The following is a 57,671-nucleotide window of genomic DNA, read 5'->3' as shown; positions in this document are numbered from 1 at the left end:
TCGATATGGGGAAATGGTTTGCCGACCAGCAATGGACTTTGCCGAAGAATGCCAAACCAGAGCACAAAGCGCTGATGGATAAGGGGCTAACCTGGCAAACGCGGATGTGGATCGACGATATGTACATGATCAACAACATGCAGTGCCAGGCATACCGGGCTACGGGCGACCGTAAATACATCGATCGCGCAGCGGCAGAAATGGTGGTTTACCTCGACGCTATACAGCGACCGAACGGCCTGTTTTATCATGCCCCCGATGTACCATTCTTTTGGGGAAGGGGCAACGGCTGGATGGCTGCCGGCATGACCGAACTGCTTACTTCGCTGCCGGCGGACAACAAGGACCGTCCAAGAATCCTGAAGGCATTTCAAACCATGATGGCCAGTCTTAAACAATACCAGACTGCCGATGGCATGTGGCTTCAATTGGTCGACGATAAAGAATCCTGGCCAGAAACCTCGGGCACGGGCATGTTTACCTTCGCCATGATCTCCGGGGTAAAAAACGGTTGGCTTAACGCCGATGAATATGCGCTCGTGGCCCGCAAAGGCTGGATCGCACTAACCAAATACATCGAGCCCAATGGCGACGTCCGCGAGGTTTGTCAGGGTACAAACAAAGAGAACAGCCGACAATATTATCTGGACAGAAAGCGTATTACAGGCGATATGCACGGTCAGGCCCCGGTACTGTGGTGCGCCTTTGCTTTATTGAAATAGCTTTGAAACACACAAAAGAACAATGAACAAAATATATACTTCAGGGCTTCTTGTCCTCATCATCTTAACGTTGTATCAATGTCAGAGTTACCGCAAGGCCGCTAGCCCGAACAAAGAAGTCGGACCGGTCGACCTAAGCACATCGCCGGTCATTCCCGCCGATCAAAGCATCGGTAAAATGCAGCTTGAAGCAGGTTTCGATATCGAACTGATTGCTGCTGAGCCGCTCGTAACAACACCGGTAGCGATGGTGTTCGACAATCGCGGACGCATGTGGGTGGCCGAAATGAATGGCTATATGCCCGATACGCTCGGAACAGGAGAAGACCTGCCCAACGGAAACATCGTGATACTGGAAGACACAGACAATGATGGCCGGGCCGATAAGCGTACCGTTTTTCTCGATTCTTTGGTACTTCCCCGGTCGCTTTGCCTTATAGAAGACGGACTGCTTGTGGCAGAGCCGCCTAACCTCTGGTATTATAAAATCAAAGACGACAAACCCATCAGCAAAACCTTGGTCGATAATAAATACGCAGTGGGCGGAAATGTCGAGCATCAGCCAAACGGATTACTTCGCGGTCTCGATAACTGGATTTACAATGCCAAATCAGACACGCGCTACCGGAAGCAGGGCGATAAATGGCTCAAAGAACACACGCACTTCCGCGGTCAGTTCGGGATCAGTCAGGATAACTACGGCCGGCTGTATTATAACGACAACTCGTCCAACGTTTGGGGCGATTATTTCAGTCCGGGTTTCGGCGCAAAGAACAGCAACCAGCGTGAAGTTGCCGGTTACAACCAGCGCGTGGTGCCCAACAACAAGGTATATCCGATACGCCCTACACCGGGCATCAACCGGGGTTATATGGACGGGATGCTGGATGATAGCCTGCGTCTCAACAACTTCACGGCAGCCTGTTCACCGCTTATTTACCGGGGCGACCTATTTGGCGACAGCTATAATTTCAATGCCTTCGTTGCCGAGCCTTCGGCCAACCTTGTCAAGCGCAATATATTAACCGAGACCGGCTATATCGTCAAAGGGCAGCAAGCCTATAAAGGCAAAGAATTTCTGGCCAGTACCGATGAGAGATTCCGCCCGGTAGCCCTGTATAACGGTCCAGATGGCGCGTTGTACCTGCTTGATATGTATCGCGGCATTATCCAGCATAAAACTTATGTTACCCCGTATCTCTCGGCACAGATCAAAGCCCGGAATCTGACGCTGCCCCTCAATTGCGGCCGCATTTACCGGATTACACCAAGCGGCAGCAAAGCAAAACACACCATCGTGCCCGACAATCCTGCCCAACTGGTCGGCCTCCTCGGGCATGCCAATGGTCACATTCGTGACCTTGCGCAGCAAACGCTGATCGACAGGAAATATAAGCAGGCCATCCCTGCATTAAAACAGGCACTCCGGCAAACGGCCAACCCGTTGCTTACCATTCACGCGTTGTGGACTTTAGAGGGATTACATGCGCTCGAAACTAACGAAGTCGTCAATCTCCTTAAGAACGCTGATACACACATTCGCCTTCAGGCACTTACCGTTATCCCTTCCGTACTCCATATGCAATCGGCGCCGGTATATATTGCCGCGCTGCAGCATATGCTCGATAGCAACGATGAACCAGCGCTGCCATATATAGCCTACCTGGCCAGCTATTTAAAAGCCTACAACCAGCGCGCCGCCGATGAGTTACTCCTGGCGCTTGCCAAGCGGCAGCCGGAGAATAAATATCTGGCCGATGCTATAGTGAGCAACCTGGAATACCGGGAAGAAGCCTTTGCTGCAACGCTTTCGCAAGCGTTGCCGGATACATCTGTACTGGTAGCCAGACAGGTCCGCAAAGCGGCCGATAATTACTGGAACAAGCAAAAAAACCGCAATCCGGAGGTACTTGCCCGGCAGTTCCCCAAAGGTGCAGCCTTATTTGCCTCAAGCTGCCAAACCTGTCACGGTGCAGATGGAAACGGCATTAAATCCCTCGCCCCGCCGCTTAATAAATCGCAGTGGGTCACCGGAAACAAGAACCGGCTGATCTCCATTGTACTGCACGGGCTTACCGGCCCCATCAACGTTAACGGACACCTTTACGAGGCACCGGAAATTGCAGGAGATATGCCGGGCATCGCCAACAGCGATGAAATTTCCGACGAAGACATTGCCCAGTTGCTAAGCTATATCAGGCAGTCGTGGCAAAACAACTCAGGCAAAATAACCGCCAAAGAAGTCACCACACAGCGCGAAAAACTAAAAGGCCGTCAGAAGACATTTACACAGGAAGAACTCGAAACGATTAATTAGCGCTCATTAGCCAGGTAAAGATCACAACAAGTCATTCGCCAGATTGGCCAATGCACTTCGTTCGCCTTTATCCAGTGTAATATGTGCATAAAGAGGGTGGTGCTTAGCATTTTGAATCAAGTAAGATAAACCATTACTCTCAGCATCAAGATAGGGGGTATCTATCTGGTAGATATCTCCTGTAAAGATGATCTTCGTATCCTCTCCAGCACGGGAGATGATCGTTTTCACCTCATGCGGGGTCAGGTTCTGCGCCTCGTCGACAATAAAAAATATTTTCGTCAACGTGCGCCCGCGGATATACGCCAGCGGCGTTATCACGATCTTTTCCGAACTCACAAACTCGTCAATCCGCGCCTGCATCTTCGGGTCGTCCGCATACTGGTCTTTAATAAACTTCAGGTTATCCCATATCGGCGCCATGTACGGGTCAATCTTCGACTTAATATCTCCCGGCAAGAAACCAATATCTTTATTCCCCATCGCAATAATAGGCCGGGTTACGTAGATCTGCCGAAAATCTTTGCGCTGCTCCAGCGCACTGGCCAACGCTATAAGCGTTTTTCCCGTGCCCGCCTTACCCTGAATCGTCACCAGCTTTATCTCCGGATTCAGCAGGGCATGCACAGCAAAGCTCTGCTCATCATTCCGCGGCGCGATACCGAAAACCGGCTTTGGTTTGACCCTCTGTAACAGTCCGGTTTGCAGTCCATACCAGGCCATCGCCGATTTCCTTCCGCTCTTAAGCACACAAAAATGATTGGCATCCGCATTTGCAAGATTCAAATCACCTGCCTCCGCTTCGCCCTTTTCCTTAAGCGTTATCATAACCCCCTCAGGCACCCGTGTCAACAACTCCTTACCGGTATAAAGTTCATCGAGGTTCTTAACCTTCCCAGTTTCATAGTCCTCCGCAAAAATATCCAGGGCTTTAGCCTTCAGGCGCAAACAAATGTCTTTAGACACCAGCACAATCCGGCGCTTCGGAAACTCCCGCTTCAGCGAAAGCGCTGCGTTCAAAATTTTGTGATCGATCTTACCCGAACCAAAAACCGCCTCGGCATCCTGCTCCAAACTTCGGTTACCCGAAACGGAAGCCCTGTCCATCACCACCTTAAACCGTCCGGTTTTGCTGCTCCCGTTCAGCGGCACCCATTCGTTCATCAGCCTGCTGGCCGACAACCGGTCCATCAACCTGATAAATCCCCTGGCTTCCGCGTTACGCGTTTCATTACCGCTTTTCATATTGTCCAGTTCCTCCAGAACCTGAATTGGAATAGCCACGTCATGCTCCTGGAAATGCGTAAAGGCGTTATGATCGTAAAGAAGCACCGAAGTATCCAGCACAAAAATCTTTTGCTGCTTATCCGGTTGGCCTTTTTTATGTAATTTACTGGCTTTGGACATACAGCTAAAGTAAGGAATAACCCGTTAAACGAAACAGTGAAAATAAAAAAAGGGCGCTCCAGGCGCCCCTCTGCTAAAAACTATTTTAACTAAAACAGAAAGTACACTTTGAAAGCAAAGTTGTTAATGATCCCGCCGGTCGATAAGTCAAAATTCTGGCGCTTTGTACGTGAAATCGGCTGCCCGAAATTGGTTTCCTTATTCACAGAATAATTTGCGCCGGCAGACAACAAGCGTGTCTCCAAAGCCAGATTTTCGCTCATAAACCAGGTTATCCCACCATAAGCATTTAAACCGTAGTTATCTATGCTACGCTCATATCCGATAGTTCCCTGAACCTGGCTGTCCTCAATTTTCAAATAAGCCGCCTCGCCGCCAGCATAAGCGTAAAGTGACTTCACAATAGGATAATATCTTTGATAATCCAATTTACCACCATACACTTTCATCTCGGATCCATCCCCTTTGGTTTTGCCATACAGTCCCTCGATGCCAATCTTTGCGTTATCTGCAACGAAGCCTCCAAACCCCAAAGAGAAAGCATTGTTTGTGGTTTTAAAATCCCCGTAACCCGCTGCCTTAATCGTCGACTTGCTTGATGTTATACCTAAACCGAGTGTCGTTGTACCTTTTGTCTGTGCCAGACCAGCCAGAGATGTCATTAAAATACCGGCTGCTAATATATATTTGATCATAATCTTAATATTGAAAGGTTAAAAAAGGAAATAAATCTTGAATGACATGTCATTAATCAGTCCGCCGGTAGATACATCAAACGAAAAACTCTCGTATTCTAAAGTATTAGTGTTTTGCCCGTTATTTAGCTTATAATAGCTACCTCCCGCAGAAAGCAATTCTGTTTCCAGTGCAAAACGTTTAGATATGAACCAGGTAAGTCCGCCGTTTGCGCTTAAGCGATACATATTACCTGTATTATCTGGGTTATTACCAGGCGTATTTCCGCTCAGACTTTCTTTCACATGGCTATAACCGCCGCGACCGCCTGCATACAAATACAATGATTTAAAAACCGGAAAATAGTGCTGGTAATCCACATCAATCCCGTATCGCTTTGTTTCTGCACTAAGGGTTGTCGTACTGGTCGACTCTTTCCCGGTACCGAAAGACAGTTGAACACCCAGTTTAGCGTTGTGTTTAATAAACCTCCCATAGCTTAAGGCAAAGTCCATGTTTGTGTCTTCTAAGCTATACGATCCATTAACATCGCTATTAGTTTTCTGGGACGATACTCTGAAACCCAGCGCGCTGGTCCCTTTGGTTTGAGCAATCCCTGCCAGGGAGAGCATTACTGCCGCAGCAGTGAGTAATTGTTTTTTCATGAAATTTATATTTGTTTGTGCGTTAAAAGCGTCGGCTAAATATGCAAATATTTCACAAACCCAACACAATTCCTGAAAAAAAAACGGAGTCTCATTTTCTTTCGATCAGAGTACTCCGTTTTCATTTTATCCTCGCCATAGCGAAACATAAAATATCAATTGCCTATTTTTCCTTTAACCTATCTCGTCACAGCTTAGTTCCTGAGAACTTCACCTTCCGATCAAATTATCCTTATCGTGATTCATTCCTTAAAATTCCTCACCAGGTATAACGCCCTTCGTTGAACATCTACGATTAATATTACGTTTTTTCAACTTCATTTAATCCTCCCGGTTCATGTTTCCAATAATCCGGAATCTGTAGTTTCTCTTTGAAATGACCAGAAACTTTCTGTCCGTAGACCAAGTATTCTTTTTGGCATTTCCGAGGGCTGTCAAAGTACGTGCTAATTGATAAATCTAATTTACGAACTTAATACCCCGCTTGTCAAGTATTATTTCGATTAGTTACAAACATCTTATTAACAGGTTGTTAACAAATTTATAAACATATCTGTCAAAAAAGCTGGAATTTGATGTAGCATTCGCATATAGCAGTGCGTCTATATCATAAATCGAACACCATGACCAACAGACTACCATCGGTAAACCAGCTTCTCGTCTGCATCGTAGCATTGCTTATTCTCATGATTATTCAGCTCATGTAATGTGAAAGGCTGGCTAATGGGGAGGAAAAGCATCTTGGAACAGGCTATGATCAACGTTTTTTGAACGAATCCTGCCCGTCTTTTCTTCGTCGCGAGTCGGCAGAAGCACGTTGCGTGTCCGTCGGGAAGACGAAGGGGTGACGAAGAGATAAGATAACTTTAACACAGTCTTTAAGTTATTATGCGCTTATTTCTGGTAAAAATACCAGAAAAGACAAGCGTCTACGCCCGTTAGTTATCAGGCCTGAACGCGATATTTACTATCCTGAACACAGGCATATGGGTATTTTACATTTAGGTCCATTTGGCGGAATTTCCGGAAAGACCGGCCCACTGGTAGGGCGCAGGGTAAATAACAAAAACGTGATCACCGGTCTGCACCATTCCGGCAACCAACGCTCAACATCTGAGCAGGCGGAATATCAGGCCAAACTAAAACTGCTCATGCAGTTCTTCTCCGGAATTACCCCACTGATCAATAAAGGTTTCGCTGATTTCAGGAAAGACAACAATGCTGTAAATGCCGCTTTTGCCTATAACTTTGAGAAAGCGTTTGTCGGGCACAGCAATCCGCCGGTGCTCAATTACCCGGCCTTGGTGTATAGCCGCGGAAACATCTATGGTCCGCTGATGCCCAGGGTAGAACCAGCGGCTGGGGGACTGCTGTTCAGTTGGAAAGAGGAACCCTCAAACCCTTACTGTTACCGGGAAGACAGCGGCACTTTTGTCGTTTACAACGCTACGAGAAACCTGTTTCAAACCCGTATATCGGCAGCAACCAGGGGCAATCTGAGTTATCTTTTAGAATTGCCTGCCATCTTTCTGGCAGATGAGTTGCACTGCTACATGAATTTTAACGACTTATTTAACAACATTACTGGCACCAGCTTTTATGTTGGCCGGATTCACTGAAATGTCTGAAATTTCCATTAGATTAGCCGCGCTTATCCGACATAAAAATTTAGAGACAATCTATGACTTTCCAACAGTACCTGGAATATTTTCAGGGTATCCTGAATGATCCGAACGCACCTGCACCATACAACAATATTGACTATCTGGACTATACCAAAATGAACTGGGCACGGCAAAACCGATGGCTTAAAACCGGGGTACTGAGTTTACCTTTGGCCGATAAAGTTGCGGCTATTGACAAACCTCAAAACTGGATCGTCATCACAGAACCCTGGTGTGGTGATGCCTCGCACCTCGTTCCTTTTATTCATAAACTCAGTGAATTGAATCCCTTGATCAGCATCGATTATCAGCTGAGGGATTCGGAGCCCTTTCTGATAGAGCAGTATCTGACAAACGGAGGCAAGGCGATCCCGAAGTTTATCATTCGCGACGAAAGCGATGCGGATTTGATGAACTGGGGACCAAGGCCCGCGCCATGTCAGCAACTATACCTGCGCCTAAAGGAGGAAAACTTGGATTTTAACACGATGAAGATTGAATTGCAGAAGTGGTACAATGAAGACAAAGGGCAGACCTTTCAGTCGGAATTGCTGGAATCCCTTACCAGTTTTGCCGAAGTATCAGGTTAGCTCACCCAATTGGCTAAGTTTATGTAGGGCTTCCATAGGCCATTTTCTTTCCTGTATATCATTATGGTGCCATCTCCACAAAGACTGCCACAACTGAAATCATACTGAAAAATGCAAAGTGTTTCATTACGTAAGAATATTGGATTGCTAAAGGTATAGAAACCAGAAATTCCTCGATCATACATCCTTTGCCATCCAAGAGCTCTATCTTTTAAGTAATATTGGACTGTATCTGTATGTAGCAACCTGGCACCCGGCAGTAAACGATCTTTCCACTTTAGTTCCCTAAGTTGACGGAGTTTAGTGCTAATATGTTTTCTTTCTTTCTGGGTAAGAATGAGTTTGTTTTGTGGCTTATTTCTGCCAGCCAACGCCCACATATCAACCAATGTATCAGGTTTAAGCGCCTCAAGTAATGCACGATCGTTATGATTTGATAAGTAAAATACAGGCTTTTTAGGCTCCCTTTCGTTCAAAAATGACGTAATAAATGCTTTCTGGCGTTTATTCAGCTGACCATTAGCAATACCATTAAAGGTTAAGAAAATAATAGTTAATACGATATAAGTCTTTCTCATGATTGAATTATGGATGTTAATTTAGCATGAATTCCATACGTTTCAGGTACTAATCTTACTACAGTGTTTAAAAAATGATGATATTGCCAGCAGAATCTGTACAGGATGATAACGACAAAAACCGGCCAGGAGGACTATTGGATTGAGCGCCTGAAGGATGGCGACAATACCGCACTTGCGCACTTTTTTGAACTGCATAGTCGGCCGCTGACCTATTTTGCCGGTCGCTTGCTGGGCGATGGTGCAGAGGCGGAAGATGTGGTATCAAAGTGTTTCCTTAAAGTATGGGAAAAACGAGGGTCTTTTAAAACGCCACAAAACATCAAGCGTTCTTGTACATCAGTTGCCGGAGCGCCTGCCTGGACTACCTGGACAGTCTGAAAGTGAGAACCCAGGCGCAGGAAAGATACCGGACACACCTGGAGTCGGCCGGCGATACCGCATTGTACGATGTTATCCAGTCGGAGGTACTCGACCTGGTAAACCAGGAAATTGAAGAGCTGCCCGAAAAAATGCGGGTCGTTTTTAAAATGCTGTATGTTGACGACAAGTCTACCGCCGAAATTGCAGAAGAACTCGGCTTATCGGTGCAGACGGTACGCAATCAGAAAACCAAAGCAATCGAACTGATCAGAAATGCCTTAGCCAGGAAGGGCGTTTCCAGTGCGCTGCAGCTTGCGTTTTTGCTTTTTGTAGATGGGAAGTGATATCAGAAAAGAGTTTAAATCAGAATAAGAGAGGGTCATGCAAGACAGCGTATTGATCATTGATGATGAAAAAAAATTGTGCGGCCTGCTGGCGCGGATCATCGAGCTTGAGGGTTTCCGTGTCTTTCAGGCCTATACTGGAAAGGATGGACTAAAGGTATTGAAGTCGGAGGATATCCAGGTTGTGGTTAGTGATGTGAAGCTGCCCGATTACCGCTCGCCCTGGATTGTGCTGTATGTGCAGCGAAGTCATGAGCAGGGCGACCGGATAAAACTGGACCTGCAGCGGCATCTGATCAACAATTTTAAACTGGCGATTGAGCTGGGTGCGGAGGTGCTGAAGATAAAAAGTGAGGATGTAACGGAGACCATCACCAGAATAGCGGCTGAAAAGGAGGTGACAACGATCTGTATCGGGAAGCCGCACCTTAATTTGTTTCAGGTGATTTTGAGGACTGCAATATTCAACCGACTTTTAAAAAATATTTCGGAAACGGAAACTGATCTGGTTATCCTTTCTTAATATGGACAGACAATGAAAATAAAAACTAAACTTCGCCTGGGATTCGGATTCCTGTTCCTCGTGGTGATCTTCTTTGGTGCGGTGTCGCTGCACTATATGAATAAGATTTCAGTAAGCGCAAGGGTGATCCTGAAAGACAATTACGAGAGCTTACGGTATGCCCGGGAGATCAGAAGTATACTGGATGACAATGACCTGCCGCTTTCCGCCGCAGCGGTTGAGAAGCTTAAGATGCAGCTTGAATTGGAGCAGCAAAAAATCACAGAGCCGGGTGAAGCTAAAGCCGTGGCAGACCTTTCTGGCGCCTTCACAGCGCTTACCCGCCCCGGGTCTGTGCAGTCGGCCCAAAGATCAGCACTTCGCCAGATGCACCTGCAATTGAGGAGTTGAATATGCAGGCTATTGTACGAAAAAACGAGGCCGCCCGGCAAAGCGTGGAGAAGGCCGCTACTTATTTGATCTTTGCGGCATCTATTTGCTTTATCGTATTGTTTTCCTTCAGTGTCAACTTTCCGGGCTTTGTGGCTAATCCGCTCCGCGAGTTTTCGGAGGCGATTAAGGCCATAGGCCGCAAGAATTACAAACAGCGTTTAGAGTTTAAGGGAAACGATGAGTTTGCGGAGCTGGCCGAGGAGTTTAATGCCATGACGGCACAGTTGAACAGGTGGGAAAACAGTAATCTGGCTAAGCTTCAGTCGGAAAAGCTCAGGATCGAAGCAATTATTGGTCAGATGCAGGACGCTATTATCGGTTTGAACGAGAAAAAAGAGATCCTGTTCCTGAACAAGGTAGCCGGACAGCTACTGAATTTGGACGGGCGGGACCTTACTGGTGCAGATGCCCTTGAGCTGATGAAAAAGAATGACCTGCTGAGCAGCGTGATACAGGCTGCTGATGATACGAAGCCGATGAAGATCTATGCTGACGGCAAGGAATCATATTTTAAGCTGGAGCGACGTGAGATTCTGGTACCGGTGACTGGCGAACCATCGGAAAATGCCATCAGCGCATCGCTTAAAACAGCAGGCGAGGTGTATGTGCTTAAAAACGTGACGGAGTATAAGGAACTTCACGAGGCGAAAACGAACTTTATCGCTACGGTTTCGCATGAGCTTAAAACGCCGATTTCATCTATCAAGATGAGCGTGAAACTGCTCGACGACGAACGCGTTGGCGGGATGAACCCCGAACAGCGACAGCTGGTGCAACATATCAAAGAAGATTGCGGTCGCCTGCTGAAGATTACCAGTGAACTGCTTGACCTCTCGCAGGTTGAAACAGGCAATCTGCAGCTTAATCTGGTTAGGTCGGACCCCAGAAAGGTGGCCATCTATGCGATGGATACGGTTCGCTTTCAAGCCGAGCAAAAGGAGATCGAGCTGGAGCTGATTGGCCGGAACGATCTGCCGAAAGTTAATATGGATACAGAGAAGACGGCCTGGGTACTGGTCAACTTCCTTTCTAATGCGCTCCGTTACAGTGTACCGAAATCGAGGGTTGTGGTGCAGGTGATCCAGCATGGTACAGATATCGAGTTCTCAGTACGTGATTTTGGTAAGGGGATTGACGAGCAGTATCAGAAACGCTTGTTTGACCGGTATTTCCAGGTGCCGACTGATGGCAGCAACAAATCTGGTTCGGGCCTGGGCCTGGCGATTTCAAAAGATTTTATAGAGGCTGAAGGGGGAAAGATATGGGTGGAAAGCGCCATTGGTGAAGGAAGCAGGTTTTGTTTCCTGCTTCCTGTAGCCGAGTGATTAGCATCCTGGAGATTACTTGCTGCCCGTTTTTTGTTTATATTTACCGCATGAGGAAGTATCCAATTGGCTTACAGGATTTCGGAGAAGTAATATCAGGCGATTATCTTTACATTGACAAAACTGAACCGATCTTTAATCTGATTAATTCAGGGAAGTACTATTTCCTGAGCCGTCCAAGGCGTTTTGGTAAATCTCTTCTTTTGTCGACCATTAAGCAGATCTTTAAAGGGAATACATCTTTGTTTGAAGGGCTTTGGATACATGACCAATGGGATTGGAGGCAGAAGCATCCGGTAATCCATCTGAAATTAAGCAGTATCAACTACCAAAAACTGGGATTATATGCGGCGCTTAGTAAAGAAATGGATGCACAGGCAAAAGCACAAGGCGTTGTACTTGAAGAACAAGATCTAAAAGACAAATTTAAAGAGCTTATTGAAAAATCCTCAGTAAACGGAAATGTTGTGATCCTTATCGACGAATACGACAAACCCGTTATTGACTACCTCGAAGACCTTGACACCGCTGAAGAGAACCGTTCTGTATTTAAGGCGTTTTATTCGGTATTAAAAGATGCCGATGAATATATCAGGTTATTGCTCATTACCGGGGTTAGCCGTTTTACTAAAATCAGTATTTTTTCTGATTTGAACAATCTTCGTGATATCTCTCTGGCGCCTGAATTTAGCACTTTGGTAGGAATTACCCAGGCGCAGGTGGAAGAGAACTTTAGTGCTGAAATAGCGGAGATGAAGGAAACAGAGCCAAATATTGTTGAAAAGATCAGGGAGTGGTATAACGGATATTCGTGGAATGGAGTGGACAGGGTTTATAATCCCTTTTCCTTGCTCAATTTTATGGCGGACCGGACATTCAGCAATTACTGGTTTGAAACCGGAACGCCGACATTTCTGATAAAGCAGATCAGGGAACAACAGGATTATAACTTTGATAAAATACGCGTTGGCAAAAGTACATTGGGTAAGTTCGATATAAAGAATTTGCTATCAATCCCCTTGTTATTTCAAACCGGGTATTTGACAGTGAAGTCATACGACAGCGAATTTGATGCCTACGAACTGGGTTATCCGAACAAAGAGGTCGAGGCCAGTCTGCTTGATAATCTACTCAGTGCTTATCGGGAAGTCTACCCGGCAGATTCCCAGGAATTTACTTACGACCTGGTGACTGCTCTCCGTACAAATAATATCAATGGAATGATTGAGCAGTTAAACGTGCTGATCTCTACAATTCCGTACGACCATTGGCGGGCGGAGAGTGAATCTATATTTCATATTATCTTACACCTGGCTTTCAAAAGGATCGGGATGAATGTGCACAGTGAAGTACATAGCGCTAAAGGCCGTTGTGACATATTAATTCTTACCAACGATTTTATTTACGTGCTGGAATTGAAACTGGAAGGCAGTGCAGAGGCTGCGTTAGAGCAAATCATCCATAAGGGCTATTTGGATGCCTACAAAGCCGATCCCAGGAAGAAAACCGCAATAGGGATCAACTTCTCATCGGAGAGAAGGGCTGTGCAGGATTTTAAAGTTCAGCAACTTTAGCCTTCTGAGATTTGACTCAATTTATTTGAGGAAGCAGGTTTTGTTTCCTGCTTCCTGTAGCCGAGTGATTAAGCGGTTTCACGTGCTGCTTTCGCAGCGGCGACCATGTTTTCGAGGGCAGCTTTTGTCTCCGGCCATTTGCGGGTTTTGAGACCGCAATCCGGATTTACCCATAGGTTTTCTGCAGGCAGTAACTCTGCTGCTTTTCTGAGCAGCGAAAGCATTTCATCCTTACCAGGAACCCTTGGTGAGTGGATATCGTACACGCCGGGACCGATCTCGTTGGGGTATTTAAAATGGGCAAAGGCCTGCAGCAGTTCCATTTGAGAACGCGAGGTTTCGATGGTGATGACGTCTGCATCCATGGCCGCAATATGTTCGATGATGTCGTTGAACTCGCTGTAACACATGTGTGTATGGATTTGTGTTTGGTCGGCAACCCCGCTTGCGGTGAGCCGGAAGGCGTTGACTGCCCATTGCAGGTAATCGTGGCGCCTGGCTTTACGAAGCGGTAGTCCTTCGCGGATTGCGGCCTCATCGATCTGGATGATGCTGATGCCCGCTTGTTCGAGCGCCAGCACCTCGTCGCGGATCGCCAGGGCGATCTGATTGGTGGTGGTGTTACGCGGCTGATCGTTGCGCACGAAGGACCATTGTAGGATGGTGACCGGCCCTGTGAGCATGCCTTTCATCAACTGATTGGTTTGTTGAGCCGCGAACTTCGTCCACCGAACCGTCATATCCCGCGGTCTGCTCACGTCACCGTAAATGACCGGCGGCTTTACACAGCGGCTGCCGTAACTCTGCACCCAGCCATTTTTCGTAAATAAGAATCCGTCGAGCTGCTCGCCGAAGTACTCGACCATGTCGTTGCGCTCAAATTCGCCGTGCACCAACACATCAAAGCCGATTTCCTCCTGCCAGCGGATGGCCTGGATTGTGGCCTGTTCGATCTGCTCTTCGTATTGCCGGGATGTAAGTTCGCCTTTCTTGAAGCGGGCACGCAGCTGACGGATATCGTCTGTTTGCGGAAAAGAGCCGATGGTGGTGGTAGGAAAAAGCGGGAGCCTGAAACGCTCTCGGTGCAATTGCTGTCGCACCGCAAAGGCACTTTGACGATTAGAATCGGCCTCCGTTATGGCGAGGACGCGGTCTTTTACAGCTTGTTTGTGAACCTTTTCGGAAATTCTTCTGCTGTCGAGCGCTTGCTTGTTCTCTTCCAGCAATGTGATGTTTCCCTCGATGATCTTTCTGAGTTCAGCAATCTCATTCAGCTTCTGTTTGGCGAAGGCCATCCAGTTTTTGATCTCCGGGTCTATGGTGGTCTCCAGTTCCAGATCGATGGGACAATGCAGCAGCGAGCAGGACGGCGCAATGATGATGCGCTCGCTGCCGAGCTTATCGGCCGCCCTATTAATAAGGTCCAGGGATCTGGCGTAATCGTTTTTCCAGACGTTGCGGCCGTCTACTATACCGATCGACAGCTGCATGCGCTCCGGGATCGATCCGAGAATTTCATCGAGCTGTTCAGGCGCACGTACCAGGTCGACATGCAACGCAGCCACCGGCAGGTTGACCGCCAGTGCCGTGTTATCGAGCAAAGCCTCGAAGTAGGTTGCCACCAGCAGTTTAACACCGCCCGTCTGCTTAGCAATAGTACGGTAAGCAAACTCGAATGCCTGTTTTTCCTTATCGGACAGGTCGAGCACCAGGCAAGGCTCATCCAGTTGTATCCATTTGGCGCCCTGCTGTTTAAGGCGGTTGATGATCTCGACATAGACCGGCACGAGCGACTTGATGAGATCGATGCGCTCGAATGTGCCTGCCCCTGATGCTTCATGCGTTTTCTCTTTTCCCAGCAAGAGATAACTAACCGGTCCGATAAGCACAGGTTTGACTTTGTCGCCCAACAACTTCTTTGCGGCGTTTAGTTCACCGAATACCTTTTCAGAAAAGATCCGGAACTGCTGTCGGGCGGTAAATTCGGGCACCAGGTAATGATAATTGGTATCCAGCCACTTGGTCATTTCCATGGCTGTGATGTCGAGTCCGTCCTTTTGATAGCCGCGGGCCATGGCAAAGTACAGATCGAGTTCGGTGTTCGTTTTTACCTGCGACAGAACGGGGGAGTAACGCTCAGGAATAGCCCCCAAGAGCAGGCTCATATCGAGCATCTGATCATAAAAACTGAAATCATTGCAGGGGATAAGGTCAATGTTTGCATCGAGCTGTACCTGCCAGTTTTCTTCACGGATGTGGCGTGCGACTGTGTTTAATTCTTTCTGGTCGATCTTCCCCGACCAGTATTGTTCGCAGGCCTTTTTTAATTGTCGCTGGCCCCCTATACGCGGGTAGCCGAGATTTTGCGTTAGCATATTTTGTAGATTAATGTTCGACACAAAGCTATATTGTCAGTATATTGCACTGAAATTTTAAAAATATTCAGTCGAAAAGAACAGACATAAAGAATTTAAAAGGATAATAAGCTAATTGATAGGCTTTCTAGCCGTGTAAACAGAAAAATATTCTATGGACGAATTGTTAGATGAAACAGATCTTAAGCTTTTAAGGCTCCTGGGCGAAGATTCCAAGATTACCACAAAGGACCTGGCCGCACAGGTAAATCTCTCGCCATCGCCGGTTTTTGAAAGGGTGAAGCGACTTGAGACTAAAGGCTTCATTAAAAAGTATATCGCCTTAATTGATGCCGAAAAGCTGGATTATGGCCTGATCGTTTTCTGCAACATCAGGCTAAAGCAGCATGACAAGAGCATTGGCCACGATTTTGTTTCGGAGATTATGAAACTTAATGAGGTGGTTGAGTGCTATAATATATCTGGTGATTTTGATTTTCTTTTAAAAGTACTGGCAAAGGATATGAAGCACTATCAGGATTTTGTGTTCAACAAGCTCGGTTCGGTTAAGAGCATCGGAAGTACGCACAGCACCTTTGTGATGTGTGAGAATAAGAATACGTATAATATACGGTTTTGACTTTTCCCTATTCCTCAGTTTTCTTAGTTAGAATGCCGCCAATTTATTCTCAATCTTGACAAAGTGCGGCTAGCAAGAGAGCGATTAAAACAAATACCCTAATTTCCCGGTTCGATACAAACTAAAGTAAAAGCATACAAAGGGATAATAGTTATATGCCATAGGAAATGAGGGATAAATCTACTGCTAATTTCGATTTAGAATATTTTTTTGACCTATCTCCCGATTTACTATGCGTGGCGGGGTACGATGGCTTCTTTAAGAAGATAAACCCTGCTGTTTGTAATACATTAGGCTTTAGTAGTGAGGAACTTTTGTCCGCTCCCATTCAAACCTTTGTGCATCCGGAAGACAGAGAGCTTACCCTTAGGAAACAGGAGGAGGTAAGGAAGGGTAGTACGCTGTTTCAGTTTGAAAACCGTTTTATGACCAAAGAGGGCGCCATTGTGTGGCTGATGTGGACCTCGGTTAGGATAGCGCGCGACGAGGTAATCTTCGCTGTCGCGAAGGACATTACGACAAGGAAGCGCGCAGAGCAAGATAAGCATGCATCTGACATTATTGGCCATTTAAACAGCGAACAGATGAAGCGCTTTACCGCGGAAATGGATATTCTGAGACCGACCGATGACTCGAACCTAAAATGGTTAGGAACACCATCGCCTTTGTCCCAAAAAGATCAGGCATGGCTGAACCAGTTGGAAGCAGTAGTCCGGAACCACACCAAAACCCTAAAGGTAAACCTGAATAAGATCAGTGCTGATATGGCCATGAGCGAGCGTCAGCTGTTCAGAGAGGTAAGCCGCATTATGGGAACAACGCCCAACAGGCTTGTTTGTATTATCAGGCTGCATCTTGCATGGGAAGCCATTGCTTCAAGGAAGTACCGCACCATAGATGAGGTAGCCAGAATTGCCGGCTACTCGTCGACCCCCCATTTTAAAAAGCTGTTTAACAATGTTTACGGAATTGATATATCAGAATTGATCTGAGAACCTTATAAATAACGCATGAAGGGGAAAATTTTAGTGGTAGATGATGATGAGGACATCTTGTATATTTTCGACATCGCTTTGAGCCATGAAGGCTATCATCCAATACTTATAAACAGGGCTATAGATTCTGAAGAGGTGCTTTCATTGATGCCCGACCTCATATTTCTGGATGTAATGATTTCGGGTACTGAAAAAACCGGACTGGAAATTTGCCGTTCCCTGAAAGATGATGCCGGGACCGCGCGGATACCCGTATTACTTATTTCCGCAGAACGTGATTTGAGCTTGCTGGCTGAAGGATGCGGTGCTGATGGTTATATTTCCAAACCATTCGATTTAGCGAACGTTCTGAAAAAAGCGGCATCGTATCTGCGTAAAAATTAACTAACATGAATCAGCAATCAAACCGTCCGAATTCCTGGGTAAGGATAAAGATAAGCCCCGATAAGTTAATGCGCTTTTTTCTGGACCATCTTGACCGCATTTACATGGCTAAAATGCACCTGATTAGGAAACTGCCGGAGCTGCATCAACAAGCGCATTTTGCCGATTTGCGAAACGCCATTCAGGAAACCATTACGGCGGTTGAAGAGCAGCTCACCAGACTTCAGATGATATATACCATTCTGGATGCTGACGTCACTTACGACAGTTCTTCGGGCTTAACCGGGCTAATTGAAGATGCGTTTCAGGCCATAGAAAGCCAAAGCGATGAACCAGAGCTCCAGGATCTTTCCATTATCTTTTATCTGCAGAACATTGAGAGTGTGGAAATGGCCTCCTTTCAAATTTTACAGATGGCGGCGGTTAACCTGAAAAACAAACAGGTAAGCACTCTGCTTAAGGAGAACTATGAACAGGCAAAGGCCGGCCGGGCACTTTTTCTACTCATATCGTCTAAATACTCCGTAAACTAACTGCCATGTTCAAGCTCTTATGATCAGGATAATTATAGCGGATGACCATGATTTGGTGAGAAACATCTTAGCTGACTTTTGCGAGTCGTACCCAGACTTGTGCATTGTTAGGAAGGCAGCAAACGGCTTCGAGGTTCTGGAAATGCTGGCAGCTGGCGTTGAAGCTGATGTAATAGTGACAGATTACCAAATGCCCGGCTTAGATGGTATTGCGCTTACCGCGAAACTCGCTGAATCCTATCCCGAAATACCTGTTATTGTATTTACGATGTTTCCTGGCCGTGGTTTTTCAGAAAAGGCCCGCCAGGCAGGCGCTAAAGGCTTTGTCAATAAGGGCGAGGAGCCTGAAGAACTGATTAAGGCCATCAGGCTCGTAGCCGGCGGGTCAGAATATTTTTCAGACACATGGTTGTTTTAATACCACTTACCGTTTCTATACCAAATTGCGGAATTTCCGTTAACAACATTCGGGAAAATGTAATTAAATTGATAGAAACATTAGTGGTATGCTCGAAAAAGAATTTTATATCTCTGAACTGGTTACGGCGCGGCTGGATGGGACGATTACAGAATCCCGGCAGCAGGAGCTGGATGCCTGGATTAATGCATCGGCGGCAAACAGGGATTTTTACGAGCAGTTAACGGACGAGGATTACTTCAAAGCAGAATTTAAAAAGTTCAGGAATATTGAGACCGGTAAGACCTGGAAGCTGGTTGAAGCCGGTTTGAAGCAACGACCATTTAGCAGAATATGGCAGGCTGCCGGTATCGCAGCGGCGCTTACTGCCATTGTGTTTGGCATTTGGTTTTTCAATTACAAACCGAGTTCTAATGCAGCCGAAAATATTGCGCCTGGCAGAAACGGCGCCACGATTACCATGGCCAACGGCCATGTAATAAAATTGGATGGAGATAAGGAAGGTGTGATTGTAGGGGCGGGCCTGACGTACGATGACGGAACTTCCGTTTTGCCTTCAGACAAAGTTGCGAAGACTCCCGGAGGGAAGCCAGAGCTACTGAGTGCCGCAACCGGCAATGGTCAGACCTATGCCTTTACCTTACCCGACGGCACAAGGGTGTGGTTGAATGCAGCATCGCAAATGACCTTTCCAGACGATTTTAAAGACAAAAAACGACGAGAAATTATACTCAAAGGTGAGGCATACTTTGAAGTTTTTAAGAACAAGGATCAACCTTTTATAGTAGTTTCCAAAAATTTGAATAATAGCCGGAACCAGGAGGTTGAAGTGCTCGGCACGCATTTCAATATAAACAGCTATGAGGACGAAGCGGATATAAAAACTACGCTGGTAGAAGGCAGCGTAAAGGTGAGCATTGCAGGAAAGACGAACGCCGTATTAAAGCCAGGCGAACAGGCCATATCTAATAATGGGCAACTAAGCGTGGCGACGGCTAATATAAAAAATGCGACTGCATGGAAGGACGGCTATTTCCGTTTTGCTAAGACCGATCTGCGTACCCTGATGCGCCAGATATCCAGATGGTATGACATTGAAGTGGTATATGAAGGAACGGTTGCCAACGACCGGTTTAGCGGGGTGATAAGCCGGCAGTCGACCCTGGCCGATATGCTGGCCATATTGAAGACCGGCGATGTGCAGTTCAAGGTAGAAAGCAGACAGGGAAGGAAGCGCCTCATTGTAACAGACTAAACAAAAACCAACATACCTAACCAGCATGGTTGAACCACAAAACCTTAAAACATGAAAAAAATGAAGCAATAACTACCACCACAAGAAAAGGGACAAGCAGGAAAAGAACCGCCCCGGAGTCGCATTCCGGAGCGGAAAAAAGCCTGAGCTTAAATCCCGTCGCGATTAAACAACAAGACTATTTAAACCCAAACAGTAACAAATTTATGCAAATTAATTTATGCAGGAAATTGCCTGTATATAAGGCATTTTTCTCGCCCAAAAACATTCTTAGAATGAAAATAACGGCTATACTGCTATTTGCCTTCTGTATGCAGCTAAGCGCTACGGTACGATCGCAGATAACCTTGTCTGAAAAAGACGCACCGCTCACCAAAATCCTGGAAAAAATACAGGAACAAAGCGGCTACAACCTCTTTTACAAAGACAATCTGATAAACGACAATAAATTGAACATTAAAATACGTAACGTGAGCCTGGAACAGGCACTGAACGAGGTTTTCAGACAACAAAACCTGACATTTGAACTGGTGAAGAATACGATTGTGGTGAGGAAGAAAGAGGAGAACTTCATTGACAAAATAGCGAATGCCTTTGCACAGGAAGACGCAGAAGGCGTGGTTTTAGATGAAAAAGGAAATCCACTAGCCGGCGCAACAGTGCGCGTGAAAGGCACCAAGAACTCTGTGATTACCGATGTTAACGGTCATTTCCATTTGATAAGGCCCGACTTCAGGGACAGATTAATCATTTCTTATGTCGGTTATCAGGACAAAGAAATCGCCATCGAAGCAAAGATGACGGTTAAACTTGAATTGAAGTCTGCCGAACTAAATGAAGTAGTGGTAGCCTATGGCAGGCAGGAGCAAAAAGCGATAACGGGTGCTGTAACCGTGGTGAAGGGCGAGCAAATACAAAATTTACCAAACCGCTCGGTTGATAAGTCTTTACAGGGATTGGTACCGGGCTTGGTCGTCACTAAAGGCAGCGGACAGCCTGGTGGAAACGTGAGCAATTTTATATTAAGAGGTATTGCTACCGGAGGTGATCCGTCACTCGGAAACCCGGTACGAAACCCACTTTTCGTAATTGATGGGATTCCGGTAACGCAGGAATCGGCCATGAGAACTCTCGATCGCCATAACGAACTTGTTAGTAACCCATTGGCTCATTTAAATCCTTCCGATATAGAAACCATATCAGTGTTGAAAGATGCGTCGGCAATTGCACTCTATGGTTCGAAGGCCAGCAATGGCGTAATTCTGGTAACCACAAAAAGAGGGAAAGCAGGAAAAACCCAGTACAATTTTCGCCATCAGACGGAGATTGCGAACCGGGAAGACAATGGAGTAAAACTGTTAAATCAGCAGCAATACATTGATCTTTTTGTAGAAACCTATCAGAACTCCTTTCCTGATGCAACCAGAGCGGACGTAATAGATTTATTGAAAATACAATTTCCTGTCCAGTCTAATGGCGATTTTTATCCCGAAGTGAACTGGGTTGATGCCATATCAAATAAAAATGCACTGACTTCTGCTAATGAACTCTCAGCTTCGGGTGGAAATGAAAATTCGAATTTCTATATCAATTTTGAACGTACAGATCAAAAAGGGGTAATCAAGAGATCAGGATACGAGCGTACTTCATTCAGGCTGAATTTTGAAAATATCCCCTTAGGATGGTTAAAATATGGGATAAATACCTCTCTATCTCATAACATTCAGAATTTTCAAAACATAGGTATGGGTATTTCGGCAAAACTGGTCAGGAATTCCGCAAACATGCTGACACCCTATTCCGCAGTAAAGTGACAAGCAATTCCGCCGCAAAGTGGTCCGTTTGACCTGCAGATTAGAAGTTTATTGATTGGGTGATTGCTTAAGCTGGCGTAGAAACTGTCTTTTAAACGCCGCTGAGAAGAGGATGTCGTTGACATCAGGATACAAGCCGGAAGGTACCGTAAAATCGATTGTAGGCCTTTATTTGAGTTCGTGTGTCAAGGAGATGGGACCTGCGGATCAAACAAACCTAAAGTCGCAAGCAGAAGTGCCTATGTAAGGCAAGACGAAATCGTTGTTAAATTGCCAGGCCAGCCAAACCCAGAAGTGAATTTTCTTCGCCAGTGAAAATGTGACCACTTTGCAGCGAAATCAGCTGACCACTTTGAGTGAAATATGCATTCTTCTGATTCAGGAGAAAACCTAATGGGTAAACTCATAAATTATTTAAGATGTTTATTGCTGAATTCCTCCAGAGAGATCGACTTGCCTTCTTCAAACTGCCGCAGACCTTTGTCAATACCCTTCAGGACAGATCAGGTAAAGTAGTTTGTATTACCTGTGGCTCAAATTGAACTTTCAACGCTTTAAGCCACAGCCTTGATTGTCTTCAATTGCTCGTTGCTTTCCGGATGTATCAATATGCTTTCCATATGAACAAATATACAAAATCTTATTCCATTTGAAATAGTTGGAATATCAAAGACTTAGTACTTTCTGTTTTGAATCACCTGTTTAGCAATACGGATGTGAAACATGCCGATGCGCTTACGACGGGTAAGAGGGAGTTAGTGTTGAGGGATAGGGGGAGGAGGTGATGTATCGAGATTGTAGCGTTTTTTGTGTTGGGCTCGTTTTTCTAATAAAATAACAACCTATGGCCTTTCAGATCAGAAACCTGTTTATAGTTTTATGTTTGGCGACAGCTTTGGTTGCCTGCAAGGAAGATTTTACCGGAGATTGTAATAAAACCTGCACGAAACAATATGTGTATATTTTGGTAAGCTTTAAAACGGCGGCGGGTGCAACAGCAGAGGTTAAGAATTATCAGGCTAAAAACTTGAGAACGGGGAAGATCTTAATGGAAGGTGATGAAGCGCGTATGGATATTTGGAATGCTTATATTGTTGCCGGCGACAGTCAGTTGAACTTACTTTCTGAAGAGGGTGACATGGTAGAAGTCCGGGCGACTAGTGTAGCTGCTGAGGAAACTGCGACAGCAACTTTTAAGATCAAAGGTGGGAGGTGTAATTGCCATGTAGAGAAGGTGATTGGCCCCAAGGAGATAGTATTTTCACCCTAATTTACTTCTCAATTAGTATTCTTAGCAGTTTCAATAGTCTGAAGTTGTTCTTTCTGTGAAACGATTTTGAGCTTAAAACGTTTCTTTTGTGAAACGTTTTTGTATTTTTGATGTATTGATCATGCAATGGATATACTGACACAAAGGTTTCGCCTGCTATTGGGCTCATCTGACATTAAGTTTAAAAGGGGGTTAAGTTATAAGATTAACTGGAACGCTAGAGGCGTATGCATCGAAGGTGCGCGTGGCACTGGTAAGTCGACGATGATGTTGCAATACATTAAACAGAACTTGCCATTAGACCAGACGTTATATGTTTCGCTGGATGACTTGTACTTTAGGCAAAATAACTTGGTTGAGGTTGCCGAGCGTTTTTACGGATTAGGGGGCAGGCATTTCTTTCTGGATGAAGTGCACAAGTATGCTGACTGGCAGACGGCTGTGAAGAACATTTATGATTTCTTGCCGGAGATGAAACTGGTAATCTCGGGCTCTTCTATTTTGGCTTTACAGCATTCAAGAGCAGACTTAAGCAGGAGGATGCTTAACTATCATTTACCGGAGTTGTCGCTTAGGGAGTATCTTTCGTTGAAGCACTTGACGGAGATGCCGATTTATGGTTTTGAGGAGATATTGAATAACCATGCGGATATTGCGGAGGAACTTCGTAAGATTATCGCTTCCCCATTAAAATCGCTTAATGATTATTTCACTTATGGAGCATATCCGTTTTTTTTAGAGGGAGAGTCGGACTATTTTATGCGTATCAATCAGTTGATAAACGTTATTATAGATTATGATTTGCCGGAGGCGAAGGCGCTAGAGGTTGCTACGCTGGCGAAACTCAAGAAATTGATGTACGTCCTCTCGACCGCTGTGCCGTTTACTCCAAATATTTCAAAGCTGGCGGAGCAGGTAGATACTTCGAGAGTCCGACTTTTAGAGATGCTTCATATTTTGGAACAGGCCCAGTTGATTCATAATTTACGCTCGGCCTCTTATGGAACGAGCCTGATGAATAAACCTGAAAAGATTTATTTGCATAATACAAGCCTCATTGGTGCCCTTGCTGAAGGGAAGCCAGATATTGGTAATATGAGGGAGACTTTTTTTCTTTCGCAGGTGCAGAATTCGGGTGCAGTGGTAACATATCCTAAAGCCGGGGATTTTATGGTAAACGGGAAGTATCTGATGGAAATAGGAGGCATAAACAAAAAAGGCAAGCAGATAAGGGGGCATGAAAAGGCTTATATAGTGGCAGACGATCTGGAATATGGTTTCGGCAACAAAATACCGCTATGGCTGTTTGGGTTTTTATATTGATTTTTCGGCAATAGTGGTTGTAGCGTTTTTTGTGTTGGGCTCGTTTTTCAAATAAAATAACAACCTATGGCCTTTCAGATCAGAAACCTGTTTTTAGTTTTATGTTTGGCGACTGCTTTTGTTGCCTGTAAGGAAGATCTTGCTGCAGATTGTGAAGCGAATAAGATTTGCACCGAACAATATGTGAGCATCGTGGTGCGGTTTGAAAGCGAAACGGGTGCGGCGGTGAATGTTGGCAATTATACCGCTAAAAACTTAAGAACGGGCAAAGTGCTGATGGAAGGTGAAGATGCACGTACGGATGTTACCGGCACTTATGTAGTCACGGCCGACAATCAGTTAAAGTTATTTTCTGAAAGTGGCGACGAGGTTGAGGTTAGTGGCACCAACGTGGCTACTGGCGACACGAAGACGGCAATTTTCAAAATAAAAGGAGGCAAGTGCAATTGCCATGTAGAGAAGATAAGTGGCCCTGAGAAAATAGTATTTTTACCATAATTTATTGCTCTAAATCATTCTTTTTCAAAACATTGGCAGCGGTAGCTTTGGTGTTACCATTTGGTGCCTGAGTAGCTTGGGTGTGCCTCCAGGAGGTGGCCGTAGCGAAACCGGTGGGCAGGTGGTATAATTAACCAAATGTTTTACCTCTAATGATTTTATCATGGGAATTCAGATTTGGGGAGCCTTTGGTGGCTTCCAGAAGAAGACGGGTGCCCTGGTCGGTCGGCGAGTTAACGGACAGAATGTGATCACAGCAATTCCTCACCCTAGTGAGTTGCCACCCAGTGAGGGGCAGCTTAGTTTTCGTGCCAGGTTTAAACTGGTGGTTAGCTTCCAAAAGTGGATCACGCCACTGATCCGCACGGGTTTCAGAAATGCGCACAAGGAAAAGCAGAATGCTTTTAATGCTGCCTTTGTGTACAATTATCGCAATGCGGTGACTGGCTCTGGTTTGAACTGGACGATCGACTATCCGAAGTTTATGTACAGCTCAGGGATGCTTGGCAATGCCGCTGGCCTGGAGATGCAGGTGAACACGGACGCTCAGCTTGACTTTAGCTGGACGGCAGTTCCGGACACTGGCGTGGGCGCGGCATCGGACAAGGCTTCGTTTGTGGTGTACAACCCGGCGCAGGACAAGTTTGTGGTAAGGGCTGATGCCGCTTTACGTTCGGCCCTGACCTACGACCTTGCGGTACCTGTCAATTTTAGCGGAGATACGGTTCATGTATGGATGAACTTTGTTTCGGCTGACGGCAAAACGGCCAGCAACACGCTTTATGTGGGAAGCGCGGTTGTGATGTAGTCTGTGCGGCGTGCCAGACCGTGCACGCCGCACTTTTAGTTTTATGTTTTATTTATGTTATGATGTTATGGCAACTTGAATTCGGGTTTATTAGGTGGCTACAGCGGCCGTGTAGGGAATCTGGTTTTTTATATAAGGAATGGCAGGCGGGTAGTGCGTACTGTGGGGAGTGTAGGGTGCCTGCTTCTGAAAAGCAAACGGCCAACAGAAATGCGCTTGCGGTGGTGATGGCTTTTCTGAAAGTGGTGCGTGAGTTTGTGAATATCGGTTTTGACGGAAAGCTGAAAGCAGGGCAGACAGCATTTAATGCGGCTGTGTCTTACCATTTAAAAAATGCGGTTGATGGTGTGTATCCTGATCTGTATCTGGATTATGCGAAGGTTAAGCTGGCTTGTGGCCGGCATATAGGTACCACTGCCTCCGCTGTGCTCAATGATGATGGCATTTTGGTTACCTGGGACTTTGAGCCGCATACCTGTTTTGAGCAGGCCAGTGAGCGGGTGATGCTGTTGGCTTTCTTCCCTGTGCTGAGCCGCGCTGTTTACGTGCTGGACGGTGCTGATCGCTGTGCCTGCAGCGAGCAGCTATACTTGCCACCTGAGTTGTGCAATGCGTATATGGAGGTATATATGTGCTTCGCATCGCGAACTAAACGTGATGATACGACAGAGAGTGTTTACTTAGGTAAACAAAACTTGCCTGGTGCTGTTTAATTTATACACAATTTTAAATTATTTATGGCAGAAAGGCATACCTACCAGACAGGTATCATTGGAAACTGTGCATATCTTGCACATATTAATAAGAATACGAATATTGATTGGCTTTGCTGGCCAAGGTTTGACAGCAGTTTTGTTTTCGGAGGCTTGCTAGACGAACAAAACGGGGGTGAATTTTCGATAAAGCCGCATGGCGAATTCACTTCGCGCCAGTTTTACCTGGAAAACACGAACGTTTTATGTACGGAGATCAGTAACCCGGAGGGCAAATACCGGGTTACGGATTTTGCACCCAGATTTTATCATCATGAACGCTATTTTAAGCCTTTAATGATGATCCGTAAGATTGAGCCGATTGAGGGCAATCCCCGGGTTCGGGTGAGGTGTAAGCCGGTATGTAATTATGGCAAGTCGCGGCAAAAGGGAAGCCGTGGCAGCAATCATATTCTTTTTAGCGGCTGCACCGAAATGATGCAGCTGAGCACGAATATTTCCCTGAGCTATATTGAAGATGAGCATTACTTTGCGCTCAATGAACCTAAGTACTTGATTATGACTTACGGGTATGAGTTGAATGCACCGATCATTAGTACGGCCGACCGATTCCTGACAGAAACCATCCGCTACTGGAGACGCTGGATTAAGCACTCTAATATTGCCGGGTTTTATCAGCACTTGGTGATCCGCTCGGCTCTGGTACTTAAAATTCACCAGTATGAAGACACGGGTGCTATTATAGCAGCCAGCACAACCAGTCTGCCGGAATCGCCGGGCAGCGGGCGCAACTGGGACTATCGTTATTGCTGGATGCGTGACACCTATTATGTTATAACGGCGCTAAACCACATCGGACATTTCGAGGAGATGGAAAAGTACTTTAGCTATGTAACCGACATTTCCTTCCGGGATGAAAAGCGTTATCAGCCTTTGTTTGGCATTAGCGGCGAGCGCCTGCTGAAAGAGAGCGTGCTGGACCACATCCATGGGTACCAGGGCAATAAGCCTGTACGTATTGGTAACCAGGCTTATGAGCATATTCAGAACGATATTTATGGCCAGGTGCTGATTTCTATGCTGCCTTTGTATTCCGACCATAGGTTTATATTCAGGGAGCGTCAGGATTCGGCGCAGTGGCTTGACAATCTGCTGAGTAAAATTGAGCGTACCATCGATGAGCGCGACGCCGGCTTGTGGGAGTTCAGAAATATTGCGCATATCCATTGCTATACCAACCTGTTTCAATGGGCGGGCGCCAATGCCGCGCTCAAAATGGCCAAAACGATCGGCAACGCGGAGTATGAGGAACGTGCGCAAATATTGATCGACAGGGCTGCTGAGCATATTGAAGCTTGCTATGATCCGGAGCGTAAGGTGTACACGCACGCCGTAGGCAGCAGTCACCTCGATGCGAGTACTTTGCAGTTGATCCTGATGAACTATCTGGACCCGGCGTCTGACCGTGCCAAGGACCATCTGCTGGCGCTTGAGAAGGAACTTAAGGCTGAAAATGGTTTGTTTTACCGCTATCTGCATACCGACGACTTTGGCAGGCCGAAGACGACTTTCCTGATCTGTGCATTCTGGTACGTGGAGGCGCTGGCATGTGTGGGCCGGGTAGAGGATGCGATCCGCGAGTTTGAATCCATCATAAAATATTCGAACCACCTGCTGTTGTTCAGCGAGGATGTGGACGAGCGTGACGGCAGCCAATGGGGTAATTTCCCCCAGGCCTACAGCCATGTAGGCTTAATGAACGCGGCCCATCGGATTGGTGTTAAACTCGACAGGCCGGCGTTTCTTTAATACGTATTGATAGCTTAGTTGGTCAGCGACTTAAGCAATCGCTTCAGAAATGAGGGTTGCTCGGTCGCTGACTTTTCTGTTTGTGCCGTTGTTGCCGGAAATTTATTATAGGCAAGCTGACTCAGCAATTCTCTTACTTCTTTGTGGTCGCGCAGATAATACCGCGCCGCCGATATATTGTTGCCTACTTTTATGGTATAGGCGGATTCTGGCAGGGATTTGAAAATATCCTCATCGGTATGGTCGTCGCCAAAGGCAATCATAAAGTCGGGATTATGGTTGGCCAGCCAGTTCAGGGCAGCCTTGCCTTTGTTGATCTCTATATTCTTAAACTCTATGACTTTATTGCCTTCCATCAGTTGTAAGCCCTTGTCGGCAATAAACATCCTGAGGTGATTCACAATTTCACCTGCGCGCAGTTCGCCCAGGCCATTCTCTACCTTACGGTAATGCCACACCAGTGAAAAAGCTTTTTCTTCTACAAAGGAGCCCGGAGTACGGTCGGTATACGTATCGAGAACAGCCTTAACCTCGTGCTTCCATTTGTCGGTCAGGAAAGGCACACTCTGCCAGTCTTCGCCCTGCTGCTTAAGCCATGCGCCGTGTTCCGCAATCATGCCGATGTTGAGGTGACCAAACCATTTCTGGAGGTTCTTGTAGTTTCGGCCGCTGATGATGATGACATGATTAGCCGGGTCGCTGAGCAGTTTATCAATCAGCGCATAGAGCTCTTCGTCGGGCGCCGCAAGGTTGATATCGCCATGAAAACCAACCAGCGTACCATCGTAGTCGAGAAAGATATAACGGTCGGCCGCATTGGCATAATCATGACCTATTTTTTCACGGATCGGCTGGGAGGCGTATCTGGTTAAAAGCGACTGCTGCATCTGTTTTACTTCCTGTAGTTTATCTATAAAGTTTTTTACCCAAAGGTGTATGTTGAATTTTTTAACGGTATGCCGCATGTTGGTCATACGTGTTTCCTGCTCTTCGCGCGGCATATTGATAGCCTGCACAATGGCCCGCATGATGTCGCCAATGTTGTTCGGATTAACGATCAATGCTTCATTGAGTTCTTTAGATGCGCCTGCCATCTCGCTAAGTATCAACACTCCGTCGCCATTGGTACGGGATGCAACATACTCTTTGCTTACGAGGTTCATACCGTCGCGCATGGGCGTAACCAGGCAGATGTCGGCCGTGCTATACAGCGCCGAGAGGAATTCTACTGAGAACGATTTATAAAAATAATGGATGGGCAACCAGTTCATTGTTCTGAACCTGGAGTTGATATTGCCCACCAGTTGGTCGATACGATCCCGAAGGTCCTTATACTGGGGAACGGTATCTCTCGAAGGCACAACAACCATATAAAGAACAATTTTCTCAATGTATTCGGGATGGAGCTGCAGCAACAGCTCTAAGGCTTGAAGCCGCTGTATGATCCCCTTGCTGTAATCAAGCCGATCGATGGTCAGTATAATCCGAAGGTCTTTCTGACTTTCCTTGAAAGCAGTGGAATGCCGTGCTACTTTGGGGTGATTGGTAAGGTTTTCAAATTTCTCACTATCGATGCCCATAGGGAACGCCTCGACCACCACATGCCGGTTTTTATCGACAATCACATTTTCCGAAAGCTTGCCGCTGGAAAGTCGCGATGCCGCACTCAGGAAGTGCCTTACATCGTCGAAGGTATGGAAGCCGAGCAAATCTGCACCAAGCATGCCCGCAATCAGCTCTTCACGCCAGGGAATAAGCCGGAATATTTCGTAGGATGGAAATGGAATATGCTGGAAGAAACCTATGGTAACGCCGGGTTGCTGCAGTCTTATTAGGTTGGGCAGCAGGAGCAGCTGATAGTCGTGCACCCAAATGGTATCGCCGTCTTTGCTGTGCTGCAAGACTACATCTTTGAATTTGGCATTTACCGCCTGATAATAATCCCAGTAGGCCTGGTCGAAATTGGCATAGGTAACCAGGTAGTGAAATACCGGCCAGAGGATTTCATTAGAAAAGCCCTCATAATAGAAATTGATTTCTTCGTTGGTAAGAAAAACAGGTATTAAGTTTAACGCAGCCAGCTTTCTGGTTACCTCGCGCTGCCTGTCTGCCGGAACTTCTATTCCCGGCCAGCCGATCCAGATGTTGTCGCCGTTTTTGTATACCGATCCAAGACCGGTGGCCAGACCACCTTCGCTCGGCCTCAGAATATATTCACCATTTTGTTCGCTGATTTTTACGGGAAGCCGGTTCGATATTATAATTGTTTTGTTTTTTATTGGCATATCTGACTTTACAACATCTCCAACTGCGCAATTGTTTTTCCAAAGATTAAATTTATTGCTTATTAAGATTAGCCTGAGTGCCAGTTTGTTTGTAACTTGCCGGCCTTCGTTAAGTTGATTACGCTTATTGTGATATGCTAAAGTTTAGACTTCCTTTATTGTCGGCCGCCCTGTTGCTAACGGCTTCCTGTTCATCGATATATATGCCTAACGTACCAAACACGCCCATGCTTAGTCAGCAAGGCGAGTTTAGCGGTGGTGGCCATATCTCATTGCGTGGCAATGCCAGCATCAATGGCGCCTATGCGGTGTCGGACCATTTTGGGGTGATCTTCAGCGGCTCGTATATGGACCGCGACTGGGAAAAGAAGGATTTTAAGCACAAGCTTGGCGAGGCGGGCGTTGGTTATTTCAATACTTTTGGGCCGGATGATAACCGTATCCTGGAAGTTTACGCAGGCTACGGCACCGGGAGCACCGATCGTGTGTTTAGGCATTATGATGAAAATAAGGTGCTGACTGGTTCTGATCTGGAAGAGGTTACCTACACTAAAACCTTCCTGCAGGTGAACTATAGCTCGAGGAAGAGCAATACACTGAATTTGTTCGGCCAGGCTTTTCCAATCAATTATGGTACAGCGCTGCGCATAAGTAATGTGGAGATGAAGACCTTTATGCGGAACAGCATCGGACAGCTGCGCGAGGGCAATGTATTTCTTGAACCAGTATTTTTTACCCGTATGAGGCTAAGCGATGCGTTTCAACTGCAATATACTACAAGTGCAAACTTCGGCCTGAACAACCGGAAGTATGTAAGTGCGGGCAACTCTATCTTTACGATAGGGGCTGTGTTTAATGTTGGCGGAAAAAAACAAAAGGCCGACTAAAGCCGGCCTTTTACAGTTGTTTCGTGGGTTTATTTCTTCGGAACGATCGTCAGCGTTCTCATGGCAGGCCTGTCTTTGGCGGCCGACTGATCCGTCTTAACGATCATGTAGACGTCGTGCATCTTACCATCAGTCACTTCGTTCAGTGAAATCTGGCCATCGTTATGTTTGCCGCTTCCTATCACGGTACCATTTTCTGAATCCAGCCTGATCTCAATAGTGTAGGGTGTATCGCCCTGGGCAACTAAAGTGGTGGCCAGAGCAGCTACGTGACTGAGATCGACCTGTTTCAGCCTTATCCATCCGTTCTTTTCGGGGAATATCAATGATTCTGTTCCGTTCGCATCTTTTCGCCCGAATCCTGAAAGATCGCGCAGGTCTTTGGCATCAATCACGCTGTTTCTGAGATTGAGTACCGCGGTGGATGTAAGCGGCTTCAGGTTTGTGCCGCCCAGGTCTGAGTAACTTGCTTTGATGCTTAATACTGTTTGTTTTCCATTTAAAGATGCAGGCGGGGTGATCTTTCCGGCAGCTGGCAGCGAAGGCGCTGTGGTTGATTTCGCTTTCAGGCTCATGATCCACTCGGCAATCTGGGTGGCTTCACCAGTTTTCATCGGGGAATGTGCCGGCATGGGTACTTCACCCCATACACCTGTACTTCCTTTGATGATCTTTCCGGAAAGATATTTTGCGGCATCAGGCTTCGCCTGGTATTTAGCCGATACCAGCGCAAATGCCGGGCCTATTGATTTTTCGTTCACTTTGTGACAGGTGCTGCAATCTGATTTTTGCATCAGTGCCTTTCCGACCAGCGTTTGGGCCACTTCCTGATGCCCTAATTTGGCGCCAGCCATGTCGGTACCCTCGTTGTAAGCGCTGGAGACAAAGATGCGGGTTCTGTTGACCGTAGCGCCTGGATCAGTGACCTTAACGTTATAATTAACCGGCACGCCAGGGAAGAAGAAGCTCTTGTTATCGCTGGTAGCGATGTCTACCACAGGCTGTGCGTTACCCGCGGAGACGAGTATTGACGGACTTTTCGCAGAAGCGCGGTCTTTGTCGACCACCTGAACACTGATGCTGTACTGGCCTGCTTTGCTGAAGGTGTGCTGGATGTTTGGTACTGTGGTGGTTTTCTTAATGCCATTGCCGAGCGACCATACATAAGTGAGCGCATCACCATCCGGGTCTGTTGCCTCAACACTGGCTTCAAGCTTATAGGGGAGGAGTCCGCTTGTTTTTTTAATGTTCAGTTTGCTTACTACGGGCGGACGATTGCCTTCGAGATAGTCGATGCGCACCAGCGCCGCATCTGGGTTTTTGGCAAACCAGCCCTTACCGTATTCCAGTATATACAGTTTGCCATCGCGACCCTGCTCCATATCGATAGGCGCAGCAAGGGGGATATTTGCCATAAAGGGCTCCATGCTTAGATAATCGCCTTGTGGCGACATGGTTACGGCTTTAACCCAGCCGCGAACCCATTCGTAGATAAGCAGCTTACCGTTATAGTAGGCCGGGTATGGCGAAGCGCCTGGCTTGGTATAGTATACCGGTCCGGCCATAGCGGTGCGTCCTCCGGTGCCAACCTGCGGGAAGTCTGGCGATTCACCATAAGGATACCATATAAATGCAGGTTGCGCCGGGGGCAACTGACTGAGGCCGGTATTGTTGGGCGAGTCGTTCTTAGGTGCGTTGGGATCGAAAAGATCTCCGCTGCTGCCGTTGGTGTAATCATAAGCCCGGTACGGATAGTTGTTGCCCACAAACAGTGGCCAACCGAAATTGCCGGCTTTCTTTGCCTGGTTAACTTCATCGTAGCCTCTCGGACCGCGGGCCGGATCGTCGTTGCCCGCATCCGGACCAACCTCGCCCCAGTACAGGAAACCTGTCTTTTGGTCTACCGAAATACGGTAGGGGTTTCTGTTGCCCATTACATAGATCTCCGGTTTGGCTTTAGGGTCATTTTTCGCAAACAGGTTACCGTCTGGAATACCATAGCTGCCATCGTCGTTGACCCTTATCCGCAAAATTTTGCCTCTGAGATCGTTTGTGTTTCCCGCGGAGCGGCGGGCATCATATTGGTGAAGGCCTTCCCGGTTATCAAGCGGGGCATAGCCTTTGTTTACGTATTGCTGCTTTGGGACATCAAACGGGGTAGAGTTATCACCTGTAGAAATATAGAGTAGTCCGTCGGGCCCAAAGGCGAGCGAACCGCCGGTATGGCAGCAGATCTCTCTTTGTGAGTAGAATTCAAGGATGACCTTTTCTGTAGCGGTAGTGATCCTGTCGTTCACCAGTTTAAACCTCGAAAGGCGGTTTACCGATTTGCCGGCCGGACTGTACAGCGCATAAACATACTGGTTTGCGGCAAACTTTGGATCTACCGCGATGCCGAGTAAACCTTCCTCGGCGTTTACATCGGGCACACTGGTTTTGAAATATACATCCAGTTTGCCAGCCTGTATCAATGTGCGTGTGGCATTTTTATAAAGCATAAGTTCGCCGCGTCGCTGAGATACCAGCACGTCAAGATTAGGCAGTACGGCAATTTCCGTAGGTTCGGTGAACTGTCCCTGTACGAGGGTGACTTTCACAAAGCGGTTTTGATCGGGCGTGTCAATTTGTGTGGCTTTTTTTATTTCGGTGTCTTTTCCGAGTGGTAATAAAGTGGCAAATGCGATTCCTGAAAGTAATAACGCGAAGTAAGTTTTCATTTGGTTTATTGGTTGTCCTGATTATTCAAGTGTATGTATAAAACCAAAAATACAGCTTTGAGTGCCATTTCCTAACAATAGGTATTAAATAGTTTTAGCTATCTATTAAGCTTTATTTGTTCATTATCAGCAGGTATTGATTATTGTAACAAAATCATTATTTTGCGAATCTTTTAATCGCATGAGAAAATAGTTACTTTTAATTTTTTTTAACCAAAAACCACAACATGAAACTTAATTACTTAAGGTTTGGAACAACGGCTCTTGTCTGGCTGTTGGGCACTTCACTTGTGGCTGGTCAGCAGCTAACTGATCAGTCGGAAATCAGCCTGAACGATCTTTCGGCATTCAAAGATCCGGGTCCAACCTGGTCAATTGCCGGAGGGGTTACGGCTAATCTTGACCAACAAGATGTGTTAAAAGTCGCAAAGGGTAGCGGCGTTTTAGTAAGCATCCCTAAAAAGAATGCAGGCAGGGACCTGTATACCGTTGCCGAACATGGTGATATGATACTTGAACTGGAGTACTTGCTTGCAAAAGGCGGTAACTCTGGTATTTACCTGCAAGGTGTTTATGAAATCCAGTTGGAAGACGCGTGGGGACTTAAAAACCCTAAGGCATCTAACAACGGTGGTATCTACCAGCGCTGGGATGATTCAAGACCAGAAGGCCAGAAAGGCTACGACGGTTATGCGCCACGTCAGAATGCGTCTAAAGCACCTGGATTGTGGCAAAAAATGAGAATTGCATTCAGGGCACCAAGATTTGACGGCTCTGGCAAGAAAGTTCAGAATGCAAGAATGGTTGCCGTAGAACTAAACGGCGTGCTTATTCACGATAACGTGGAACTGTTTGGTGTTACCCGTGGTGCCAATGGCGGTGAGCGTGCAGTAGGTCCGCTTCGCTTGCAGGGCGATCATGGTGCTGTGGCCTTCAGAAACATTAAAATATCGAAACTTCCTGCAGATGCGCAGTCGGCCATCAGGCAGCGGGAGAACAGTGCTGACCCGATCTATGTAGATCCGGCAAATAACCCGCTTATCCGCAGTTTCGTGGACATCGCTGGTGGTATTAAGGTTGTTCATGCGATCTCTGTTTCCAGCCCGGAAGAAGTACATTACGGATATGACCTTGATAATGGTGTGTTGTTCCACGCATGGCATGGTGAATTCGTAGATGCAACCCCAATGTGGCACGAAAGAGGTAATGGAACTTCACGCCCCCGCGGTACGGTAACTACTTTCACTAAGAAGCCTGTTCCTGCGCTTGCAAAATTGTTGAGCGCACAAGACAGCTGGTTGAACGACACTACCGGCACTGGCTTCCAGACTAAAGGCTATGAGCTTGATGGTAACGATCGTCCTACTTTTGTTTACAAGATGTATGGTACCCGCGTTAAAGACGCTATCCGCGCCAATGAGAATGGTCAGGGTTTAACAAGAGAAATCACCCTGGAGCAACCGGTTTCCAACATCTATCACATGATCGCTTCTGGTTCTGCTATTGAAGACCTGGGCAAGGGGTTATACCTGATCGATGGCCAGTCGTACTACATCAAGTTCAGCGACAGCAAGATGAAGCCAATGGTTAAAGATGCAAACGGTACGAAGCAATTAATAGCTCCTGTGAATGGTAAGCTTAGCTATTCTATATTATTTTAAAAGGGTTAGATAATGAAATATACTTTTAAGACGCTGGCACTGCTGGCATTAAGTTTCAGCTTCTCCGTGGGTTATGCACAGGAGACGCAAAAAGAAGAAGATTACTACAAAATACAAAAGGTAAGGGTTCCGGAAGGAAATATATTGGAAGTGGGTGGTTTGGTAACTATGCCTAATGGCGACCTCGCTATTTCTACAAGACGTGGCGATGTGTATATCGTAGAGAACCCAACCAGCAACAGACCATATTTCCGCAAGTTTGCTTCTGGTCTGCACGAAATTCTTGGTCTTGCTTACAAAGACGGTGCTTTGTATTGTGCACAGCGTGGTGAGCTTACTAAACTGATCGACAGAAATGGCGACGGTAAAGCTGAGGTCTATGAAACTGTTTACGCCTGGCCGCTAAGCGGACACTACCATGAGTATAGCTTTGGTCCTAAGATCGCACCTGATGGTTCCTTCTTTGTGACTGGCAACGTTGCGTTTGGTGACGAAGAATGGTGGAGAGGCGAGAGCCGTGTGCCGATGCGTGGCTGGACCATGAAAATTACTGAAGATGGTAAAATGGAGCCTTGGGCTACCGGTCAGCGTTCACCTGCGGGACCAAACGTTATCGATGGTCAGCTTTATTATACTGACAACCAGGGCGACTGGTTCGGTTCTGGTGCTATCTGGCAGGTTAACAAGGGCGACTTCTTAGGTCACCCTGCTGGATTGCGCTGGACTGGCAGATCTGATTCCCCAATCAAAATGACTGAAGAATATTTCCGTTCCAAAATTGATGAGAGAAGGGTTAGAAATGATCAGGGTAGGATGGTTAAGCCTGAAAACCGTGTAGATGAGCAATATAAGCTGCTTTACGAAATGAAGAAAGATTTCCCTGAGTTAAGACTTCCATCGGTATGGTTGCCTTATGGTATCCTGGGTATCTCAACTTCTGAGCCGGTTAAAATTCCTGCGAATACTTTCGGACCGTTTGCCGGTCAGCTTTTGATCGGTGATCAGGGTATGAGTATTATTTCAAGGGTTTTCCTTGAAACAGTGAACGGGGTAGAGCAAGGTGCTTCTTTCATGTTCCGCAGTGGTTTCCGCTCAGGTGTACTTAGAATGGCTTGGGCACAGGATGGTTCATTGTTCGTTGGTGAAACCAACCGCGGATGGGGATCAGCAGGTGATGCCAATGAAGGCCTTGAGCGTTTGGTTTACGACAATAGCAAAACACCTTTCGAGATGCGTGCTATCCGCGCCATGTCTGACGGTTTTGAAATTGAGTTCACCAAGCCAGTTGATAGAAAAACAGCTGAGGATCTTGCTTCTTATGATGTTGAAAGCTACCTGTACAAATATCAGCCTGTTTATGGTTCGCCACCGGTAAACAAAGAGACACTTAAAGTTAGAGGTGTAAAAGTTTCGGCCGATGGTCTTCGTGCCAGAATTATTGTAGATAATCTGCGTCAGTATTACATCCATACCATCATGGTAGAGGGCGTACGTGCCCAGGAGGGTGGAGCTGCGTTGATGCATCCAATTGGATACTATACGCTGAACAGCATCCCTACCAACGCTAAGCTGTCTATGAGCGAAGTAAGCACCAGAAATTCAGCCGCTGCGCCTGCGAAGGCTCCGGCGCCGATCAAAGCTCCTGGCAAAAATGCACCTGAAGCTAAAAAGACTGCACAGAAAGTGATTACTACCGCTAAAGCCGAAGCGCCTACGTACAACCAGGTAAAAGGTTTGCTGACAAGCTATACTTGTACAGCTTGTCACAACCCAACCAAACGTCAGATTGGGCCGGCTTTCGTAGATATCGCTAAACGCAAATATTCGCCGGAGAAAATCGTGGAACTGATCCACAATCCGAAACCTGAGAACTGGCCAGGCTATTCAACCGAAATGCCGCCAATGCCGCAGGTTAAAAAGGCAGACGGTCTGAAAATCGCCGCCTGGATCAACTCTCTGAATAAATAGCATTTTTGCTCTCCTGAATTAAAAATATTCGGCACGTGTGACTTTTAGTTATATATGCCGAATATTTTTTTATTTTAGCGCTTCATTTTAACCAAGCATAAACAATGAATAGACTCGAAACTAGCGATTACATTGTATTTTTTATCTATTTTATAATCGTTTCCGCCTACGGCTTGTGGATTTATTACAAAAAGAAGTCGGCCACCAGCGACTCTAAAGATTACTTCCTGGCTGAGGGTTCACTGACCTGGTGGGCTATTGGTGCCTCACTTATCGCCTCAAATATTTCTGCAGAGCAAATGATCGGTATGAGCGGATCGGGCTTTAAGCTCGGACTCGCCATTTCTGCATACGAATGGATGGCTGCCGCTACCCTTATTATCGTAGCTGTATTTTTCATGCCGGTGTATCTGAAGAACAAGATATTTACCATGCCCCAGTTCCTCAATCAGCGCTACAACTCAACCGTTGCGATGATTATGGCTGTGTTCTGGCTGATGCTGTATATCGTGGTTAACCTGATGTCGATCCTTTACCTGGGCGCGCTTGCCATTAGTGGTATTTCGGGTATCGACATTACGCTTTGTATTCTGGGCCTGGCGTTGTTTGCTATTTTTATTACGCTGGGTGGTATGAAGGTAATCGGTTATACCGATGTTATCCAGGTATTCTTCCTGGTGCTGGGCGGTTTGGTAGCTACTTATATTGCATTAAACATCATTTCTGGTCAGCAAGGCGTCGTTAAAGGTTTTGATATCCTTACCGACGGGGCATCTGAGCACTTCCACCTGATCTTTGAGAAAGATAATCCGAATTACATGGATCTTCCGGGACTGAGCGTACTGATCGGTGGTATGTGGATTGCCAACCTGAGCTATTGGGGATGTAACCAGTATATCACACAAAGAGCTTTAGGCGCATCTCTGCCTACAGCGCGTGCTGGTTTGCTGTTTGCCGCGTTTCTAAAAATGCTGATGCCTGTAATTGTTGTTATTCCGGGTATTGCCGTTTACTATATCATCAAAAACGATATTCCGGCAATCAGCCCTGATAACCTGTTGACAGGCTCCGGCGTGCAGGATCCAAATAAGGCTTATCCTGCCTTGCTTACTTTGCTGCCAACCGGATTAAAGGGTTTGTCATTTGCTGCGCTTACAGCGGCTATTGTGGCGTCTCTTGCCGGTAAAGCGAACAGTATCGCGACCATCTTTACACTGGATATTTATCAGAAGGCGTTCAACAGGGAAGCTTCAGAGAAGAATCTGGTTAACGTAGGTAAGATCAGTGTTGTTGTTTCCATGCTGATGGCGGTATTGCTCTCACTCATCGTTGGTGATGCATTGATGGGAGAGGGTAAACAAGGGTTCCAGTACATTCAGGAATACACCGGTTTCGTATCGCCAGGTATTTTTGCCATGTTCATCCTGGGATTCTTCTGGAAGAAGACTACATCAAACGCCGCACTTTTTGCTACCATCGGTGGTTTTATCGTATCCATTATACTTAAGTTCCTTCCGGGATGGGTGGACTTGTCGCCGCTCTACGAATACGGATGGGCTGTTGCAAATTCTGCGGGCATCTATGAAATACCGTTTATGGACCGGATGCTTATCGTGTTTGCTGTGTGTATCATCGGTATGTATTTCATCAGCATCTATGAAAACAAAAAGGGTATTGTACCAAACGGACTCGAAGTGGACACCAAGATGTTCCGTGTTTCTACTTCGTTCGCAGTAGGCTCGCTGATCATTATCGCTATGCTCGTTGCCTTGTACTCGGCATACTGGTAAGTCGGCCAGTTTTCATTGAAAAATATAACACACCAAAAAGCCCCGGCGATATCTCGCCGGGGCTTTCTTATTGGATTGTAAAGAGGGCTTAGTATTTAAACACCTTGCCGCCCACCATCACTTCCTGTGTTTTCTCGTCGAAGGTTGCCTTCTGGCCGGTCCGCGCAGCCGCGTTGGTCATAATATTCGCAATCGAGTGGTAATAACCCGCCTCTACCGGAGCATTGGTTTCCTTACGGCTTCTGATACACTCCATCCAGTTGCGCATATGCGCTGAGGTGAGTTTGTCGCCTCCCGTATTTGCAGATGCAGCCACCTTCTCTACATTCTCGGTAAGCTTAAACTCCGGCAGCAGATTCGCTTTCATGTCCATAGCCTTTGCCGCATTCTCTCTCAAACCACCCTTAGGCGATACCATATTGGTGATCAGGTTCATCTCACCGCCGTTTGAGTAGTAAATTTCCGCTGGGTTTTCGTCGCCATTGTGCATACGCGAGGTAAACACCACCTGGAAACCATTGTTGGGATCGTTTGGCTTGCCGTAGTCAAACACCGCTGTGGTCGTGTCCCAGTTTCTGCGTCCGTCTTTCCACTGATAGATACCACCGTTGGCCACCACACTTCTCGGATGTTTCAGTCCGGTAAACCAGTGTACAGTATCGATCTGGTGCGACATCCACTGACCAGGCATGCCTGAAGAATACGGCCAGAATAAGCGGTACTCCAGGTATTTCCTCGGATCCCAGGCTTCAAACGGTCTGTTGAGCAGAAAACGCTTCCAGTCGGTATCTTCCTGCTTGAGTCTGGCCACTAAGGCAGGTCGGCGCCAGCGGCCCGGCTGGTTCACGTTCCAGCTCAGCTCAACCATCGTAATATCTCCAAACTTGCCATCCTTCACAAACTGCGCAGCTGCCTCGTAGTTTCCGCCACTTCTCCGCTGTGATCCGATCTGTACGATCTGTCTGGAAGCCTTCACTGCTTTCAAGGCAGCCCGGGCATCAGCCATCGTTTCCGCAAAAGGCTTTTCGCAGTACACATCGCATTTGGCCGTTACTGCCTCAATGGTGTGAAGAGCATGCTGAAAATCCGCCGTGCTGATGATTACCGCATCGATATCTTTTAGCGCATACAGCTCTTCATTGTTGCGACAAGCCGTAATGTCGTGGCCAAACTTGTTCTTAAGATGATCTACACCAAGTCCGCGGCGATAGTTCCATAGGTCTGATACGGCAACAATGTCGAAATTCAGTTCTTTATGATGGTTTAAAAAACTCGGCAGGAGGGAGTCCTTAAACCGGTCTGAAAACCCTACTACGCCTACACGCACCCGGTCGTTAGCCCCGATAATACGGCCATAACTTTTGGCCGAAAACCCCATAGTGCCCAGGTATGTACCTGCACCGGCGATAGCGGCCTGTTTTAAAAATGTTCTTCTGGATTCTTCCATGGTCTGATAAGATTACAATTCTTTAATTTTTATACTTCTGAACGAAACCCTGTCGCCATGATCCTGTAAAAGGATACGGCCTTTAGGTGCCATTCCAAAATCTTTCCATCCTTTGTACTTACTACCGGCAACAAGCTCGAGAAACTCGGGCGTTCCGCGTGTAAATTCAGTGATTTTGAAGCCATTCAACCAATACTCGATGCGGTTGTCAGGATATACCCTGATCAGGCCTTTATTCCACTCGCCGATCTTCTTTTGAGAAGCCGGTATCTTTTTACTGGCTATAAGGTCATACAAAGAACCAAGCGTTCTATTGCCGTTTTTACCCAGCTTAGCGTCCGGGTGCCGTTCATCATCCAGAATCTGGTACTCCATACCTATTGCTGAGCCTTTGTTGCCCTCAGAGAGCGTCACAAAATATTTCACGCCGCTATTGGCGCCCTGAGTAAGCCTGAAATCGAATTTCAGCTCAAATGCACCATACAGCTTCTCGGTAACAATATCTCCGCCGTTGGTCGACTCGCCGCCATCTGATTTCTCCACACTAAGTTCTCCATCGCGTATGAGCCAGCCTTTTTCAGGAAAAGTACCTTTATAGGCGCCAACCCATCCTTTGCTGGTCTTACCGTCCCACAGCAGGCTGTAACCTTGAGCCTGTTCCAGTGCAGAAAGATCGTTCGGGATCATGTTCACAACGTAAGTATCATCAGCTTCCGCAGGCGTCAGCTTACCCGTCTGAATCCTGATGTTCCTCCACTTGATCTGCTTGCCGGGAACCTCGCTTTTACCGATGCTGTGTACCTGCAGGGCAATGAATCCCGACAGGGTCATATTGTCGACCAAACTCGCGGCCGGTATGCCGTTAACCCAGGTGCGGATCGATGAGCCTATACATTCAATCCTATACTTGTTCCACTGGCCCTTTTTAAAAGCAGCCTGCCCCGCCGGATTGATGTCCATCGGATACAACCAGCCTCGTCTGCCTTCATCATAGATACCGCCACTCCATTTTCTATCGGAGGGATCAATTTCCACCTGATAACCATGTACCCGGCCATTCTGATAATCAGCCTTGCTCAAGCTCCTCACCTGTATGCCGGAATTCATGGAGTTGTCGGCCAGCAGTTCCAGTTCAAGGATAAAATCACCATATTCTTTTTCTGTTGCCAGAAAGGAGTTCGGTTCGTTGGAAACAGTGGTGCCAACAATCTCTCCCTTTACGACCTGGTACTTCGCCTTCCCGTTCAGTTGTTTCCAGCCATTTAAATCCTTCCCGTTGAAAAGCTTCTGCCATTTCCCGTCCTGCGCATGCACGGCCGATAAACTCCCTGCAAGCATCATAGCCACCATTACTAACTGTCTCTTTTTCATTCGTGTTATATATTAATTAATAGGTTTTTGCAAAATCGTCTGCCGCGGCATTCAATGCCTTTGCATCGGGATGTATCTTTTCATCAATCTGCACGCGATATTTGAACGTTACCGACTGGCCGGGCGCGAGTTTCATGTTAAGCCGTTCCTTACCGTTCGAAAAAATACTTTGTCCCAATGGGTTTGCCGCAAACAAGCCGTAGTCGCGGGCATGCCAGTAGGTTGGGTAGCCCGGGTTTTTCGGGTGATCAATAATGGAAACCGCAACAGGCATACCTTCTTTCTTCGCATACAGCATACACCAGTTGCCCCGGCTGCCCCATACATCATTTCCCTGTTTTCCTGCACTGCTGAGATAATTCCCATTGGCACCATTGTTTGAGGCAGGCACCCTGGTAATGTTACCCTGACTGTCGGTAAACTCTTCAACCTTGTCCGACGGCATTTCCAGCTCCTTAGTTACCCTTAGCCCAATCATACCGTCCTTAACATCTTTAAAAAATACGGTATCCTGCTGTGCGATAAGCGTGGTAATACGGTCTATACTCCGGCTGTGCCCCCGGCCCGAAAACACAAAGGTCGTCTGCTCTTTAAGCAACACCTTTCCTGCCTGATTCTCCCAATTTGAGGTATAACTTAATCGCCCTTCATTTTTACCGCCGGTAAGCTTTTCCACTTTAGTGTTTCTTACCCAGCCGTAGCGTACTTTGTTTGCCGCCGGAATGTTATAAGAGTTGTTCCAGAAATCCAGACCATTCACACTTTCATAGTTAAGCCACAGGCCAACATGATGCGGATGGTCGGTCCGTTCACCATCGCGGCTCTTCAACGGAAAACCACGGGTAACAACCAGTCCCCCAGCGGTATAAATCGGATACAATACCGGCTTCTCCAGGTTATCCGGATAGATGAAAGACGTAAAGTGCTTATTGTCGACCAAAACCTTCACCGATTTCTGCTCCGTGTCCGGAACAAATTCCACTTTGACTTGCCGGGCAGTTGCTGAAACCGCACAGCAGCATAAAACAATAAGCAGGTTTATTTTCATCGTATTTGGTTACTTAGGCCCCGAAACATGGGACGAACATTTAGTTAAATATAGTTGTCTTAGCGCATAATATGCTCATAAACCGATATTTACTACAGAAAAAATACGAAAACGATTGCGCTTACAACCAGTGATTTTCCCGATACCATGCTACGGTTTCGGCTATTCCTTTTTCCAGATTATACCTGGGTTGGAAGTTAAGATCGGCTTTAGCGCGACTGATATCGCAGTACCAGTTTACCGCCGTTAGCTCTGCCATCTTTTCTTTGTTCAGGGCAGGAGTATCCTTGCGGTTCCGGTAAAGGAAATCCATGATTCGAGCCAGTGCACCAACAATTGAGACCGGAAGATGAAACCTGAGCGTGCGCTTTCCAAGTGATTTTCGGATCAAGCGGCCCAGCGTATAGCGGTCATAGAATTGACCATCCGAAATATTATACGTACGTCCGCGCACTTCAGCGAAAAGCGATTTTATAATAATCTCCGCCAGATCGGTCACGTAAATAAAACTAAGCTGTTGCTGAAAGGAACCTATATAAGGTTCAATGCCCTGTTTTATGCTTTTAAACAGAATGAAAATATCTTTTTCACGAGGCCCGTACACTGCCGTGGGCCTGATCACAATAAGCGGAAGCTCCGGCAATTCGGAAAGGTATTGCTCCGCCTTCAGCTTGCTCGCACCATACTGGGTTACCGGCTGTCCCGTCATCTCGTCGCTTATGCAGGCAGATAAGTCGGCGAGCGGGCCCAGTGCGGCTAAACTGCTCACAAACACGAACTTTTCCAGAGGAATCTTAGCTTCAGTGGCAGCCGTGGCAAGGTTTCTCGTAAATTCCGCGTTTACCCGTTCATACTGCTCCCGCGTTTTTGCCTTGGTGATTCCTGCCGCATGAATAATATAATGGAACTGATACTTCTCAAGCGTATCCCGCAGGTCGGCTACCGATGCGTAGTTGAGCTCGACATAACTGATATCGAATGCTTTCAGGTGCGCTCTGGAAGTGCCCGGTCGCACTGCCGCTACCACTTCAAGTCCGGCTTGCAGCGCCTGGGCAATCAGATGATAGCCAACAAAGCCCGTGGCACCGGTGATCAGCACCTTTTTGCTCATATCTGTTTTTCGTAGATGCGATAGGTTTTGTAAGGATCACCTTTAATGGCTTCAATAGCACTGTTTACCATGTCATTGTGCTCAAGCGTCCAGCTGGCCTCGGCATATTCAAATCCCTTACGGCGATAAGCCTGAATGATCTTCGCATAAATGCAGGCTTCGATACCCATCTTCCGATAGCCGTCGACCACACCCAGCAGCAGGATCCTGATTCCCTTAACCTTTTTCTTTCCGAAAAGCAGCTTAAACAAGCCGGTAGGAAGGAGGCGCCCCTTTTTAATGTTGATCTGGATCTGGTTCATATCTGGTATTGCGGCCCCAAAGCCAACCAGTTCGCCATCTTTCTCGGCAACCAGACAAAAATCCGGGTCGAGCACCAGCTTAAGGTCTTTGGCCTGATAGTCAAATTCCTCATCGTTTAGCGGTACAAATCCTGTATTCTTATCCCAAGCCTTGTTATATACCTCGCGCAACTTCGCAGCTTCAGCTTTGAAGTTTTTCATATTGATCTTCCTGATCACGATATTATTGCGCTTTAAGCGCTCTTCAAGGCGGTCTACCAGCTTCACAGAACGATCATCATAGTTTTCGCCAGTAAAGCGCCAGGCCAGCAAATCAACCTTTTTCGTCAGACCAGTGTTTTCCAGAAGGGCGGGGTAGTAGGAAGCGTTATAAGGCATCATAACCACAGGCGGCATGTCAAAACCCTTAACCAATAAGCCGCACGACTCGTTCGTAGAGAAGTTTACAGGGCCCATCAGTAAGCCGGTTACACCCTTTTCTTTCAGCCAGTTTGAAGCGGTTTGCAACAGCAAATCCGCGGCACTCTGATCATTGATACAATCAAAAAACCCAAAAAAGCCATCATTTACCTGGTTTACCCGATTGTGACTATTGTTCAGTATCGCCGCAATCCTGCCAATGATCTGATCCCCGTTGTACAACAGGAAACACTGCAGTGAAGAATGTTTGTGAAAAGGGTGGGTGGTCAGTAAGTCTTTCTGTGCAATGAATAATTCCGGAACGTAGTTCGGGTCGTTCTTATACAATTCGTGAGGAAAGTCAATAAAAGCAGTTAGTTGTTTTTTATTGCTTACAGCAACGATCTGCTTCATATAGTTACCTGCGATCTTTTAACCTGAACCTGCTTGGCGGCAGCTGATATTTTATCCACCGCTTCCTCGATCTGAGCAAAGGTATGTGTGGCCATCAGGGAGAACCTGATCAGCGACGAATCTGAAGGAACTGCCGGAGATACTACCGGGTTCACAAAAATTCCATTATTGCTCAATATATTGGTAATTAAGAAGGTCTTATCGTTATCGCGGATATATACCGGGATTATCGGACTGTCTGTATGGCCTATATCAAAACCCGCGTCAAGCAAAAGCTTCTTTGCGTAGTTCGTGTTTGCCCAAAGCTGGTCGATGCGCTCCGGTTCCGATTCTATGATATCCAATGCAGCTATAACGCTCGCAACTGCTGCAGGGGGCATGCTGGCGCTGAACATCAGCGATCTCGCCCGGTGTTTCACAAACTCAATCGTTTCCTCGTTGCCGGCAATAAACCCACCGAGGGAAGCAAGCGATTTGCTGAAAGTACCCATGATCAGATCCACCTTGTCGGTAAGCCCGAAATGCGAAGCCGTTCCCGCACCGTTTAAGCCAATCACGCCTAAACTGTGCGCATCATCCATCATAATATTTGCCCCAAACTCATCGGCGATTTTCACGATCTCAGGCAAATTGACCAGGTCACCTTCCATACTGAAAATCCCATCAGCAACAATCAGTTTTGCGGCGTCTTCAGGAAGCCTGCTCAACTTCTTGCGAAGATCGTCCATGTCATTATGCGCATACTTGATGGAACGCGAAAAAGAAAGCCTGCTTCCGTCAATAATGGATGCATGGTCGTATTCATCAAGAATCAGATAGTCATTACGATCCAGCAAGCAGGAGATCACACCGAGGTTAACCTGAAAGCCGGTACTGAAAAGTACCGCAGCTTCTTTACCTACATAGGCTGCCAGTCTGCGCTCCAGTTCAATATGTATATCCAGCGTACCATTCAAAAACCGCGAACCAGCACAACCGGTGCCGTATTTATCTACCGCCTGTTTGGCGGCTTCCTTTATTTTAGGGTGGTTGGTAAGGCCAAGGTAGGAGTTAGAACCAAACATCAGTACCCGCTTCCCATTGATCATCACTTCTGTGTCCTGTCCCGATTCAATTGCACGGAAATATGGGTATAAACCCTTTTCCTTGATCGCATTGGCATCTTTAAATGCTGCTATCCTATCTTGTAATTTTTTGCGCATGCTATTCTATATCTTTTAATAGAGCTGAGTTATGTTTGGTAGTAGTTTTCATATGACATCATTGATTACGCTAGCTTAATATTAAGTTAAAAGTCAACATTTATGCCAATAAAAAAACTTCCCAAATCTAAGATCATAATCAGACAAAACAAAACTAAAAGTTTATCAACTATCAATATATTGTTTTTTAAAACAAAAATTACAATTTACTTATATTTACGGCTGCAAATGAAGGAAACGGGAAATAGTTGCCGGTTTAGCAGATCACCTGACCCTAAAAAGGAAACAGGGAAACATCTGGCGATGCATCCCTGTTTTAATAGATGGTTGACCCACCACAGATCAACCTAAACCAAACAAACTATCACTATAACGGCAACAGATATGCCAAAGTTTGATTCTTAGTTAATAAAGACATTAATATGACAATCCATAGCTTCACTGCGAAAAATGCGCACTACAAGCCTAGCGTAGCGTATTGGTATGCCGAGCATCCAAGGTTAAGCCACGCAGCTAGGAGGGTCAGACCTCTTTTCAATACACTCATAATGCTTTGTTCAGTACAGTAAAAATCTGTACCAGACGCAGACCGTTGTTGTCTACCAAGGTAAGCGTATGCCTCCCGGGCTTGGGCTGCAGGGCAAGCTGGTGGCGATGTTGTGTCGTCCCGACGTATTCCTCATCAATATGCCAATGAATCTCGGCACTGGTGTAGCGGTGGGTGGCATCAAGTACGAGTTTACCGGGACTGCCATCCAGCTCCACGGGAATATAAACCATAGCATTGTTTTTAGGGTAGATCATCTCCATCATTTGCTGGCTGCTCTCGTCTTCGCAGCCGGGCATCAGCGCAGGAGGTTCAGTATAATCGCTATGTTTGCTCTTATAGTAATACGCCATAGCTGGGGGCAGTATAAACCAGGGGCGGCGCAACATTATCCCCGGCTGCTCGCAGGCATCGGTCACGCGGTGGCGACCAGTCCTGTCGAGGTGAACCAGCTTATGGTACGGACAAAGCCCTGTCTTTTCACCTGCAGGTGAACCATGCATCTGCATCCGGTCGGTACAATATTCGCCTGCCTTGTAGCCGCTTTGCTTACATGCCGTATACGTCTTCATCATGTGCTTAGGCATCTTAAACCAGGGGCCCGCGGGCAACTGCCTGAATACATCAAACAGGACGGGGGCGGCCACATCAATTCCCGTTAGCCCGGGGCGACCTTCACCATCGGCATTGCCCACCCAGATGCAAACCAGGTGATCTGGCGTTAGTCCTATAGCCCAGGCATCGCGAAAACCGAAGCTCGTACCGGTCTTCCAGGCCAGGCGCCGTGAAGAAGAGAACTGCTCCCAAAGTCCTTCCTCGCCAGGACGCATTACTTCCTCCATGGCGTTAAAGGTATTCCAGATCGAACCAAAATCGGTTACCGAACTTAGCGAAGTTTCCTCATCTTTTAAGCGCTTGTCGCGCGCAAAGACTTTATCGCCTGCCTTCTTCAGGTACACCGGTGCGTCGTAATCATGCGGATTATAGCGGCCTTTATGGTCGTTGAAATGATTTAAAGTCCGCGCCATACCTAAGTAGGCGGCCGACAAATCCCATAGCGTTACCTCACTGCCGCCAAGTATGAGCGACAAGCCATAATGATCGGGCGGTCGGTTAAGTGTCGAGAGCCCAAACTGTTTTAGCTTGTCGTAAAACCGCTGGTACCGGTAAGTTTGCAGCATTTTTACAGCCGGTATGTTAAGCGAGCGACTCAAAGCCTGATCGGCGGGAATCGCACCATCATAACCCAGGTCGTAGTTTTGAGGCGAATAGCCGCTGATCTGGGTCGGAATATCCGGGATCAGCGTCTTAGGCAATATAAAACCATCGCTCAGCATGCAGGCATACAGCAGGGGCTTTAAGGTGCTACCGGGACTTCTTGCCGCGGAAATCATATCGACATGACTTTCCAGCTCTTTGTCCTCCGGTTTAAAAATATTGCCCACATAGGCGGCAACAGAACCTTGTTTCACATTAAGCACAAGCGCTGCAATGTTATTGATGCCGTTCGAGCGGTACCTGTTCTGATAGCGCTTCAGCAGGTCGTTAAGCTTAAGCTGCAAATCGTAGTCGACCGTCGTCGTGATCCTCGTTGTACCTACGCCTTCCTTACTCAGCGATGCATACTCCCGTTTAAAGCGGTTAAGCAGGTGAGGAGCATGCTGGGGCAAAGCTTTAGGCGCGCCGGGAATAGGTTCAAGCTTTGAAAGATCGGCTGTAGCCTTGTCGACCACCCCGCTCTCTACAAGTTTGTCGAGCAGCCCGTTTCGCTTTCTGACCAGCAGGCCGGCATTGCGGCCCGGCCGGACCAGCGACGGACTGTTCGGCAGCACCGCCAGGGTGGCCATTTCACCCCAGGACAGGCGTTCTGCGGGGCGACCGTAATAGCGCCATGCCGCAGCATCCAAGCCCACCACATTGCTGCCAAAGGGGGCGTTCGCCGCGTAAAGCTTCAGAATATCGGCTTTGCTATGCCGCAGCTCCAACCGCAGCGCGAGGATCATCTCTGTAAGTTTCTGTCGCATTGTTCTGCTTTGTCGCCGCGACAAGCGGATCACTTGCATGGTAATGGTACTGCCGCCGCTAACTACGGCGCGAGCCTTAATGTTCTGGCGTACGGCCCTGCCCATGGCTAGCATGTCTACACCGGGGTGACTGAAAAACCTTTTGTCTTCAAAGGCAAGCAGACAGCGCACATATTTCTCTGGAACCTCCCGTTCAGACGCCGGAAAACGCCACTGCCCGTCGGCTGCTATCGATGCACTCAACAATTCACCGCGCCCGGCCTCTACCACGTAGGAGGTTGGCGAGGTAAACAGCTGCTTGGGTAAAGCGAACCAGAACCAAAGAAACAGCACCACGCATAAGGCCTCGCTTGTCCAGTAGGCTATTTTACTACCTGAACCCATTTTCCAGCATGTGTCGCACTGATAGTTTGATCGTACATCGCCTCGCAGTGCTGGGCCGACAAATAGTAGCGTCCCAGATAGGAGGCGTTAAGCAGCACTTTATATACTACGCTCTGGTTTTCACGTAAATTGAAATAAGTAAACACCCGGTCGTCCCGGATATCGCGGTATGCGGATGGCGATGATGCGAGGATATTTTCGTTATCGTTTATTCTTGTGTTAACGATTTCCCATCCCGAAGGGAATATCTGCGTTAAAGCCAGTTGCTCGTAATCGCCCCGCTTACCCGGATTTCTGACGGTCACCTCCGCATAAAAATCGGTACCCTGTTTCAACACAGAAGGATCTAGCGTTTTCCCGTTCAGCAGTTTATACGCCACCTTCATATCGAGTACATCGGGGTTCAGGGCGGCGAAGTTATGCTGACCGGGTGCGGGCTGACCGCTCAGAATCAGCCGCGCAAACAATACGCGATTGCCCGTATTCACGAGCGACACGCCGCCTTTGTACGACAGCGGTGTACTCGAAAAATACTCGGGGAGATTAGCCTTGCCTTTTTTACCATCAATTGTGTAAGTATAATTGAGACTGGCTGAGGCACTGTTTGCTCCGCAGAATTTAGCGATTGCAAGCAGGCTATATGCCGTAGTTTGCGTGCTGTACCATGTTTCCTGACCAAGTTTGGCGGCTACCGACTGCAGGGCAGAGGCAGCGGCCTGTTTGCGCCCGAGCAATGTCAGGGTCTCCAGGATCATCGCCTGATCGCGCAGTTCAGAGCCATACGTACCCCCGGGTTGCTTATAGGGTTCAGCCGTAAGTGGCAAGCCTTTGATCAGCGCAGCGGCGGCTTGTTGTTGTCCGGCAAGCTGGTACGCAGCAGCGAGGCGCCACTTGGCTGGGGCCGACAAATACTCAAAGCCTCGCAAACGGTTCATGGCACCTATGTCGGCACGCCGACCGAGCGCCAGTACGTAGAGTCGGTAGGCTTGCGAGAGGTCGCCGCCATAAAAGTTCTCGCTATCCGGTACCCAGGCCGAGGATTTGCTCCTTAAGTAACGGAACAACTCATCGGCCATGCCTACCGGCAAGCTGTAACCCGCCTTCTGGGCTTCCAGTAAGAAATGTGCGGCGTAAGCGCTGCCCCATTCGTCGGATGAGGAAGCGCCAGGCCAGTAAGCAAGGCCGCCGTCGGGCGACTGAAATCCGCGCAGTCGCGCAATGCCTGCCTTAATATTTCGCTCGGTATTGGCTTTTTGCTGCTCGGTCATGCGGGTCAGGGCCGACAAATACAACTGCGGAAATACCGATGAGGTAACCTGCTCTACACATCCGTGCGGATACTGCATCAGGTAGCCAAGTCGCTTTTTTAAATCAATAGGAGGCAGCGATGAAACTTCCAGCACGCCGGTGTTGCTTCCCGCCATGCCGATTGGTTGGTAGGCTTGCGACCATGAACTGCCGGGCTCTATAGCAGCAGAGATCACATTGGTGATATAAGGGTTGGGGTTCCGAACATCCAGTTCGACGTCGTAGACCGCCTTTTCTGCTCCGCTCTGTGCGGTAACACGCACTTTTGCTATGCCGGTACTTTCCGGAGCTTTCAACTCAAAATAAGCCATCTGCTCTCCGGGCTTTGCAAAATTTAGCGATTGACTGGATCCGGTGGTCAGGCGCAGACTGCTCGCCTGTACCTGTACAGATACCTTCTTCAGGCGCGATTCTGTAGCAAACACCGTTACCGGAAGGGTAAAGGTTTCACCCGTACCGATCACCCGGGGCAGTGTAGCCAGCAGCATCAGCGGTTTCTTAACCTGCACTGTCTTTTCCGTGAAGCCATAGGCACCATCCTGTCCGGCGACTATCATTGCGCGCACTGAGCCAATGTACTGCGGCAGGCGGAAGCGGTGCGTTTTACGTTCACCCTTGCCTAGCGCAAACGGCCCCATGTATTTCACCACGGGCACAAAGCGGTTGGCTTTTGCCGGGTTAAGGTTGCGGTTTATGGTGCCGTCGCCGCCGATGCTCAGGATCCGTTCCAGGTTGCCGCCCCAGGCGCCGAGCACATGGTCAAATAAATCCCAGCTCTTCACCCCAAGTCCCTCACGGGCATAAAAAGCGCCGTGCAGATCGGGGGTTTTAAAGCGCGTCAGGTCTAGCAGCCCTTCGTCAACAAGCGCAATGGTATACGTCATCGCCTTACCCTGCTGTTCAGCCACCGTAAGTTCCGTGACCGTTTCCGGCCGGATGCTCGCGGGTATATTTAACAGGGGTTTCAGTATCGTTTGAGGATCCTCAACCAGCAGGGGAATAGCACCGTACATGCGGATAGGCAAATCATTCACCGTCTGCGCATGCGGTTGCAGCAAGGTCACGTTCGCAAAAACGTTTGGCGCCATATCCTTCTCTGCCTTAAACCGGAACTGCGTTTGTCCGGGTGTTGTTTCAGTCCAGAACGTACGCAGCACCCTGCTGCCATTCTCAATGGAGATCAGCGCCCGGCCACCTTTACCCGAAGGTATGGTAAGTACCACTTCTTCGCCTACGGAGAATTTCTGCTTATTGGCCGTAAAGGACAGCATCGATGCTTCCGTCGGATTATTCGCCTGCTCGCGCTGCGCCCAGCCTGGCCAGTCGACGTATACTGTCTTGCCAGCTACGTGTCCGCCCAGCGCATCGCGCACGAGGATCAGGTACCGGCCCCATTCCGGTTCATCAATGCGGAGCGTCCACCTGCCTTTTCCGTTCTGCAGCGTAATATTTTCTTTTTTAATCAGCTTATTAAAAGAATTCTGAGTGAAATTAGCGAAGGCATATTCATCATCCTGTTCCCACCACCAGCGCCATTCCAGCTTGTAAAGTTCTACGGTTACCGACTTACTGCCACCAAGCAAACGACCATTACGATCCACGATCACAATATCTACCGGATGATCCTTGCCCGTGAACAACATGCCGCTTAATCGATCGCCCTCCGGGGTCCGGATACCATAATAGTTCTGGTACACGTGATACGGCACACTGAAATTATCAATGCTGAAGTTGCCGCCCGCCTCAAATACCTTCGTCGTATAATTGGCCCGCAACATGCCCGGCGCCGCGTGGTTGCCAATCAGCGAGGTGTTTACCCGGGCCGAACCGTTTTCATCAAGCGTGCCTTCAAAAATAGTCTTCAACTGCGATTCAAACTTCACAGCCGGATTATCAAAAGAATACTGCTCAAAGCCCTTGAACTTCGTTTCCATCGCGTTGAGGTTTACGTCCACCTTAGCTTTAAGATGACTGGCTGGCGAGCCGAACAGCCACCTGGCCGTAAGCACAGCGTTATCAAAAGAAATCTTCAGGCGGTTGGGCATCACCGTTTCAATCTTGATGGTCTTAGAAAATGTAGCGCCGCCAGCCCTGACCTTCGCCAGCCAGTTGCCCGTAGGTGCAGTGCGGTCGGTAAGCGTTTTAAAGGTATAAAAGCCATTCAGCGGTTTGCCGTTTACCAGCCGCTTCATGAGCTGACCTTTAGGATTGTAGAGTTCGAAAGTTACCGGGTAACCGCCAGGCAGTTTTTTTAGTTTATCTTCCAGCACGAAGGTCACGAACACCGAATCTCCCGGCCTCCACACGCCGCGCTCGCCATATATAAAGCCCTTCAAACCCTGTTGCACCACATCGCCACCAACGTCAAACCGGCTCAGGGGGAGGGAAGTACCATCGTCTATTCTCAGGTAACCACGTTCGTCGCCGTTCTTTGCAACCAGCAGGTAAGGCTTTCGCTTCAGGTCAAACTTAGCCATACCCTCAGCATCCGTTTTCACCGTATGCATCAGTTGCTGCTGATAGTCCAGAAACTCCAGCGTTACGCCACCCATAGGTTCGGCGGTGCGTAAGTCGGTAGCCATCGCAAACATGCTGTTGTCGTTACCCCGCTTCACAATCAGCCCGATGTTGGAGGCGATCAAATTCCGGCTTGCCCAGCGCTCGCTGGTGTAAAAGGATGGGGTACACGGATTATCACGGTCCTCCCAGCGGTAGTTAGCCGGATAGTAATTGCCGTAGCGCGACCAGAAATCATCGTCTTCATCTATTTTTTCCGACCATCCGCCGCGCGAGCTATCCTCTTCCTCTTCTGATACAGCATCCGTACCGCAGTTATACACATTGTAAGCCTGCTTAAATCCAATCACCACCCTGTAAATGGCACCGGGCTCCGCCTTCATGATCTTATCCAGATCCAGCGTGAAACGGTTTTTCCTATGCAGATCAAGCGCCCGGTCCTCATCCAGCCTGATGGTTTTCTGTACCACAGGCTTGGCCACGCGGCGCAGTTCCGAGGCATAACCATAGTCGCCTTTGTAGTTGTTCGACTGGAAAAACTGGGGTACGTTGTTTTCGTAAACTTTTATGACCGTGACATCTACCGCCCTCAGGTTAATCGCATCAAAGGGCAGGAGCAGTTTACCCGAATTAGGCAGGATAGAACCGCTGCCGCTTATGGTTACCGAAGGATTTTTGTTCTCAAAAGTAATGTTGGCTGTCTTTGCAACGCTGAGCTTGCGGTTCTGAATATTCTCAATACCGGTGCCTACGTTCACCGCATAAGTACCTTCCAGCTTTACCGGCGCATACACCTTTACCTCGCTTCCGGCAACGGTATACCTCAGGTCGTTTATATTCGCCAGGGAAATCAATCCCGACAAATCCTGCATCGCACCAACCGGCTCTGAAAACTGCACCAGGATATAGTCTTCACGGTCCTGCACCGCCCTGATATCCAGAACCTCGAAGGCTCCTTTGGCTGGCAGACGAAGCGTTGCTTTGCCTTTCATGGAAGCCTCTATGGGGCTGGCCGACCAGTTCAAAACAATTTGCTGCGCCGAAGCGGTCTTTTTCAGGCTGTCTATCGTGAACACCGAACGCCGTTCCTGCGGGTAGTGCTGCCATTTGACGCGCAGGGGCTGAGGGAACTCGGCCGATAAAGTCTTCTCGACGGCCTTAGCATCTTCCTCATCGGAAGTGTTGATCTCGCCAGAGAGCTTCATCAGGTCCATAGAAGTATTGCTTTGCGAAACCAGGCCATTATGCCGAAAACTTAAACCCGGACGGATCACGCGGAAGTCGAATTCAAACTCCTCGAGCCCCTCTTCCGTGTCGGTCACCTTACCCAGATCAAAGCTGGCTTCGTAGGTCTCTCCCGGCTCCAAAGCCTCGTCCGGCCTAAACTCTATGGTCTGGGCGTCAATCCAATACGTCTTTCCAGATAAAGAAGGAGAGAAGCTGAACAAATCGCGATCATCTGCCACACCTACGCTTGCCATGGTCTTAACCTGATTGGCCAGACGTACCCGGATATAGCTTTTTTTGGACACCGTACCTGAAGTGTAAGCCTCAATATAGCGGGCAAAACGCTGGTCGTAATCCTTGGGTTTGTCTTTTTTGAAGAAGAAATAGGCACCTGCGGCGATGAGTATTGCAGCTACAATAGCCACAACGGCGGTTTGTCTTGGTTTCATAACCAAGTGCAGAGCAAAAATAATACCGCAGCTTACCTGATCATCACACCCGGCTTGTCTACCAGCGGGATATGAATAAGGTTATCGTCGACAATGCTCTCCGGAAGGAAAATAAACTTCTTATCGTAGATGACCCCGTCTATATAATAGCTGAGCCAGTACTCGTTGGTGAGACCGAAAACCTGTGGATCAATAGCTTCCACACCAGCAAAAGCCTGGGCATCAATGTCGCCCAGAAAATGCCGCAATACAGAGGTTTTAACCTGTCGACCGTCCTTTTCGCCATACCCTTTAGAACTGATCAGCACATTGTTGATCGGACTCTCCTTCAGGTTAACCACGTATACCGTCCAGTCGCCCGACTCAGGCCTATCGCCCATCAGCACAACGGCCATGGCCACATCTTCTACAATATTTTCAGGCAGATCCTTTTTCATCACTTCTTTGCTTTCGCCGTGGTTTTCCGTGCACCAGCCTTAGCGGTCGTTTTCTTTGCGGCTGTTTTCTTCACCTTAGGCGTAAAGGCGTCCGGAACCTGCTCCACGATCAGTTTCTTTACCTCATCCAGCGAAATCTCCGCAAGCGCTTCAGCAGTATATTTATCGTTGGTAGCCGGATTCTTTTTCAGCTTCAGCATGTCTTTACCGAAGCGAATGAAAGGTCCCCAGCGACCATTTTCAATAGCAATCTTTTCTTCCGGCCACTGCTGAATGAACCTGTTGGCTTCTTTATCCAGTTTTTTACGGATCAGTTCCTCAATGTCTTGCTGCTTTAGATGATTGAAATTATAGGCCTTCGGCACATTGATAAACAAATCGTTCCATTTAATGAAAGGACCGAAGCGACCAGTACCCTTGGTTACCGGCAAGCCCTCAAAATGCGCTACCGGCGCATCAGCGGTAATCTTCTCATCAATGATCTCCTGCGCACGCGCCTGATCTATCGTAAGCGGATCCTCGTTTTTCGGCACCGAGATATAAGCATCACCCCATTTTACATAGGGACCAAAGCGACCTATGCCCACCATCACTTCCTTACCCTGATAGTCTTCGAGTGCAAACGGGAGTTTAAAAAGTTCCAGTGCATCTTCCAGGCCTATCGTAGCCACAGATTGCGATTTCGTCAGACTAGCGTACTGCGGCTTCTCTTCGTCGTCGTTCTCGCCAATCTGCACCAGGGGACCAAAACGGCCTACCTTAGCATACACATTCTTGCCCGTGGCAGGGTCTGTTCCAAGCAAACGCTCCCCATTGGCGCGGTCGGCAGTCTCCAATGTCACCTCCACCTCGTTATGGAAAGGCTTATAAAAGGAGTGGAGCATCTTAGTCCATTCCTGAAGCCCCTGAGCGATCTCGTCAAACTCCTTCTCTACGCTTGCCGTAAAGTTGAAATCCACAATACCCTTAAAATGCTCCACCAGGAAATCGTTCACCACCTCACCAATGTCGGTAGGGAATAATTTAGCTTTTTCGGCTCCGGTTATTTCTGTCTTAGTTTGCTTATTTACAGCACCTTTATGCAACCTGATGCAAGTAAAACTGCGCTGCTTTCCGTCCCGGTCTTCCTTAACCACATAACCGCGGTTCTGAATAGTGGATATGGTAGGCGCATAGGTGGAAGGCCGGCCTATACCCAGCTCTTCAAGTTTCTTTACCAGACTAGCTTCCGTATATCGAGCAGGCGGACGCGAAAAACGTTCCGTAGCCAGCATTTCATTCAGCGTAAGCGCCTGTCCGCGTGTGAGCGGCGGCAGCAAACCAGCTTTTTCGCTGTCGTCTGCATCATCGTCGTCCGACGATTCCAGGTACACTTTTAGGAATCCGTCAAACTTAAGCACTTCGCCCTCGGCAACCAGATGTTCACCGCGGGTGCTGATTCCAATCTGCGCTGTGGTTTTCTCAAAAAGCGCTTCACTCATCTGCGAGGCGATAGAACGCTTCCAGATCAATTCATATAAACGCTGCTCAGAGCTGTCGCCCGGCACAGTATGCTGATTAAAGTAGGTAGGACGAATAGCCTCATGCGCTTCCTGTGCACCGGCCGACTTGGTCTTATATACCCTTCGCTGATGATATTTTTCTCCCCAGGCCGAATTAATTTCCGCCGCTGCAGCCTGAAGCGCAGTCTCCGATAAATTCACAGAGTCCGTCCTCATATAGGTAATGCGCCCGCTTTCGTACAAGCGCTGCGCGATCTGCATGGTACGGGAAACCGAATAACCCAGCTTCCGGGCAGCTTCCTGCTGCAGGGTAGAGGTTGTAAACGGCGCTGCCGGATTGCGTTTGGCAGGCTTAGTCTCCAATGACGACACCGAAAACGAAGCGTTCATGCAATCCTTCAGAAAACTTTCTGCCTCTGCCTCGGTACCAAAGCGGTGCGGAAGTTCAGCCTTAACCAGCTCGCGACCATTGCCGGTAGAGAATTCTGCCGTGATCTTGAAAGCCGCCACAGCGTTAAACTTATTAACCTCGCGTTCGCGATCTACAATAAGCCTTACGGCTACCGATTGCACCCTTCCGGCCGACAAAGAAGGCTTCACCTTCTTCCACAACACCGGCGAAAGCTCAAAACCCACCAGCCTGTCGAGCACCCTCCGGGCCTGCTGCGCATGCACCAGGTT

General features: G+C 47.6%; 44 protein-coding genes (2 of these 44 cut by a window edge). 27 read left to right on the top strand and 17 right to left on the bottom strand.

Features of this window, described 5'->3' with window-relative positions; all coding sequences use genetic code 11:
• On the top strand, window positions 1–722 hold the 3' portion of the coding sequence (locus QEP07_RS02530; protein ID WP_285008384.1) for a glycoside hydrolase family 88/105 protein. It extends 427 nt beyond the left edge of the window; the window shows 722 of its 1,149 coding nt (coding positions 428–1,149); the start codon falls outside the window, past its left edge; it ends in the stop codon at window positions 720–722.
• A 22-nt stretch (window positions 723–744) separates the two neighbouring features.
• Window positions 745–3,039 carry a DUF7133 domain-containing protein gene (locus QEP07_RS02525; protein WP_285008383.1) on the top strand — a complete coding sequence of 765 codons (2,295 nt, stop codon included), beginning with the start codon at window positions 745–747 and terminating at the stop codon, window positions 3,037–3,039.
• Window positions 3,040–3,060: 21 nt separating this feature from the next.
• Here the strand turns inward: QEP07_RS02525 and QEP07_RS02520 are convergent, their stop codons facing one another.
• The 3 genes from QEP07_RS02520 to QEP07_RS02510 all read right to left on the bottom strand — a co-directional run bounded on the left by QEP07_RS02520 (window position 3,061) and on the right by QEP07_RS02510 (window position 5,786).
• A complete protein-coding gene (locus QEP07_RS02520; protein ID WP_285008382.1) occupies window positions 3,061–4,446 on the bottom strand; it encodes a PhoH family protein in 1,386 nt (461 codons plus the stop codon).
• Between the two features lie 89 nt (window positions 4,447–4,535).
• Window positions 4,536–5,141, bottom strand: a complete 606-nt coding sequence (locus QEP07_RS02515; protein WP_285008381.1) for a hypothetical protein — start codon at window positions 5,139–5,141, stop codon at window positions 4,536–4,538.
• Window positions 5,142–5,159: 18 nt separating this feature from the next.
• Window positions 5,160–5,786, bottom strand: a complete 627-nt coding sequence (locus QEP07_RS02510; RefSeq protein WP_285008380.1) for a putative outer membrane beta-barrel protein — start codon at window positions 5,784–5,786, stop codon at window positions 5,160–5,162.
• A gap of 986 nt (window positions 5,787–6,772) precedes the next feature.
• Here QEP07_RS02510 and QEP07_RS02505 point away from each other — a divergent pair.
• On the top strand, window positions 6,773–7,405 hold the full coding sequence (locus tag QEP07_RS02505) for a DUF6266 family protein (protein ID WP_285008379.1): 633 nt from the start codon (window positions 6,773–6,775) through the stop codon (window positions 7,403–7,405).
• Window positions 7,406–7,467: 62 nt separating this feature from the next.
• Complete coding sequence (locus tag QEP07_RS02500) at window positions 7,468–8,040, top strand: thioredoxin family protein (RefSeq protein ID WP_285008378.1); 573 nt, start codon at window positions 7,468–7,470, stop codon at window positions 8,038–8,040.
• Here the strand turns inward: QEP07_RS02500 and QEP07_RS02495 are convergent.
• Window positions 8,037–8,618 carry a hypothetical protein gene (locus tag QEP07_RS02495; protein ID WP_256005828.1) on the bottom strand — a complete coding sequence of 194 codons (582 nt, stop codon included), beginning with the start codon at window positions 8,616–8,618 and terminating at the stop codon, window positions 8,037–8,039. The genes QEP07_RS02500 and QEP07_RS02495 overlap by 4 nt on opposite strands.
• A 105-nt stretch (window positions 8,619–8,723) precedes the next feature.
• Between QEP07_RS02495 and QEP07_RS02490 the strand changes: the two genes are divergently transcribed.
• From QEP07_RS02490 to QEP07_RS02465, 6 genes are read left to right on the top strand one after another with little or no spacing between them, the layout of a single operon-like run.
• The gene (locus QEP07_RS02490) at window positions 8,724–8,999 is read left to right on the top strand and encodes an RNA polymerase sigma factor (RefSeq protein WP_285008377.1); all 276 of its coding nucleotides are present in this window, start codon (window positions 8,724–8,726) and stop codon (window positions 8,997–8,999) included.
• Window positions 8,951–9,325, top strand: coding sequence for a sigma-70 family RNA polymerase sigma factor (locus QEP07_RS02485; RefSeq protein WP_285008376.1), 375 nt, complete (start codon window positions 8,951–8,953; stop codon window positions 9,323–9,325). The genes QEP07_RS02490 and QEP07_RS02485 overlap by 49 nt, the downstream gene beginning before the upstream one ends.
• Window positions 9,326–9,362: 37 nt before the next feature.
• Complete coding sequence (locus QEP07_RS02480; protein WP_285008375.1) at window positions 9,363–9,848, top strand: response regulator; 486 nt, start codon at window positions 9,363–9,365, stop codon at window positions 9,846–9,848.
• Window positions 9,849–9,860: 12 nt separating this feature from the next.
• The gene (locus QEP07_RS02475) at window positions 9,861–10,238 is read left to right on the top strand and encodes an MCP four helix bundle domain-containing protein (RefSeq protein ID WP_285008374.1); all 378 of its coding nucleotides are present in this window, start codon (window positions 9,861–9,863) and stop codon (window positions 10,236–10,238) included.
• A 2-nt stretch (window positions 10,239–10,240) separates the two neighbouring features.
• On the top strand, window positions 10,241–11,605 hold the full coding sequence (locus QEP07_RS02470) for a HAMP domain-containing sensor histidine kinase (protein WP_285008373.1): 1,365 nt from the start codon (window positions 10,241–10,243) through the stop codon (window positions 11,603–11,605).
• A 50-nt stretch (window positions 11,606–11,655) separates the two neighbouring features.
• Window positions 11,656–13,179: an ATP-binding protein gene (locus tag QEP07_RS02465; RefSeq protein WP_285008372.1), complete on the top strand. Its 1,524-nt coding sequence runs from the start codon at window positions 11,656–11,658 to the stop codon at window positions 13,177–13,179.
• Window positions 13,180–13,247: 68 nt separating this feature from the next.
• On the opposite strand, the gene metE is transcribed toward QEP07_RS02465, so the two are convergent.
• Window positions 13,248–15,554, bottom strand: a complete 2,307-nt coding sequence (gene metE, locus QEP07_RS02460; RefSeq protein WP_285008371.1) for a 5-methyltetrahydropteroyltriglutamate--homocysteine S-methyltransferase — start codon at window positions 15,552–15,554, stop codon at window positions 13,248–13,250.
• Window positions 15,555–15,708: 154 nt separating this feature from the next.
• On the opposite strand from metE, the gene QEP07_RS02455 reads away from it, so the two are divergent.
• The 13 genes from QEP07_RS02455 to QEP07_RS02395 all read left to right on the top strand — a co-directional run bounded on the left by QEP07_RS02455 (window position 15,709) and on the right by QEP07_RS02395 (window position 27,993).
• Complete coding sequence (locus tag QEP07_RS02455; RefSeq protein ID WP_285008369.1) at window positions 15,709–16,173, top strand: Lrp/AsnC family transcriptional regulator; 465 nt, start codon at window positions 15,709–15,711, stop codon at window positions 16,171–16,173.
• Window positions 16,174–16,340: 167 nt separating this feature from the next.
• Window positions 16,341–17,165, top strand: coding sequence for a PAS domain S-box protein (locus QEP07_RS02450; protein ID WP_285008368.1), 825 nt, complete (start codon window positions 16,341–16,343; stop codon window positions 17,163–17,165).
• 18 nt (window positions 17,166–17,183) lie between these two features.
• Window positions 17,184–17,552 carry a response regulator gene (locus QEP07_RS02445; RefSeq protein ID WP_285008367.1) on the top strand — a complete coding sequence of 123 codons (369 nt, stop codon included), beginning with the start codon at window positions 17,184–17,186 and terminating at the stop codon, window positions 17,550–17,552.
• A 5-nt stretch (window positions 17,553–17,557) separates the two neighbouring features.
• Window positions 17,558–18,085, top strand: a complete 528-nt coding sequence (locus QEP07_RS02440; protein WP_285008365.1) for a DUF892 family protein — start codon at window positions 17,558–17,560, stop codon at window positions 18,083–18,085.
• Between the two features lie 19 nt (window positions 18,086–18,104).
• On the top strand, window positions 18,105–18,503 hold the full coding sequence (locus tag QEP07_RS02435; protein WP_285008364.1) for a response regulator: 399 nt from the start codon (window positions 18,105–18,107) through the stop codon (window positions 18,501–18,503).
• An 88-nt stretch (window positions 18,504–18,591) separates the two neighbouring features.
• Complete coding sequence (locus QEP07_RS02430) at window positions 18,592–19,758, top strand: FecR family protein (protein ID WP_285008363.1); 1,167 nt, start codon at window positions 18,592–18,594, stop codon at window positions 19,756–19,758.
• 275 nt (window positions 19,759–20,033) lie between these two features.
• Entirely contained in the window at window positions 20,034–21,572 is a 1,539-nt protein-coding gene (locus QEP07_RS02425; RefSeq protein WP_285008362.1) for a SusC/RagA family TonB-linked outer membrane protein, read from the top strand.
• 844 nt (window positions 21,573–22,416) lie between these two features.
• The gene (locus QEP07_RS02420; protein WP_285008361.1) at window positions 22,417–22,842 is read left to right on the top strand and encodes a hypothetical protein; all 426 of its coding nucleotides are present in this window, start codon (window positions 22,417–22,419) and stop codon (window positions 22,840–22,842) included.
• Window positions 22,843–22,968: 126 nt separating this feature from the next.
• On the top strand, window positions 22,969–24,165 hold the full coding sequence (locus QEP07_RS02415; protein ID WP_285008360.1) for an ATP-binding protein: 1,197 nt from the start codon (window positions 22,969–22,971) through the stop codon (window positions 24,163–24,165).
• Window positions 24,166–24,231: 66 nt separating this feature from the next.
• Window positions 24,232–24,663: a hypothetical protein gene (locus QEP07_RS02410; RefSeq protein WP_285008358.1), complete on the top strand. Its 432-nt coding sequence runs from the start codon at window positions 24,232–24,234 to the stop codon at window positions 24,661–24,663.
• Between the two features lie 163 nt (window positions 24,664–24,826).
• Window positions 24,827–25,471 carry a DUF6266 family protein gene (locus tag QEP07_RS02405; RefSeq protein ID WP_285008357.1) on the top strand — a complete coding sequence of 215 codons (645 nt, stop codon included), beginning with the start codon at window positions 24,827–24,829 and terminating at the stop codon, window positions 25,469–25,471.
• 59 nt (window positions 25,472–25,530) lie between these two features.
• Window positions 25,531–26,184, top strand: a complete 654-nt coding sequence (locus tag QEP07_RS02400) for a DUF6266 family protein (protein WP_285008356.1) — start codon at window positions 25,531–25,533, stop codon at window positions 26,182–26,184.
• Between the two features lie 24 nt (window positions 26,185–26,208).
• Window positions 26,209–27,993, top strand: a complete 1,785-nt coding sequence (locus tag QEP07_RS02395; protein ID WP_285008355.1) for a glycoside hydrolase family 15 protein — start codon at window positions 26,209–26,211, stop codon at window positions 27,991–27,993.
• 14 nt (window positions 27,994–28,007) lie between these two features.
• Here QEP07_RS02395 and QEP07_RS02390 read toward each other — a convergent pair whose 3' ends face one another.
• The gene (locus tag QEP07_RS02390) at window positions 28,008–30,278 is read right to left on the bottom strand and encodes a bifunctional alpha,alpha-trehalose-phosphate synthase (UDP-forming)/trehalose-phosphatase (protein WP_285008354.1); all 2,271 of its coding nucleotides are present in this window, start codon (window positions 30,276–30,278) and stop codon (window positions 28,008–28,010) included.
• Between the two features lie 134 nt (window positions 30,279–30,412).
• Here QEP07_RS02390 and QEP07_RS02385 point away from each other — a divergent pair, with 134 nt between their 5' ends.
• A complete protein-coding gene (locus QEP07_RS02385; RefSeq protein WP_285008353.1) occupies window positions 30,413–31,165 on the top strand; it encodes a hypothetical protein in 753 nt (250 codons plus the stop codon).
• A gap of 29 nt (window positions 31,166–31,194) precedes the next feature.
• Here the strand turns inward: QEP07_RS02385 and QEP07_RS02380 are convergent, their stop codons facing one another.
• Window positions 31,195–33,882 (bottom strand): PQQ-dependent sugar dehydrogenase, encoded by a 2,688-nt coding sequence (locus QEP07_RS02380; protein WP_285008352.1) that lies wholly within the window; start codon window positions 33,880–33,882, stop codon window positions 31,195–31,197.
• Window positions 33,883–34,109: 227 nt separating this feature from the next.
• On the opposite strand from QEP07_RS02380, the gene QEP07_RS02375 reads away from it, so the two are divergent.
• The 3 genes from QEP07_RS02375 to QEP07_RS02365 all read left to right on the top strand — a co-directional run bounded on the left by QEP07_RS02375 (window position 34,110) and on the right by QEP07_RS02365 (window position 39,301).
• A complete protein-coding gene (locus QEP07_RS02375) occupies window positions 34,110–35,543 on the top strand; it encodes a 3-keto-disaccharide hydrolase (protein WP_285008351.1) in 1,434 nt (477 codons plus the stop codon).
• Window positions 35,544–35,555: 12 nt separating this feature from the next.
• A complete protein-coding gene (locus QEP07_RS02370) occupies window positions 35,556–37,511 on the top strand; it encodes a hypothetical protein (RefSeq protein ID WP_256005876.1) in 1,956 nt (651 codons plus the stop codon).
• Window positions 37,512–37,615: 104 nt separating this feature from the next.
• The gene (locus tag QEP07_RS02365; protein WP_256005877.1) at window positions 37,616–39,301 is read left to right on the top strand and encodes a sodium/sugar symporter; all 1,686 of its coding nucleotides are present in this window, start codon (window positions 37,616–37,618) and stop codon (window positions 39,299–39,301) included.
• Window positions 39,302–39,389: 88 nt separating this feature from the next.
• On the opposite strand, the gene QEP07_RS02360 is transcribed toward QEP07_RS02365, so the two are convergent.
• The 10 genes from QEP07_RS02360 to topA form a co-directional block, all read right to left on the bottom strand.
• Window positions 39,390–40,748 (bottom strand): Gfo/Idh/MocA family protein, encoded by a 1,359-nt coding sequence (locus tag QEP07_RS02360; RefSeq protein ID WP_285008350.1) that lies wholly within the window; start codon window positions 40,746–40,748, stop codon window positions 39,390–39,392.
• Between the two features lie 12 nt (window positions 40,749–40,760).
• Window positions 40,761–42,119, bottom strand: coding sequence for a 3-keto-disaccharide hydrolase (locus QEP07_RS02355; RefSeq protein ID WP_285008349.1), 1,359 nt, complete (start codon window positions 42,117–42,119; stop codon window positions 40,761–40,763).
• 16 nt (window positions 42,120–42,135) lie between these two features.
• Window positions 42,136–43,167 (bottom strand): DUF6807 domain-containing protein, encoded by a 1,032-nt coding sequence (locus QEP07_RS02350; protein WP_285008348.1) that lies wholly within the window; start codon window positions 43,165–43,167, stop codon window positions 42,136–42,138.
• 121 nt (window positions 43,168–43,288) lie between these two features.
• Complete coding sequence (locus QEP07_RS02345; protein WP_285008347.1) at window positions 43,289–44,278, bottom strand: NAD-dependent epimerase/dehydratase family protein; 990 nt, start codon at window positions 44,276–44,278, stop codon at window positions 43,289–43,291.
• Window positions 44,275–45,393, bottom strand: a complete 1,119-nt coding sequence (locus QEP07_RS02340) for a GNAT family N-acetyltransferase (protein ID WP_285008346.1) — start codon at window positions 45,391–45,393, stop codon at window positions 44,275–44,277. Before QEP07_RS02340 ends, QEP07_RS02345 begins: the two co-directional genes overlap by 4 nt.
• Complete coding sequence (spt, locus tag QEP07_RS02335; RefSeq protein WP_285008345.1) at window positions 45,390–46,595, bottom strand: serine palmitoyltransferase; 1,206 nt, start codon at window positions 46,593–46,595, stop codon at window positions 45,390–45,392. The genes QEP07_RS02340 and spt overlap by 4 nt, the downstream gene beginning before the upstream one ends.
• 543 nt (window positions 46,596–47,138) lie before the next feature.
• The gene (pbpC, locus tag QEP07_RS02330; protein ID WP_285008344.1) at window positions 47,139–49,550 is read right to left on the bottom strand and encodes a penicillin-binding protein 1C; all 2,412 of its coding nucleotides are present in this window, start codon (window positions 49,548–49,550) and stop codon (window positions 47,139–47,141) included.
• Window positions 49,529–55,051: an alpha-2-macroglobulin family protein gene (locus QEP07_RS02325; protein ID WP_285008343.1), complete on the bottom strand. Its 5,523-nt coding sequence runs from the start codon at window positions 55,049–55,051 to the stop codon at window positions 49,529–49,531. Before QEP07_RS02325 ends, pbpC begins: the two co-directional genes overlap by 22 nt.
• A gap of 32 nt (window positions 55,052–55,083) precedes the next feature.
• The gene (locus QEP07_RS02320) at window positions 55,084–55,488 is read right to left on the bottom strand and encodes a hypothetical protein (RefSeq protein ID WP_256005898.1); all 405 of its coding nucleotides are present in this window, start codon (window positions 55,486–55,488) and stop codon (window positions 55,084–55,086) included.
• On the bottom strand, window positions 55,488–57,671 hold the 3' portion of the coding sequence (topA, locus tag QEP07_RS02315; RefSeq protein ID WP_285008342.1) for a type I DNA topoisomerase. The gene runs 390 nt beyond the window's last position; the window shows 2,184 of its 2,574 coding nt (coding positions 391–2,574); the start codon falls outside the window, past its right edge — the gene reads right to left on this strand; its stop codon occupies window positions 55,488–55,490. The genes QEP07_RS02320 and topA overlap by 1 nt, the downstream gene beginning before the upstream one ends.

Origin of the sequence: Pedobacter faecalis (assembly GCF_030182585.1) — a bacterium.
Lineage (GTDB): Bacteria > Bacteroidota > Bacteroidia > Sphingobacteriales > Sphingobacteriaceae > Pedobacter > Pedobacter faecalis.
This window is presented reverse-complemented; position numbering and strand designations above follow the sequence as displayed.

Excerpts from the sequence above, each read along its gene's own strand:
- QEP07_RS02350 (WP_285008348.1), bottom strand. The coding sequence starts at position 43,167 with ATGAAAATAAACCTGCTTATTGTTTTATGCTGCTGTGCGGTTTCAGCA.
- QEP07_RS02455 (WP_285008369.1), top strand. The coding sequence starts at position 15,709 with ATGGACGAATTGTTAGATGAAACAGATCTTAAGCTTTTAAGGCTCCTG.
- QEP07_RS02415 (WP_285008360.1), top strand. The coding sequence starts at position 22,969 with ATGGATATACTGACACAAAGGTTTCGCCTGCTATTGGGCTCATCTGAC.
- QEP07_RS02390 (WP_285008354.1), bottom strand. The coding sequence starts at position 30,278 with ATGCCAATAAAAAACAAAACAATTATAATATCGAACCGGCTTCCCGTA.
- QEP07_RS02355 (WP_285008349.1), bottom strand. The coding sequence starts at position 42,119 with ATGAAAAAGAGACAGTTAGTAATGGTGGCTATGATGCTTGCAGGGAGT.
- QEP07_RS02430 (WP_285008363.1), top strand. The coding sequence starts at position 18,592 with ATGCTCGAAAAAGAATTTTATATCTCTGAACTGGTTACGGCGCGGCTG.
- QEP07_RS02505 (WP_285008379.1), top strand. The coding sequence starts at position 6,773 with ATGGGTATTTTACATTTAGGTCCATTTGGCGGAATTTCCGGAAAGACC.
- QEP07_RS02500 (WP_285008378.1), top strand. The coding sequence starts at position 7,468 with ATGACTTTCCAACAGTACCTGGAATATTTTCAGGGTATCCTGAATGAT.
- QEP07_RS02520 (WP_285008382.1), bottom strand. The coding sequence starts at position 4,446 with ATGTCCAAAGCCAGTAAATTACATAAAAAAGGCCAACCGGATAAGCAG.
- QEP07_RS02450 (WP_285008368.1), top strand. The coding sequence starts at position 16,341 with ATGAGGGATAAATCTACTGCTAATTTCGATTTAGAATATTTTTTTGAC.
- QEP07_RS02470 (WP_285008373.1), top strand. The coding sequence starts at position 10,241 with ATGCAGGCTATTGTACGAAAAAACGAGGCCGCCCGGCAAAGCGTGGAG.
- QEP07_RS02365 (WP_256005877.1), top strand. The coding sequence starts at position 37,616 with ATGAATAGACTCGAAACTAGCGATTACATTGTATTTTTTATCTATTTT.
- QEP07_RS02410 (WP_285008358.1), top strand. The coding sequence starts at position 24,232 with ATGGCCTTTCAGATCAGAAACCTGTTTTTAGTTTTATGTTTGGCGACT.
- QEP07_RS02490 (WP_285008377.1), top strand. The coding sequence starts at position 8,724 with ATGATAACGACAAAAACCGGCCAGGAGGACTATTGGATTGAGCGCCTG.
- QEP07_RS02465 (WP_285008372.1), top strand. The coding sequence starts at position 11,656 with ATGAGGAAGTATCCAATTGGCTTACAGGATTTCGGAGAAGTAATATCA.
- pbpC (WP_285008344.1), bottom strand. The coding sequence starts at position 49,550 with ATGGGTTCAGGTAGTAAAATAGCCTACTGGACAAGCGAGGCCTTATGC.
- QEP07_RS02385 (WP_285008353.1), top strand. The coding sequence starts at position 30,413 with ATGCTAAAGTTTAGACTTCCTTTATTGTCGGCCGCCCTGTTGCTAACG.
- QEP07_RS02515 (WP_285008381.1), bottom strand. The coding sequence starts at position 5,141 with ATGATCAAATATATATTAGCAGCCGGTATTTTAATGACATCTCTGGCT.
- QEP07_RS02495 (WP_256005828.1), bottom strand. The coding sequence starts at position 8,618 with ATGAGAAAGACTTATATCGTATTAACTATTATTTTCTTAACCTTTAAT.
- QEP07_RS02375 (WP_285008351.1), top strand. The coding sequence starts at position 34,110 with ATGAAACTTAATTACTTAAGGTTTGGAACAACGGCTCTTGTCTGGCTG.
- QEP07_RS02425 (WP_285008362.1), top strand. The coding sequence starts at position 20,034 with ATGAAAATAACGGCTATACTGCTATTTGCCTTCTGTATGCAGCTAAGC.
- QEP07_RS02340 (WP_285008346.1), bottom strand. The coding sequence starts at position 45,393 with ATGAAGCAGATCGTTGCTGTAAGCAATAAAAAACAACTAACTGCTTTT.
- QEP07_RS02480 (WP_285008375.1), top strand. The coding sequence starts at position 9,363 with ATGCAAGACAGCGTATTGATCATTGATGATGAAAAAAAATTGTGCGGC.
- QEP07_RS02400 (WP_285008356.1), top strand. The coding sequence starts at position 25,531 with ATGATGTTATGGCAACTTGAATTCGGGTTTATTAGGTGGCTACAGCGG.
- QEP07_RS02395 (WP_285008355.1), top strand. The coding sequence starts at position 26,209 with ATGGCAGAAAGGCATACCTACCAGACAGGTATCATTGGAAACTGTGCA.
- QEP07_RS02345 (WP_285008347.1), bottom strand. The coding sequence starts at position 44,278 with ATGAGCAAAAAGGTGCTGATCACCGGTGCCACGGGCTTTGTTGGCTAT.
- QEP07_RS02405 (WP_285008357.1), top strand. The coding sequence starts at position 24,827 with ATGGGAATTCAGATTTGGGGAGCCTTTGGTGGCTTCCAGAAGAAGACG.
- QEP07_RS02440 (WP_285008365.1), top strand. The coding sequence starts at position 17,558 with ATGAATCAGCAATCAAACCGTCCGAATTCCTGGGTAAGGATAAAGATA.
- QEP07_RS02435 (WP_285008364.1), top strand. The coding sequence starts at position 18,105 with ATGATCAGGATAATTATAGCGGATGACCATGATTTGGTGAGAAACATC.
- QEP07_RS02370 (WP_256005876.1), top strand. The coding sequence starts at position 35,556 with ATGAAATATACTTTTAAGACGCTGGCACTGCTGGCATTAAGTTTCAGC.
- QEP07_RS02325 (WP_285008343.1), bottom strand. The coding sequence starts at position 55,051 with ATGAAACCAAGACAAACCGCCGTTGTGGCTATTGTAGCTGCAATACTC.
- QEP07_RS02420 (WP_285008361.1), top strand. The coding sequence starts at position 22,417 with ATGGCCTTTCAGATCAGAAACCTGTTTATAGTTTTATGTTTGGCGACA.
- QEP07_RS02445 (WP_285008367.1), top strand. The coding sequence starts at position 17,184 with ATGAAGGGGAAAATTTTAGTGGTAGATGATGATGAGGACATCTTGTAT.
- QEP07_RS02380 (WP_285008352.1), bottom strand. The coding sequence starts at position 33,882 with ATGAAAACTTACTTCGCGTTATTACTTTCAGGAATCGCATTTGCCACT.
- QEP07_RS02525 (WP_285008383.1), top strand. The coding sequence starts at position 745 with ATGAACAAAATATATACTTCAGGGCTTCTTGTCCTCATCATCTTAACG.
- spt (WP_285008345.1), bottom strand. The coding sequence starts at position 46,595 with ATGCGCAAAAAATTACAAGATAGGATAGCAGCATTTAAAGATGCCAAT.
- metE (WP_285008371.1), bottom strand. The coding sequence starts at position 15,554 with ATGCTAACGCAAAATCTCGGCTACCCGCGTATAGGGGGCCAGCGACAA.
- QEP07_RS02360 (WP_285008350.1), bottom strand. The coding sequence starts at position 40,748 with ATGGAAGAATCCAGAAGAACATTTTTAAAACAGGCCGCTATCGCCGGT.
- QEP07_RS02510 (WP_285008380.1), bottom strand. The coding sequence starts at position 5,786 with ATGAAAAAACAATTACTCACTGCTGCGGCAGTAATGCTCTCCCTGGCA.
- QEP07_RS02320 (WP_256005898.1), bottom strand. The coding sequence starts at position 55,488 with ATGAAAAAGGATCTGCCTGAAAATATTGTAGAAGATGTGGCCATGGCC.
- QEP07_RS02475 (WP_285008374.1), top strand. The coding sequence starts at position 9,861 with ATGAAAATAAAAACTAAACTTCGCCTGGGATTCGGATTCCTGTTCCTC.